This is a genomic window from Streptomyces sp. DH37 (assembly GCF_029813835.1).
Classification (GTDB): Bacteria; Actinomycetota; Actinomycetes; order Streptomycetales; family Streptomycetaceae; genus Streptomyces.
In genome coordinates, this window is the sequence record NZ_JARVKV010000003.1 from 113144 (window position 1) to 170011 (window position 56868).

General features: G+C 72.7%; 50 protein-coding genes, 1 tRNA gene and 1 pseudogene (1 of these 52 running past the window's edge). 21 read left to right on the plus strand and 31 right to left on the minus strand.

Annotation, left to right across the window (positions count from 1 at the left end; genetic code table 11):
- From QC029_RS02635 to QC029_RS02660, 6 genes are all read right to left on the minus strand, one after another.
- Positions 1–64: the start of a hypothetical protein gene (locus tag QC029_RS02635; RefSeq protein WP_279553661.1), read on the minus strand. It extends 743 nt beyond the left edge of the window; only the first 64 of its 807 coding nucleotides appear in the window; the start codon lies at positions 62–64; its stop codon lies beyond the left edge, outside the window.
- Positions 61–462 carry a PadR family transcriptional regulator gene (locus tag QC029_RS02640; protein WP_279553662.1) on the minus strand — a complete coding sequence of 134 codons (402 nt, stop codon included), beginning with the start codon at positions 460–462 and terminating at the stop codon, positions 61–63. The genes QC029_RS02635 and QC029_RS02640 overlap by 4 nt, the downstream gene beginning before the upstream one ends.
- Before the next feature lie 133 nt (positions 463–595).
- Entirely contained in the window at positions 596–1390 is a 795-nt protein-coding gene (locus tag QC029_RS02645) for a Mut7-C RNAse domain-containing protein (protein ID WP_279553663.1), read from the minus strand.
- A gap of 108 nt (positions 1391–1498) precedes the next feature.
- Positions 1499–2377, minus strand: coding sequence for a hypothetical protein (locus QC029_RS02650; protein ID WP_279553664.1), 879 nt, complete (start codon positions 2375–2377; stop codon positions 1499–1501).
- 193 nt (positions 2378–2570) lie between these two features.
- Positions 2571–3605, minus strand: a complete 1035-nt coding sequence (locus tag QC029_RS02655) for a metallophosphoesterase (protein WP_279553759.1) — start codon at positions 3603–3605, stop codon at positions 2571–2573.
- A 199-nt stretch (positions 3606–3804) separates the two neighbouring features.
- A complete protein-coding gene (locus tag QC029_RS02660; protein WP_279553665.1) occupies positions 3805–4917 on the minus strand; it encodes a LacI family DNA-binding transcriptional regulator in 1113 nt (370 codons plus the stop codon).
- A gap of 374 nt (positions 4918–5291) precedes the next feature.
- Here QC029_RS02660 and hisC point away from each other — a divergent pair, with 374 nt between their 5' ends.
- The 4 genes from hisC (at position 5292) to cydD (ending at position 12722) form a co-directional block, all read left to right on the plus strand.
- Complete coding sequence (gene hisC / locus QC029_RS02665; RefSeq protein WP_279553666.1) at positions 5292–6371, plus strand: histidinol-phosphate transaminase; 1080 nt, start codon at positions 5292–5294, stop codon at positions 6369–6371.
- 163 nt (positions 6372–6534) lie between these two features.
- Entirely contained in the window at positions 6535–8046 is a 1512-nt protein-coding gene (locus QC029_RS02670) for a cytochrome ubiquinol oxidase subunit I (RefSeq protein WP_279553667.1), read from the plus strand.
- A gap of 21 nt (positions 8047–8067) precedes the next feature.
- Positions 8068–9147 carry a cytochrome d ubiquinol oxidase subunit II gene (gene cydB, locus QC029_RS02675; protein ID WP_279553668.1) on the plus strand — a complete coding sequence of 360 codons (1080 nt, stop codon included), beginning with the start codon at positions 8068–8070 and terminating at the stop codon, positions 9145–9147.
- Complete coding sequence (gene cydD, locus QC029_RS02680) at positions 9144–12722, plus strand: thiol reductant ABC exporter subunit CydD (protein ID WP_279553669.1); 3579 nt, start codon at positions 9144–9146, stop codon at positions 12720–12722. Before cydB ends, cydD begins: the two co-directional genes overlap by 4 nt.
- 105 nt (positions 12723–12827) lie before the next feature.
- On the opposite strand, the gene QC029_RS02685 is transcribed toward cydD, so the two are convergent.
- The 3 genes from QC029_RS02685 to QC029_RS02695 form a co-directional block, all read right to left on the minus strand.
- On the minus strand, positions 12828–13739 hold the full coding sequence (locus QC029_RS02685) for an aldo/keto reductase (RefSeq protein WP_279553760.1): 912 nt from the start codon (positions 13737–13739) through the stop codon (positions 12828–12830).
- Between the two features lie 151 nt (positions 13740–13890).
- Positions 13891–14751: an HAD family hydrolase gene (locus tag QC029_RS02690; RefSeq protein ID WP_279553670.1), complete on the minus strand. Its 861-nt coding sequence runs from the start codon at positions 14749–14751 to the stop codon at positions 13891–13893.
- Between the two features lie 226 nt (positions 14752–14977).
- Positions 14978–15895: an LLM class flavin-dependent oxidoreductase gene (locus QC029_RS02695; protein WP_279553671.1), complete on the minus strand. Its 918-nt coding sequence runs from the start codon at positions 15893–15895 to the stop codon at positions 14978–14980.
- 295 nt (positions 15896–16190) lie between these two features.
- On the opposite strand from QC029_RS02695, the gene QC029_RS02700 reads away from it, so the two are divergent.
- On the plus strand, positions 16191–16439 hold the full coding sequence (locus QC029_RS02700; protein WP_279553672.1) for a type II toxin-antitoxin system CcdA family antitoxin: 249 nt from the start codon (positions 16191–16193) through the stop codon (positions 16437–16439).
- On the plus strand, positions 16436–16837 hold the full coding sequence (locus tag QC029_RS02705) for a DNA-binding protein (RefSeq protein WP_279553673.1): 402 nt from the start codon (positions 16436–16438) through the stop codon (positions 16835–16837). Before QC029_RS02700 ends, QC029_RS02705 begins: the two co-directional genes overlap by 4 nt.
- 105 nt (positions 16838–16942) lie before the next feature.
- Here the strand turns inward: QC029_RS02705 and QC029_RS02710 are convergent, their stop codons facing one another.
- Together QC029_RS02710 and QC029_RS02715 are read right to left on the minus strand one after the other, a co-directional pair.
- Entirely contained in the window at positions 16943–17491 is a 549-nt protein-coding gene (locus tag QC029_RS02710; RefSeq protein ID WP_279553674.1) for an RNA 2'-phosphotransferase, read from the minus strand.
- A 107-nt stretch (positions 17492–17598) separates the two neighbouring features.
- Positions 17599–19437, minus strand: coding sequence for an SDR family oxidoreductase (locus tag QC029_RS02715; protein WP_279553675.1), 1839 nt, complete (start codon positions 19435–19437; stop codon positions 17599–17601).
- A gap of 233 nt (positions 19438–19670) precedes the next feature.
- Here QC029_RS02715 and QC029_RS02720 point away from each other — a divergent pair, with 233 nt between their 5' ends.
- The 6 genes from QC029_RS02720 to QC029_RS02745 all read left to right on the plus strand — a co-directional run bounded on the left by QC029_RS02720 (position 19671) and on the right by QC029_RS02745 (position 24330).
- Positions 19671–20687: an ABC transporter ATP-binding protein gene (locus tag QC029_RS02720; RefSeq protein ID WP_279553676.1), complete on the plus strand. Its 1017-nt coding sequence runs from the start codon at positions 19671–19673 to the stop codon at positions 20685–20687.
- Positions 20677–21615 (plus strand): ABC transporter permease, encoded by a 939-nt coding sequence (locus QC029_RS02725; RefSeq protein WP_279553677.1) that lies wholly within the window; start codon positions 20677–20679, stop codon positions 21613–21615. The genes QC029_RS02720 and QC029_RS02725 overlap by 11 nt, the downstream gene beginning before the upstream one ends.
- Positions 21616–21680: 65 nt before the next feature.
- Positions 21681–22598 carry an ABC transporter ATP-binding protein gene (locus tag QC029_RS02730; RefSeq protein WP_279553678.1) on the plus strand — a complete coding sequence of 306 codons (918 nt, stop codon included), beginning with the start codon at positions 21681–21683 and terminating at the stop codon, positions 22596–22598.
- A 58-nt stretch (positions 22599–22656) separates the two neighbouring features.
- Positions 22657–23376, plus strand: a complete 720-nt coding sequence (locus tag QC029_RS02735) for an ABC transporter permease (RefSeq protein ID WP_279553679.1) — start codon at positions 22657–22659, stop codon at positions 23374–23376.
- Positions 23377–23543: 167 nt separating this feature from the next.
- Positions 23544–23774: a hypothetical protein gene (locus QC029_RS02740; protein WP_279553680.1), complete on the plus strand. Its 231-nt coding sequence runs from the start codon at positions 23544–23546 to the stop codon at positions 23772–23774.
- Positions 23775–23859: 85 nt separating this feature from the next.
- Positions 23860–24330, plus strand: coding sequence for a MarR family winged helix-turn-helix transcriptional regulator (locus QC029_RS02745; RefSeq protein WP_279553681.1), 471 nt, complete (start codon positions 23860–23862; stop codon positions 24328–24330).
- Between the two features lie 77 nt (positions 24331–24407).
- Here QC029_RS02745 and QC029_RS02750 read toward each other — a convergent pair whose 3' ends face one another.
- The 9 genes from QC029_RS02750 to QC029_RS02790 form a co-directional block, all read right to left on the minus strand.
- Positions 24408–25235 (minus strand): HAD family hydrolase, encoded by an 828-nt coding sequence (locus tag QC029_RS02750; RefSeq protein ID WP_279553682.1) that lies wholly within the window; start codon positions 25233–25235, stop codon positions 24408–24410.
- Complete coding sequence (gene serS, locus QC029_RS02755; RefSeq protein WP_279553683.1) at positions 25232–26509, minus strand: serine--tRNA ligase; 1278 nt, start codon at positions 26507–26509, stop codon at positions 25232–25234. Before serS ends, QC029_RS02750 begins: the two co-directional genes overlap by 4 nt.
- 632 nt (positions 26510–27141) lie before the next feature.
- The gene (gene pheA, locus QC029_RS02760) at positions 27142–28080 is read right to left on the minus strand and encodes a prephenate dehydratase (protein WP_279553684.1); all 939 of its coding nucleotides are present in this window, start codon (positions 28078–28080) and stop codon (positions 27142–27144) included.
- A gap of 43 nt (positions 28081–28123) precedes the next feature.
- Entirely contained in the window at positions 28124–29380 is a 1257-nt protein-coding gene (gene efeB / locus QC029_RS02765) for an iron uptake transporter deferrochelatase/peroxidase subunit (RefSeq protein WP_279553686.1), read from the minus strand.
- Between the two features lie 88 nt (positions 29381–29468).
- On the minus strand, positions 29469–31520 hold the full coding sequence (locus QC029_RS02770; protein WP_279553687.1) for a copper resistance CopC/CopD family protein: 2052 nt from the start codon (positions 31518–31520) through the stop codon (positions 29469–29471).
- A 104-nt stretch (positions 31521–31624) separates the two neighbouring features.
- Positions 31625–32083 carry a copper chaperone PCu(A)C gene (locus QC029_RS02775; RefSeq protein ID WP_279553688.1) on the minus strand — a complete coding sequence of 153 codons (459 nt, stop codon included), beginning with the start codon at positions 32081–32083 and terminating at the stop codon, positions 31625–31627.
- A complete protein-coding gene (locus QC029_RS02780) occupies positions 32080–32760 on the minus strand; it encodes an SCO family protein (RefSeq protein WP_279553690.1) in 681 nt (226 codons plus the stop codon). The genes QC029_RS02775 and QC029_RS02780 overlap by 4 nt, the downstream gene beginning before the upstream one ends.
- Before the next feature lie 91 nt (positions 32761–32851).
- Complete coding sequence (locus QC029_RS02785) at positions 32852–33667, minus strand: YcnI family protein (protein WP_279553691.1); 816 nt, start codon at positions 33665–33667, stop codon at positions 32852–32854.
- Positions 33668–33820: 153 nt separating this feature from the next.
- Complete coding sequence (locus QC029_RS02790; protein WP_279553692.1) at positions 33821–34690, minus strand: hypothetical protein; 870 nt, start codon at positions 34688–34690, stop codon at positions 33821–33823.
- 215 nt (positions 34691–34905) lie between these two features.
- On the opposite strand from QC029_RS02790, the gene QC029_RS02795 reads away from it, so the two are divergent.
- Positions 34906–35457, plus strand: coding sequence for an anti-sigma regulatory factor (locus QC029_RS02795; RefSeq protein ID WP_279553693.1), 552 nt, complete (start codon positions 34906–34908; stop codon positions 35455–35457).
- Between the two features lie 104 nt (positions 35458–35561).
- Positions 35562–37547 (plus strand): cellulase family glycosylhydrolase, encoded by a 1986-nt coding sequence (locus QC029_RS02800; RefSeq protein WP_279553694.1) that lies wholly within the window; start codon positions 35562–35564, stop codon positions 37545–37547.
- A gap of 147 nt (positions 37548–37694) precedes the next feature.
- Here QC029_RS02800 and QC029_RS02805 read toward each other — a convergent pair whose 3' ends face one another.
- Together QC029_RS02805 and QC029_RS02810 are read right to left on the minus strand one after the other, a co-directional pair.
- A complete protein-coding gene (locus tag QC029_RS02805; protein WP_279553695.1) occupies positions 37695–39176 on the minus strand; it encodes an aminopeptidase P family protein in 1482 nt (493 codons plus the stop codon).
- Between the two features lie 123 nt (positions 39177–39299).
- Positions 39300–40823: a PP2C family protein-serine/threonine phosphatase gene (locus tag QC029_RS02810; protein WP_279553696.1), complete on the minus strand. Its 1524-nt coding sequence runs from the start codon at positions 40821–40823 to the stop codon at positions 39300–39302.
- 707 nt (positions 40824–41530) lie between these two features.
- Between QC029_RS02810 and QC029_RS02815 the strand changes: the two genes are divergently transcribed.
- Both QC029_RS02815 and QC029_RS02820 read left to right on the plus strand, forming a co-directional pair.
- The gene (locus QC029_RS02815) at positions 41531–42241 is read left to right on the plus strand and encodes a bifunctional DNA primase/polymerase (protein ID WP_279553697.1); all 711 of its coding nucleotides are present in this window, start codon (positions 41531–41533) and stop codon (positions 42239–42241) included.
- A 175-nt stretch (positions 42242–42416) separates the two neighbouring features.
- Positions 42417–43061, plus strand: coding sequence for a hypothetical protein (locus tag QC029_RS02820; protein WP_279553699.1), 645 nt, complete (start codon positions 42417–42419; stop codon positions 43059–43061).
- A gap of 225 nt (positions 43062–43286) precedes the next feature.
- Here the strand turns inward: QC029_RS02820 and QC029_RS02825 are convergent, their stop codons facing one another.
- From QC029_RS02825 to QC029_RS02835, 3 genes are all read right to left on the minus strand, one after another.
- Positions 43287–44255 (minus strand): DUF5926 family protein, encoded by a 969-nt coding sequence (locus tag QC029_RS02825; RefSeq protein WP_279553700.1) that lies wholly within the window; start codon positions 44253–44255, stop codon positions 43287–43289.
- 98 nt (positions 44256–44353) lie between these two features.
- Positions 44354–44854 (minus strand): anti-sigma regulatory factor, encoded by a 501-nt coding sequence (locus QC029_RS02830; protein WP_279553701.1) that lies wholly within the window; start codon positions 44852–44854, stop codon positions 44354–44356.
- Between the two features lie 154 nt (positions 44855–45008).
- Entirely contained in the window at positions 45009–45836 is an 828-nt protein-coding gene (locus QC029_RS02835) for a glycerophosphodiester phosphodiesterase (RefSeq protein ID WP_279553702.1), read from the minus strand.
- Positions 45837–46027: 191 nt separating this feature from the next.
- Between QC029_RS02835 and QC029_RS02840 the strand changes: the two genes are divergently transcribed.
- The 4 genes from QC029_RS02840 (at position 46028) to QC029_RS02855 (ending at position 49071) form a co-directional block, all read left to right on the plus strand.
- Positions 46028–47623 (plus strand): trypsin-like peptidase domain-containing protein, encoded by a 1596-nt coding sequence (locus QC029_RS02840; RefSeq protein WP_279553703.1) that lies wholly within the window; start codon positions 46028–46030, stop codon positions 47621–47623.
- Between the two features lie 49 nt (positions 47624–47672).
- A tRNA-Ser gene (locus QC029_RS02845) sits at positions 47673–47759 on the plus strand.
- Between the two features lie 290 nt (positions 47760–48049).
- The gene (locus QC029_RS02850; protein WP_279553704.1) at positions 48050–48397 is read left to right on the plus strand and encodes a transcriptional regulator; all 348 of its coding nucleotides are present in this window, start codon (positions 48050–48052) and stop codon (positions 48395–48397) included.
- Positions 48394–49071 (plus strand): nucleotidyl transferase AbiEii/AbiGii toxin family protein, encoded by a 678-nt coding sequence (locus QC029_RS02855; protein WP_279553705.1) that lies wholly within the window; start codon positions 48394–48396, stop codon positions 49069–49071. Before QC029_RS02850 ends, QC029_RS02855 begins: the two co-directional genes overlap by 4 nt.
- 96 nt (positions 49072–49167) lie before the next feature.
- Here QC029_RS02855 and QC029_RS02860 read toward each other — a convergent pair whose 3' ends face one another.
- Positions 49168–49827, minus strand: a complete 660-nt coding sequence (locus QC029_RS02860) for a hypothetical protein (RefSeq protein WP_279553707.1) — start codon at positions 49825–49827, stop codon at positions 49168–49170.
- Between the two features lie 223 nt (positions 49828–50050).
- On the opposite strand from QC029_RS02860, the gene QC029_RS02865 reads away from it, so the two are divergent.
- Entirely contained in the window at positions 50051–51385 is a 1335-nt protein-coding gene (locus tag QC029_RS02865) for a tetratricopeptide repeat protein (protein WP_279553708.1), read from the plus strand.
- A 427-nt stretch (positions 51386–51812) separates the two neighbouring features.
- Here QC029_RS02865 and QC029_RS02870 read toward each other — a convergent pair whose 3' ends face one another.
- The 5 genes and pseudogenes from QC029_RS02870 to QC029_RS02890 all read right to left on the minus strand — a co-directional run bounded on the left by QC029_RS02870 (position 51813) and on the right by QC029_RS02890 (position 56691).
- A complete protein-coding gene (locus QC029_RS02870; protein ID WP_279553709.1) occupies positions 51813–52673 on the minus strand; it encodes a hypothetical protein in 861 nt (286 codons plus the stop codon).
- Positions 52666–54402 carry an AAA family ATPase gene (locus tag QC029_RS02875; RefSeq protein WP_279553710.1) on the minus strand — a complete coding sequence of 579 codons (1737 nt, stop codon included), beginning with the start codon at positions 54400–54402 and terminating at the stop codon, positions 52666–52668. The genes QC029_RS02870 and QC029_RS02875 overlap by 8 nt, the downstream gene beginning before the upstream one ends.
- Positions 54403–55277: 875 nt before the next feature.
- On the minus strand, positions 55278–55514 hold the full coding sequence (locus tag QC029_RS02880) for a hypothetical protein (RefSeq protein WP_279553711.1): 237 nt from the start codon (positions 55512–55514) through the stop codon (positions 55278–55280).
- Positions 55515–55882: 368 nt separating this feature from the next.
- Positions 55883–56404 (minus strand): annotated as a pseudogene (locus QC029_RS02885) (hypothetical protein).
- Positions 56401–56691 (minus strand): DUF6191 domain-containing protein, encoded by a 291-nt coding sequence (locus QC029_RS02890; protein WP_279553712.1) that lies wholly within the window; start codon positions 56689–56691, stop codon positions 56401–56403. Before QC029_RS02890 ends, QC029_RS02885 begins: the two are co-directional and overlap by 4 nt.
- Between the last annotated feature and the right edge of the window lie 177 nt (positions 56692–56868).

Below are 56868 nucleotides of genomic sequence, written 5' to 3' on the forward strand. Positions count from 1 at the left end.
CGCCCCGCGCGCGGAGCCGGTCGGCCAGGACCGCGAAGTACGTGTCCGTGGTCTCCCCCGTCATGCCCCGACCCCTTTCCCGCCCGGTTCTCCGACCGGTTCTCCGCCCGCTTCTCCGTCCGCCACTTCGTCCATCCCCCTGCCCAGCACGGCCCCCACCGACCGGTGGAACGCCAGCCACGCCTCGCCCTGCTCGGTCAGGCTCCGGCGCCCGTCCCCGGTCAGGCGGTAGTAGCGGCGGCCCGGGCCGCGCTCGGCGGCGCGGAACTCGGCCTCCACCAGCCCGGCCTCCTCCAGCCGGTTGAGCACCGGGTAGAGCGTGCCGCCCCGGATCGTGCCGAGCCCGGCCTCGTCCAGCCGCTTGGCGATCTCGTAGCCGTAGCTCTCGCCGTCGGCCAGGCAGCAGAGCACCAGCAGGTCGAGGACGCCCTTGAGCCAGCTGGCCCTTCTGTCTGTCGGCATACCTAGATGACACCATAAGCTAGGTAGGAATGCAAGCTAGGTGGGTGCGCAGAGCGGCAAGGGGGGAGGCGGAGCCGGCGTCACGACGCCCGCCCCCGGCCCCCGGCGCCGGGGACGCGCCCCGGCCGGGCGCCTACGGCGTGCCGGACTCCCGCTCGCCCGCCGTCCCGGCGACCTCCGCCACCAGCGCCTCCAGCCGGTCGCCGTGCGCCCCGCGCCAGTAGACGCGTCCGCAGTCGCGGCAGCGGGCGAAGGTGTCGTAGGTGCGGCGGGTGCCGGGGCGGAGCAGGTGCTCGACCTCGGCCTTGGGCGCGTCGGCGAGCGGCCCGTTGCACGCCGTGCACCGCGTCCACGGCGCCATCGGCAGGTCGAACCGGTCCAGGACGTCGGCGAGCTGGTCGTCCGGGCGCGAGCCGTGCACGTAGGCACCCATCCACAGCTGACGCCGCATCAGCAGCCCGCGGTCCTGGGTCAGCAGGACGCGCCGCTCGGCGTTGGCCTGCTCGACCAGGGTGGGATCGTCCATGTCGTTGTGGTACGCGGTGTCCGCGCCCGCCACCAGCCGCAGCCGCCGGGCCAGCGTGCCCAGGTGGACGTCCAGCAGGAAGCGCGGCGGTCCGTCCGGCACCCGCTGCGGGCGTACGACGGGCTCGACCCGGACCGTCTCGCCCGCTCCGGGGCGGTACGAGGGCTCCACCCGCCGTCCGTCCCCGCTCCCGTCCTCCAGGACGAGCGCGCCCACCTCCGTCAGCGGGACGCCCGCGGACTGCACGAGGTGGACGAGGGAGGAGGTGCCGTCGTGGGGCGCGGGGAGGAGTTCGGCGCCGCGGTGGCGCGAGGGCAGGAAGATCCGCAGCTCGGGGGAGATCCGCAGGAACAGTTCGCGGGGCGCCCGGGGGTCGCCGGTGGTCTGTGGTCGGTCGGTCACCCTCCCCAGGATGCCAGCAGGCCCTCGCCGGTCCCACCGCTTTGCGGGCCCGGCGGGGAGCCCGGACGGACGCCGGCCCGGCGCTCGGTCCTGTGCTCGGTCCGGTGCTCAGTCCGGGACGTGCTCGGGGCCCCCGAAATCGGGGCTGGTGAAGTCCGGGCTGGTGTAGCGGGGCCCGGCGCCCGCATCGCGGGACGACCCCGCGGCCGGGCTGGAGAAGCCCGGGTGGGTGTAGCCCAGTCTGGGGTGGCGGCTCTCCCCCGGGGCCTTCGCCGCCCCCGGCGTCCCGGAGGTCTCCAGGGCGCCCGGTGACGCCGTCGGGACCACCGGCCCCCCGCCGGGCTCGGCCAGCGCCTCGCGCAGGAAGGGCAGCACCCCGCGCTCCAGCAGCGCCGTGCGCCAGGCCGCGCGCGCCCGCGCCACCTCGTCGGCGAGCGCCCCCTGCCCGCTGGGCCCGCCCGCCCGGATCGCGCCGGCGCCGTGGCGCAGCGCGGTGACCAGCAGCCCGACGGACGCGGCCAGCAGCGAGGCGGCGGTCAGCGCGGCGAAGGCCCAGCCCGCGCCGCGCATCGGCGCGGCGATGGACGGCTCGGGGGTCATCACGCGCAGGACGTGGCCGACCAGGAGGAAGATCACCGCCGCGGTGCCGGCCAGCACGGGAGCCAGGACGGAGACCATCGCGAACAGGCCGGCCCCGCCGGAGCCGGACTGCCCGGGGCCGCCGGCCGCGCCCTGCGCCGAGGGCGCGTGGTCGGGGTGGCGCAGCTCGTCGCGGAGCGACACGAAGTGGTCGTACTCCGCGGCCGCGCAGGCGGCGATCGCCGCGGCGGCGCCGATCGCCATGGCGCGCAGCTGCTCGGTGGTCAGCCGCTGCCCCACGGCGGCCGTTTCGGGGCGGTCGCGTGCGGTGCGCAGTGCCTCGTCGAGGACCCTCTCGAACTCGGGGCGGTCCTCGAGGCGGAGGTGCGGAGCGGTGTTCATGTGCATCCCCCGGTGCTCCGTAAGGCCGCGGGGGCCGGAAACGGAGGAGAGCTCGCTTGGGACAGGGACCCGATGGTAGAGCGGTTCCTTCCGGCGGTGACAGGGTGTTTCCGGAAAATACGCACCACCTCGCGCGGGTGTTCACCTCCGCAACCACCCGCACGGGGGAGGATCAAGCGGACACCGGGGGAGACAACACTCAGGCGGGCAGGGGGAGTTGGGACACCAGTAGCTTTCCGGCCATGGTCACCCCGCCGTCCATGGCGACCGCGAGCGAGTCGGCGTAGACGTGCGGTCCGTGCACCTGCGGCGCGCCGTCCCCGCCGTCCTCGGAGCCGACCTCGCCCAGCAGGTACGGGATCGGGCTGTGGCCGTGGACGATCCGCCGCCCGCCGTAGGTGCCCAGCAGCTCGCGCGCCGCCGTCGCGCCGGCCTCGTCGCGGAAGGCGAAGCGCTTGGTGAACTTGCGGAACAGGTCCCAGGTCTCGTCGGCGTCGTGGTGGGTGAGGGCCTCGGTGATCGCGTCGTTGACGTCGGTGATGGTGTCGCCGTACTCCAGGTAGGCGGTGGTGTCGGAGTGCACCAGCAGGTGGTCGTCGGCCAGGGCCATGGCGTCCAGCCGGGACATCCACTGGACGTGGTGCTCCTGGAGCCGCTCCATGTCGGAGCGCTGCCCGCCGTTGAGCAGCCAGGCCGCCTGGAAGGAGGCGGTGCCCGCGCCGGAGCCGACGGGCGTGTCGCCGAAGCGCTTGGCGCCGATCAGCAGCAGCTCGTGGTTGCCCATCAGCGCCTTGCAGTAGCCGCCGGCGGCGGCGGCCTCGGCGGAGAGCTGCATCACCAGGTCGATGACGCCGACGCCGTCCGGACCGCGGTCGGTGAAGTCGCCCAGGAACCACAGCCGGGCGTTGCCCGCGACCCAGTGGTCCCCGGCGTCGATGAGCCCCTGGTCCAGCAGGGCCGCGCGCAGCTCGTCCAGATAGCCGTGGACGTCGCCGACGACGTACAGCGGGCCCTGCTCGCCGCCGCCCGCGGCGACGGGCGAGGGGGTGTCGACGAGCGTGGGGGTGGGGGCCGGCGCGGCGCCGGCGCCGATGACGGGCAGGTCGCGCCGGGTGGGGGTGTACCCCTCCGGGCGCGGGTCGGCGGCGCCCGGCGCGCCTGGGTCCGTCACGCCCGCGCCGTGCCACATGTCGGACCCCCGACCGGCCCCCTGAGTCATCGACCCCTCCACCATCGCGCGCGCCTGCACCTGCCGACCCTCTCTCCGCCTCCCGCGGGGTTGCCCCGTGTCGAAGGCCGGTCCCGGTGTCGTGCGCCCATCATAGGAACGCAGGTCGCGCCTTGTGACGCACCCGGGGGACGGCAATTCGGGCCGCGGTCGCGCGCAGGCCGGACCGGGCGCCGGTTTGCCCCGGAACGACCGGGTCGCGCGCTCAACCGCGCTGTTCGGGGGAGCGGGGCGCGCTCACCGTCGTCCGCGGCCGGCGGCGCTGCGAGGACGTGCGGACGATCAGGTCGGTGGGCATGATCCGCTGGACGGGACGGCCGCCGCCGGTGCCCTCGATGGCGTCGATCAGCAGCTGGACGACGGTGGTGCCGATGCGCCCCGGCTTCAGCGACAGGGTGGTGATGGGCGGCTCGGTGCCGGCGTAGACGGCGGACTCGCTGCAGCACACCAGCAGCAGGTCGTCGGGGACGCGCAATCCGTAGCGGCGGGCGGCGGCGAGCAGGTCGGTGCCGTTGGGGTCGAACAGGCCGTACACGGCGTCGGGGCGGTCGGGCCGGGCCAGCAGCCGGTCGGCGGCGACGGCGCCCGCGCAGGGGTCGTGGGCGGGGTAGGCCTCGTACACCGGGTCCTGGCCGCTGCGCTCGCACCACCGGAGGTAGGCCTTGGTGGACAGCCGGGTGTACGTGTCGGTGCTGGTGCCGGTGAGCAGGCCGATGCGGCGGGCGCCGGCGGCGGCGAGGTGGTCGAGCAGGCCGGTGACCGCGGCCTCGTGGTCGTTGTCGACCCAGGCGGTGACGGGCAGGTCGCCGCAGGGGCGGCCGTCGGAGACCACGGGGATGCCCTGGCGCACCAGCTCGGTGACGACGGGGTCGCGGTCGGAGGGGTCGATGACGACGGTGCCGTCGAGGGCGACGTTGGACCAGACGTCGTAGGGGCTCTGCCGGGTGCTGCCGGGGAGGATCACCAGGGCGTAGCCGCGTGCCAGGGCGGCGGAGGAGGCGGCGCGGGCCATCTCGGCGAAGTAGGCGAACTCGGTGAAGGTGAAGGGCTCCTCGCCGTAGGTGGTGACCGTCAGCCCGATCAGCCCCGACTTGCCGGTGCGGAGCGTGCGGGCCGCCGCGGAGGGGCGGTAGCCGAGCCGGTCGGCGACCTCGCGGACATGGCGTCGGGTGGCGTCGGGCAGGCGGCCCTTGCCGTTGAGCGCGTCGGAGACGGTCGTGATCGAGACGCCGGCCGCCGCGGCCACGTCCCGGATGCCCGCCCGCCCCAGCCGGCGGCCGTGAGCCCGGCTCACCTGGTGCTTCCCTGCTGCTGTCATGGCGTGCTGATAGTAGGGCTGTGCCACACCGTTTGCAGGGGTGTACAGAAAGGGGCATGCAGAGACGATTCTGCAAGCCGATTCAGTGGTAACGACCATGGAAGAAGCGGCAGTTGAAGGTCTGGTCCATCGTTTCTGCGGTTGTTTCCCCGCTTGCTCCCGCAGAAGGGCCGATGTCTCAAAGCTGTCTCAACTCACCTCCACGGGTGATGCGCGCCACGGCGCGCGCTACAGGCGCGTGCTTATGTGAATGCGCCCTCATGCTCAGCCCCTACGCCGCGCCCCGGAATCCTTCTAAGGTGTGCAGCATTGGTGGTACGAGCGGCGGCACGGCCGCTCCACGACTGGCCCCGGAGGGGCGAGGAGGACCTGGCATGACGGAGATGGCCCCGAAGCTGCGCGCGGTGCTGGACGGGATCCCCACCTACAAGCCCGGCCGTCCGGCGGCCGCCGGCGGTCCCGCGGCGTACAAGCTGTCCTCCAACGAGAACCCCTACCCGCCGCTGCCCGGGGTCCTGGAGGCCGCCACCGCCGCCGCCGGCTCCTTCCACCGCTACCCGGACATGGCCTGCGGCCTCCTGCTGTCGGAGCTCTCGCGCCGCTTCGAGGTGCCCGTGGCCCACCTGGCGACCGGCACCGGCTCCGTCGGCGTCGCCCAGCAGCTCCTCCAGGCCACCGCGGGCCCCGGCGACGAGGTGGTCTACGCCTGGCGGTCCTTCGAGGCGTACCCGATCATCACCCAGATCTCCGGCGCGACCTCCGTCCGGGTGCCGCTGACCGGCGACGAGAGGCACGACCTGGACGCGATGGCCGGCGCCGTCACCGAGCGCACCCGCCTGGTCTTCGTCTGCAACCCCAACAACCCCACCGGCACCGCCGTCCGCCGCGCCGAACTGGAGCGCTTCCTGGACCGCGTCCCCCGCGACGTGCTGATCGTGCTGGACGAGGCGTACCGCGAGTTCGTGCGCGACGAGGAGATCCCCGACGGGATGGAGCTGTACCGCGACCGCCCGAACGTCTGCGTGCTGCGCACCTTCTCCAAGGCGTACGGCCTGGCCGGGCTGCGGGTCGGCTTCGCCGTCGCGCACGAGCCGGTGGCCGCGGCGCTGCGCAAGACGGCCGTGCCGTTCGGTGTGAGCCAGATCGCGCAGGACGCGGCGATCGCCTCGCTGCGCAGCGAGGCCGAGCTCCTGGAGCGCGTGGACTCCCTGGTCGCCGAGCGCGGGCGGGTGGTGCGCGAGCTGACCGCCCAGGGCTGGACGGTCCCCGAGACGCAGGCGAACTTCGTCTGGCTGCGGCTGGGGGAGCGCACGGACGACTTCGCCGCGGCCTGCGAGGCGGCGGGCGTGACGGTGCGGCCGTTCGCGGGCGAGGGGGTCCGCGTCACGGTCGGCGAGCCGGCGGCCAACGACCTCTTCCTCAAGGCCGCGCAGACCTTCCGCAGGGACCTGTAGGTCCCGCCCGTTCCGGGACGAAGGTCCTGCCGGAAGGGACGTTCCTTCCCTCACACCCCCCGGTGTGAGGGAAGGAAAATCAGTGCGTCATACTTCTTGTGAATGTGAACGCATTCACGAGCGCGTGTGCTACGTCACACCATGTCCACTTTTGGAGAGTGCCGTGGACCTAGCTCTGGCCCCGGAGACCCTGGCTCGGTGGCAGTTCGGCATCACGACCGTCTACCACTTCCTCTTCGTCCCCCTGACCATCTCGCTCGCCGCCCTCACCGCCGGCCTCCAGACCGCCTGGGTGCGCACCGGCCGCGAGGTCTACCTCAGGGCGACGAAGTTCTGGGGCAAGCTCTTCCTGATCAACATCGCGATGGGCGTCGTCACCGGCATCGTGCAGGAGTTCCAGTTCGGCATGAACTGGTCCGACTACTCACGCTTCGTCGGCGACGTCTTCGGCGCCCCCCTCGCCTTCGAGGCGCTCATCGCGTTCTTCTTCGAGTCCACCTTCATCGGCCTGTGGATCTTCGGCTGGGACAAGCTGCCCAAGAGGATCCACCTGGCCACCATCTGGATGGTCTCGATCGGCACGGTCCTGTCCGCGTACTTCATCCTGGCGGCCAACTCCTGGATGCAGCACCCGGTCGGCTACCGCGTCAACCCCGACAGCGGGCGCGCCGAACTCACCGACTTCCTCGCGGTGCTCACCCAGAACACCGCCGTGGCGCAGTTCTTCCACACCATGACGGCCGCCTTCCTCACCGGCGGCGCCTTCATGGCGGGCATCGCCGCGTACCACCTGATGCGCCGCCGCCACGTCCCCGTGATGCGCACCTCGCTCCGCCTCGGCCTGGTCACCCTGGTCGCCGCCGGAGCGCTCACCGCCGTCAGCGGCGACCACCTCGGCAAGATCATGTACGAGCAGCAGCCGATGAAGATGGCCGCCGCCGAGGCGCTGTGGGAGACCGAGGCGCCCGCCCCGTTCTCCGTCTTCGCCTACGGGGACGTGGACGAGGGGCACAACAAGGTCGCCGTCGAGATCCCCGGCCTGCTCTCCTTCCTCGCCCACAGCGACCTCTCCAGCCCCGTCCCCGGCATCAACGACACCAACGAGGCGCTCCAGGAGAAGTACGGCCCCGGCGACTACAAGCCGAACATCCCCGTCGCCTACTGGGGCTTCCGCTGGATGATCGGCTTCGGCATGGCCTCCACCGCCCTCGGCGCCCTCGGCCTGTGGCTCACCCGCCGCCGCTTCTGGCTCGCCGAGCGCCACCGCACCACCGCGACCGAGGTGCCCAGGCTCGCCCTCACCCGCGACCGGCTCCTCGGCCCGGCCCTCACCCGCCGCTACTGGCAGCTGGCCTTCCTCGCCCTCGGCTTCCCGTTCATCGCCAACGCCTGGGGGTGGATCTTCACCGAGATGGGCCGCCAGCCCTGGGCCGTCTACGGGCTGCTGCGCACCTCCTCCGCCGTCTCCCCCGGCGTCTCCCAGTTCGAGGTGCTGGTCTCGATGACCGTCTTCACCCTCCTGTACGCCGTCCTCGCCGTCATCGAGGTCAGGCTCCTGGCCAAGTACGTCAAGGCCGGGCCGCCCGAGCTCACCGAGGCCGACCTCAACCCGCCCACCCGGATCGGCGGTCACGACAAGGACGACGCCGACCGGCCCATGGCCTTCTCCTACTAGGTCCTACCGAGGTTTCCCGCGATGGAACTCCACGACGTCTGGTTCGTCCTGATCGCCGTCCTGTGGACCGGCTACTTCTTCCTGGAGGGCTTCGACTTCGGAGTCGGCGTCCTCACCAAGGCGCTGGCCCGCGACCGCCGCGAGCGCCGCGTGCTGATCAACACCATCGGGCCGGTCTGGGACGGCAACGAGGTCTGGCTGCTGACGGCCGGCGGCGCGACCTTCGCCGCCTTCCCCGACTGGTACGCCACCCTCTTCTCCGGCTTCTACCTGCCCCTGCTCCTCATCCTCGTCTGCCTGATCGTCCGGGGGGTCGCCTTCGAGTACCGCGCCAAGCGGCCCGAGGAGGCATGGCAGACCAACTGGGAGCGCGCCATCTTCTGGACCTCCCTGCTCCCGGCCTTCCTGTGGGGCGTGGCCTTCGCCAACATCGTCCGGGGCGTCGCCATCAACGCGGACAAGGAGTACACCGGCGGAGTCCTCGACCTCCTGGGCCCCTACGCGCTCCTCGGCGGCCTGACGACCCTCGCCCTGTTCACCTTCCACGGCGCGGTCTTCACGGCGCTGAAGACCGTCGGCGACATCCGCATCCGCGCCCGCGCCCTCGCCGTGCGGCTCGGCCTGGCCACCGCCGTCCTCGCGGTCGCCTTCCTCGGCTGGACCCAGCTCGACCGCGGCGGCGCGGCCACCCTCGTCACCCTGGCGGTCGCGGCGGCCGCCCTGCTCGCGGCCGTCCGCGCGATCGCCGCCGGACGCGAGGGCTGGTCCTTCACCCTCTCCGGCGTCACCATCGTGGCGGCCGTCGCCACCCTGTTCCTCGCGCTCTACCCGAACGTCATGCCCTCCACGCTCGACCCCGCCTGGAGCCTGACGGTCACCAACGCCTCCTCCACCCCCTACACCCTGACGATCATGACCTGGCTGGCCGCCCTGGCCACTCCGCTCGTGCTGCTCTACCAGGGCTGGACATACTGGGTCTTCCGCAAGCGCATCGGCACCCAGCACATCGCTGACACAGCCGACGCCGCAGCCGACACAGCCGACGCCGCAGCTGACGCCGACACAGCAGCCGACGCCCACCAGGAACCCACTCGCACATGAAGCCCGTAGACCCCCGCCTGCTCCGGTACGCCCGCACCACCCGCGTCTTCCTCGCGGCCGCCGTGGTGCTGGGCCTGGCCGGAGCGGGCCTGGTCATCGCCCAGGCCGTGCTCATCGCCGAGATCGTCGTGCGGGCCTTCCAGCAGGACACGCCCCCCGCCGACCTCGCGACCCCCCTGCTGCTCCTCGCGGCCGTCGCCCTCGGCCGCGCCCTGGTCTCCTGGCTCACCGAGCTGGCCGCCCACCGCTCCTCCGCCGCGGTCAAGTCCGAACTCCGCCTGCGCCTCCTCGCCCGCGCCACCGCCCTCGGCCCGTCCTGGCTGAGCGGCAGGCACACCGGCGAACTGGCCAACCTCGCCACCCGCGGCATCGACGCGCTCGACGACTACTTCGCGCGCTACCTGCCCCAGCTCGCCCTGGCCGTGGTCGTCCCCGCGGCCCTGATCGCGCGCATCCTCACCGACGACTGGATCTCGGCGGCGACCATCGCCGTCACCCTCCCCCTGATCCCGGTCTTCATGATCCTGATCGGCTGGGCGACCCAGGCCCGCACGGACCGCCAGTGGCGCCTGCTGTCCCGTCTCTCCGGCCACTTCCTCGACGTCGTCGCGGGCCTGCCCACGCTCAAGGTCTTCGGCCGCGCCAAGGCCCAGGCCGAGAACATCCGCGCCATCACCGACGACTACCGCCGCGCCACCCTGCGCACCCTGCGGATCGCGTTCCTCTCCTCCTTCGTCCTCGAACTGCTCTCGACGATCTCCGTCGCCCTCGTCGCGGTCGGCATCGGCATGCGCCTGGTCCACGGCGAACTCGACCTCCACACCGGCCTGGTCGTGCTGATCCTCGCCCCCGAGGCGTACCTCCCCCTGCGCCAGGTCGGCGTCCACTACCACGCCGCCGCCGAGGGCCTGTCCGCCGCCGAAGAGGTCTTCGAGGTCCTGGAGACCGACCCCGCCCCCGCCGGCACCGACCCCGCCCCCGACGCCCGTACCGCCACCATCGCCCTCGACGGCCTCACCGTCCGCCACGAGGGCCGCACCGCCGACTCGCTGCCCCCCACCACCCTCACCGTCGGACCCGGCGAGACCGTCGCCGTCACCGGCCCCTCCGGCGCCGGGAAGACGACGCTCCTGAGCGTCCTCCTCGGCTTCACCGCCCCCACCGCCGGGCGCGTCACCGTCGACGGCCGGGACCTGGGCACCCTCGACCCGGCCGGCTGGCGCTCCCAGATCGCCTGGGTCCCCCAGCACCCCCACCTCTTCGCCGGAACGATCGCCGACAACGTCCGCCTGGCCCGCCCCGACGCCACCGACGCCGAAGTGGCCGCCGCCCTCCGCGACGCGGGCGCCCCCGACCTCCCCCTCACCGCGCCCCTCGGCGAGAACGGCGCCGGACTCTCCGCCGGCCAGCGCCAGCGCGTCGCCCTGGCCCGCGCCTTCCTCGCCGACCGCCCCCTGCTCCTCCTCGACGAGCCCACCGCCGCCCTCGACGGCGCCACCGAGGAGACCGTCGTCGACGCCGTGCGCCGCCTCGCCCGCGACCGCACGGTGATCCTGATCGTCCACCGCCCCGCGCTCCTGGCGGTCGCCGACCGCGTCGTCCGCCTGGGCCCGGCCGGCAGCGCACCGCGGGGGCGCCCGGCGCCCATCGCCGTCAACGCAGCCGTCAACCCAGCCGTCCCCACAGCCGTCAACGCACCGGAGGGGACACCGGAGAGGGAGGGGAGCGACGGCCGCACCGGACCGGCTCCGGCGCCCGGCGGCCCCGTACCCGTACCCGTACCCGCACCCGCACCCGCCGCCCCCGGCGGGTCCGCCTCCCACCCCCTCACCCGCGTACGCCGCGTCGCGTCCCCCCTCCGCGGCCGCTTGGCGCTCGCCCTGCTGCTCGGCGCCCTCGCCCTCCTCAGCGCCGTCGGACTGATGGCCACCTCCGGCTGGCTGATCTCCCGCGCCTCCCAGCAGCCCCCCGTCCTGTACCTGATGATCGCCGTCACCGCGACCCGCGCCTTCGGCATCGGCCGCGCCGTCTTCCGCTACGCCGAGCGCCTCGTCTCCCACGACGCCGTCTTCCGCGTCCTGGCCGACCTGCGCGTCACCGTCTACCGCCGGCTGGAGCGCCTCGCCCCCGCCGGGCTGCGCCACACCCGGCGCGGCGACCTGCTCGCCCGGCTCGTCGCCGACGTCGACACCCTCCAGGACTACTTCCTGCGCTGGCTGCTCCCCGCCGCCGTCGCCGCCACCGTCTCCCTCTCGGCCACCGTCTTCACCGCGTGGCTCCTCCCCGAAGCGGGAGCGGCCCTCGCCGTCGGCCTCCTGACCGCCGGCGTCGCCGTCCCCGCGCTCGCCGCCGCCGTCTCCCGCCGCACCGAGCGCCGCCTCGCGCCCGCCCGCGGCGAGCTGACCACCCGCACCGTCGACCTGCTCACCGGCACCGCCGAGCTGACCGTCGCCGGAGCGCTGCCCCGCCGCGCCGAGGCCGTACGCGACGCCGACGCCACCCTGACCCGCCTCGCCGCCCGCAGCTCCGCCGTCGCCGCGCTCGGCGGCGGGCTGTCCGCGCTCGCCGCCGGGCTCACCGTCACCGCCGCCGCCTGGTTCGGCGCCGCCGCCGTCCACGACGGACGGCTGGACGGCCTCCTCATGGCGGTGGTCGTCCTCACCCCGCTCGCCTCCTTCGAGGCGGTCTCCGGGATGCCGCTCGCCGCCCAGCACCGGCAGCGCACCCGCCGCTCGGCCGAACGCGTCCACGAGGTGGTCGACGCCCCCGCCCCCGTCCGCGAGCCCGAGGACCCCGCCCCGGCGCCCGCCGTCCCGTTCCCCCTCGCCCTCACCGGCCTCACCGCCCGCCACCCGGGCCAGGACCGTCCCGCCCTCGACGGGGTGGACCTGCTCCTGACCCCCGGCCGGCGCGTCGCGGTCGTCGGCCCCTCCGGCTCGGGCAAGACCACCCTGGCCCACGTCCTGCTGCGCTTCCTCGACCCGGAGTCCGGCGGCTACCGCCTCGGCCCCGACGCGTCCGACGCCACCGCCCTCGACCCCGACGCCGTGCGCCGCCTCGTCGGCCTGTGCGCCCAGGACGCGCACATCTTCGACAGCTCCCTGCGCGAGAACCTCCGCCTCGCCAGGCCCTCCGCCACCGACGACGACCTCCGCGCCGCCCTGGCCGCCGCCCGCCTCGACTCCTGGGTCGGAGAGCTCCCCGACGGCCTGGACACCCTCGTCGGGGAGTTCGGCGCCCGGCTCTCCGGCGGCCAGCGCCAGCGTCTGGCACTGGCCCGCGCGCTGCTGGCCGACTTCCCCGTCCTCGTCCTGGACGAGCCCGCCGAGCACCTCGACCTGGCCACCGCCGACGCGCTGACCGCCGACCTGCTGGCCGCCACCGAGGGCCGCACCACCGTGCTCATCACCCACCGGCTGGCCGGGCTGGAGGCGGTGAACGAGGTGGTCGTCCTCGACGGCGGCCGCACCGTCCAGCGCGGTCCGTACGGGGAGCTGGCCGCGGCGGACGGTCCCTTCCGGCGGATGCTGGCCCGGGAGCGGGCCACCGAGGAACTGGTCACGGCCCGGGGCTGACGGGGGCGCCGGCCCCCGTCCCCGGACCCGGCTTCCCCTCCCCTCGCCCGGCCCGGCCCGGCCCGTCCCGTTCCCACCCGCCCGCTCCCGGAGCCGGGACCGCCCTCAGGCCGCCTCGTCCAGCCGTCGCCGCTGCCCCTCGTCCAGCCGCAGCTCCATCGCGTCGAACGCCTCGTCGAGCTGCTCGGTCCGGCTCACCCCGACGATCGGCACGACGGCCGGGTCCCCGCCGGTCAGCCACGCCAGGACCACCTGGTTCGCGGTGGCCCCGGTCTCGGCGGCCACCTCGCCGAGCACGGCCAGGCGCCGCGCCGTGCCGGGGTGGTCGTAGTGCTCGGGCAGCGGGCGGTCGGGGCGGGTGTAGGAGCCCCACAGCAGTGAGGAGTAGGCCCACAGGTCCATGTCCGGCTCGCTGCGCACGTAGTCGAGCGACTCGGCGGTCGCGAGCAGGTGCCCGCTCTCGGGGAGGACGACCCCCGGGCGCGGCTGGACGTAGGAGTGCCGCAGCTGGAGGGCGGTCCAGCCCGTCACCCCCGCCCCGCGGGCGATCGCGCGGCCGCGCTCCACGCGCCAGGCGGCGTGGTTGGACGCGCCGAGCCGGCGGGCGAGCCCGTCCGAGACCACCTCGCCGAAGGCGGCGACGGTCTCCTCCAGGGGCACGTCGCGGTCCTCCGCGTGCGCCCAGTACAGGTCCACCCACTCCGTGCGCAGCCGCTTCAGGCTCTCCCGCACGGCCGAGCGCACCACGGGCGCCGACAGCCCCTCGGCGGACTCCGGCCACTTCCCCGGCACGGTCGGCTGCTGGCGCACCTTGGTGCTGATCAGCACCCGGTCGCGTACGCCGGGCCGGGCGGCCAGCCACTCGCCGATCACGGTCTCGCTCTGCCCGCCGACGCCGGAGGGGTCGATCCAGAAGCTGTAGCAGTTGGCGGTGTCGATCCACCGCCCTCCCCGCTCGACGAAGCGGTCGAGCAGCGCCATCGACGTCCCGCGGTCCAGCCGGGTGCCGAAGTCCATGGCGCCCAGGGCGAAATACGGTGTGCTCACCGGTGGTCCTCTCGCTCGTGCGGCGTGTCCGCCGCGTTCGGAGGCACCCATGCTGCTGTTTGGAGGGCACTCCAACACAAGCACCGCAGCCGAAACGTTCCCTCCCGCTCGCCCGCGGACGTCAGACGGCCGGTGGCAGCTCCAGCAGCCGCTCGATGACGGCGGCCACGCCGTCCTCCTCGTTGGCGGACGTGCGGTGCGTGGTCGCGGCCAGCACCGCCGGGTGCGCGTTGGCCATGGCGTAGGAGGTCCCGGCCCAGGACAGCATCTCCAGGTCGTTGGGCATGTCGCCGAAGGCGACGACCTCCCCGGCCGCCACACCGCGCTGCGCGCAGCACCGGGCCAGGGTGCTGGCCTTGCTGACGCCGGGGCCGCTGATCTCCAGCAGCGCGCTCGGGCTGGACCGCGTGAACTCCGCGTGGTGGCCCGCGACGGCGCGGGCCATGCCCAGGAACTCGTCCGGCACCAGCTCGGTGTGGTGGGCGAGGAGCTTGAGCACCGGCTGGTCGGCGAACTCGGTGTCGTCCGACAGCAGCTTCTCGACCGGGGCGACCAGCGCGCCGGGGTCGAGGTGGAACTGCGGGTACTGGGGCTCGTAGTGGATGCCGCCGGTCCGCTCGACGGCGAAGCTCACGTCCGGGGCGGCCGTCCGCAGTTCCTCCACTACGGTCAGCGCGGTGTCGCGCGGCAGTTCGCGCACCTGTACGACCTGCCGCCCGCGGTGCAGGTCGACGACGGCCGCGCCGTTGGCGCAGATCGCCAGGCCGTGCCCGTGCACGTGGTCGCTGACCACGCCCATCCAGCGGGCCGGCCGCCCGGTGACGAAGAAGACCTCGATCCCGGCCTCCTCGGCGGCGGCGAGCGCCGCGACCGTGCGGTCGGAGACGGATTTGTCATCGCGCAGCAGCGTGCCGTCCAGATCGGTGGCGATGAGGCGCGGGCGCGTCATGGAGGGCGCAGGAACGTGAGTCACGCTCCCCATAGTCCCGCATATGCCCGCACAGCCGTGCGCTGAGGTGCCCGAATGAGCCACAGCCCGAACGTATCCGAAACCGGATGGACACGGACAGTCAGGAGGGCGGGCCCCTGTCCGTCCGCGTAGGGAAAACGCTACGGGCCTTCCGCGGGCCGCGTCCGGCATGGCGCGAAACGTACGCGGGCTCCGCCGCGCGGTACGGCGGCGCGCACGCGCTCGCGGCCCGGCACCGTCACCCGCGCGGTCGGGCGAGCCGGGCGAGGGCCTCCGTCGCGATCCTCTCGAAGACCGCCTCGTCGGCGGCGAAGACCGAGTCCGGGATCGGGGCGTGGACGGCGATCTCGGCGAAGCCGAGCTCGAAGTGCCGCCCCGCGAAGTCGACGAAGGCCTCCAGGGACTCCAGCGGCTTGTTCGCCTCCGGGGTGAAGCCGGTGAGCAGGATCCTCTCCACCGTGCCGGGGTCCCGGCCGATGTCCTCGCAGGCCCTGTCGAGCCGGTCGATCTGCCCCCGGATCGCCTCCACCGACTCCTCGGGGGTGCCGCTCCCGTACAGCCGCGGGTCGCCGGTGGTCACCCACGCCTGCCCGTACCGGGCCGCCAGCCGCATGCCGCGCGGTCCGGTGGCGGCCACCGCGAAGGGGATTCGGGGCCGCTGGACGCAGCCGGGGATGTTGCGGGCCCCGTTCGCCGTGTAGAAGGCCCCCTCGTGCGTCACGGAGTCCTCGGTCAGCAGCCGGTCGAGCAGCGGCACGAACTCGCCGAAGCGGTCGGCCCGCTCGCGCGGCGTCCACGGCTTCTCGCCGTCCCGCAGCAGGGCGGTCGCGTCGAAGCCCTCGCCGCCCGCGCCGATGCCCAGGGTGACCCGCCCGCCGGAGACGTCGTCCAGCGTCACCAGCTCCTTGGCCAGGGGGACCGGGTGCCGGAAGTTCGGCGAGGTGACGAGGGTGCCCAGGCGCAGGCGGTCCGTGGCGGTGGCGGCGGCGGTCAGGGTGGGCAGCGCGCCGAACCAGGGGCCGTCGCGGAAGGACCGCCAGGACAGGTGGTCGTAGGTGTAGGCGGTGTGGAAGCCGAGTTCCTCGGCGCGTGTCCACTGGTCGCGGCCGCCCTCGTGCCAGCGGCGCACGGGCAGGATCACGGTGCTCAGACGCATGCCCGCGACCCTACCCGCGGCAGGCCGCCCGCTCCCGGCCGGGCCGAGCCGGTCGCCCTGAGGATCGCGACGGCGGAGGGCGCCGGTCGGGCCCCCGGCTGTCCCGGCGGCACGCGTCACCGGCCGGCAGGCCGGGCCGCGCCCCCACGGACGGGGACGGGGCTCCCGGGCCGCAGGCCCTCGTGGACGCCGGGCAGCGGAGGCCGCGACGGCCCGGACCGCGTGACCGCGTCCGCGAGCGTGGGCATCACCAACGGTTGGCCGCAGGGTGCGCATACCGGAGTATGCTCAGGGCATGGCGGACACGACACGCATCACGGTGACACTGCCGACCGACCAGGTCGCCGAACTCAGGAAGCTCACCGACAACGTCTCGGGATATGTCGCCGAGGCGGTGGCACGTCAGCTGCGGCATCAGCTGCTCGGCGCCGATCTGCAGCGTCACCAGGAGGAACACGGGACGTTCACCGAGGAGGAGCTGGCCGAGGCCCGCTCCAGGATCTTCGGCACGGCCGATGCCGGCGGATCGGCGAGCACGGCGTGATCGAGCACGTCGAGACCGTCGTCCTGGACTCCCAGGGGCTCTCCGCCTGGATCGCCCAGGACCGCAAGGTCCTCGCGATGTTCCAGGTGTTCCACACCATGGGGGCCGATCTCGTCATCGGCGCCAACACCATCGTGGAAGTCAGCCATGCGCGGGTGAACATGCCTCGACTGCAGTGGGTACTCTCCCGCGTCAAGGTCGAGCCGGTGACGGAGGGGGCGGCGAAGGCGTCCGCGCAACTGCTCAAGGCCGCGGGTCTGCACGGCCACAAGTACGCGATCGACGCGACCGTCGCCGAGGTGGCGCTGCGTCAGCCGGGCCCGGTGGCCATACTGACGTCCGATGTTGACGACATGGCCCGGTTGTGCGGCGACCACGTCCGCCTCATCGGCGTCTGAACGGGCGGCCGAACTCGCCGGCCGAAGGGATCCGCGCAGGTCAGGCCGCGATGGGTGAACGAGGCCCGACCGAGGTGACGAGGGCGCCCGGTCGCAGGCCCGGCGTCAGCCGGGGAGGCGCAGGTACTCCGGCGGTACGCGCGGCACCAGCCACACCCCGTTGTCGCTGACCCGGAACTCGTACCCGTCCCGGTGCATCGCCCCGGCGTCCACCACCAGCACCACCGGCCTCCCGCGCCGCGCCCCCACGGCGGCGGCCGTCCCGCGGTCGGGCGAGAGGTGGACGTCGTGGCGCGCCATCGCCCGCAGGCCGTCCCGCCGGATGTCCTCCACGTACCGCCCGACCGTGCCGTGGAAGAGGTACGGGGGAGGTTCGGCGGCGGGCAGGTCCAGGTCCACGTCGACGGTGTGGCCCTGGGCGGCCCGGATGCGGTCCCGCCCGGGGTCGAGCGTGAAGCGCCGCTTGTCGTTGGTGGCGACGACCTCCTCCAGCTCCTCGCGGGTGAGGTGGAAGCCGTCGCGTGCCGCGGCGTCCAGCAGCTCCCCGACGCCCACCCAGCCGTGGGCGTCCAGGGTGAGCCCGATCCGCTCGGGGGCGTGCCGCAGATGCCGTGCGAGGTACTTCGAGATCCGCTTGCGGCGCCGGTCGTCCATGTCGGGTCAGGGTGCCCCGGGGCCCGCCGCGGCGCACCTCCTTTTCCACCTCGCACGGTCCCGGAGCCCCTGGATTCCCCGGAGTCCCCGCAGCCCCCGCAGACCGGTCACGCCCGCACGTTGATCCGCGCGAACGCCCGCAGCGCGCTCGGCGCCACCCGGGCCAGCACCAGCCCGCCCCACGCCTCCAGGTTCACCGGCACCACCGCCTTGTTCCGGATCACCGAGCGCAGCACCGCGTCGGCGACCCTCTCCGGGGCGAACCTGCGGATCCGGTAGGCCTGGAGGGCCCGCTTGCGGCGGCGCTCGGCGTCCCGCTCGTCGGTGCCGCGGAAGCGCGTGTCCTCGATGATCGAGGTGCTGACGACGCCGGGGCAGATCGCCGAGACCCCGATGCCCTCGCCGGCCAGGTCCGCGCGCAGCACCTGGCTGAGCATCAGCGCCGCCGCCTTGGAGGTGCAGTACGCGGGCAGGGCCCGGGTGGGCTCGTAGGCGGTGCAGGAGACGACGTTGACGATGTGGCCGCCCTGCCCGCGATCGGCCATCTGCCGCCCGAAGAGGCGGCAGCCGTGGATGACGCCCCACAGGTTGGCGCCCAGGACCGCCTCCCAGTCGTCCGCGGTGTGCTCCAGGAACGGCCCGGCCGCCGCGATTCCGGCGTTGTTGACCAGGACGTCCACCACGCCGTGCTCGGCGGCCACCCTCCGCGCCAGCGCCTCCATCGCCGCCCGGTCGGAGACGTCGGCCGTCTCCGCCCACGCCCCCGGCGCGCCGGCCCGCCGCGCCAGCTCGGCCGTACGGGCCAGGTCCCGCTCCCTGACGTCCACCGCGACGACCCGGGCGCCCGCCCGGGCGAAGGCCAGCGCCGTCTCCCGGCCGATGCCCCGGGCCGCGCCGGTGACCAGCACCAGCTGCCCGCCGAAGCGCTCGGCGTACGCGTCCTCCCGGGCCCGGCGGCGCCGCCCGCCGCGCCGCGCCGCCGGCGGCGCCTCCCCGCCGGGCGTCCTCTCGCACGCCTCGACGAACGAGCCGATCCAGCCGGCCAGCAGGTCGGGCCGGGTGCGCGGCGCCCAGTGGCCCGCCCGCAGGGTGCGGCGCGTCAGCCGGGGCGTCCACCGCTCCGGCTCGTCCCGCAGCGCCCCGGAGAGGAACGGGTCCCCGGTCGGGGTGACGATCTGCACGGGCACGTGGGCGTAGGGGTCCTCGCGCGGCCGGCGCAGCCGGGCCCGTACGTTGTCGCGGTACAGCCACAGGCCGTGCGCGGCGTCGTCGGGCAGCGAGGGGGCGGGGTAGCCGGGGTCCCGGGAGCCGGACGCCCTCTCCATGCGCCGCAGCAGGGCCGGCCAGGCCTTCCCCAGCGGCCCGCGCCAGGCCAGCTCCGGCACGGCGGGCACGTGCATCGCGTACACGTAACCGGACCGGACGCCCTGCCCCAGCGCCTGGGCGACGCGGCGCGGCGTCGGCCGGGTCAGCCGCCGGCGGAACCAGTGGCCCAGGTGGTCCAGGGACGGCCCGGACATCGAGGTGAAGGACGCGATCCGGCCCCGGGTGCGCCCGGCCGTGGCGAACTCCCAGCCCTGCACCGATCCCCAGTCGTGCCCGACCAGGTGCACCGGGGCGTCCGGGCTGACAGCGTCCGCGACCGCCAGGAAGTCGTCGGTCAGCCGCTCCAGCGTGAAACCGCCGCGCAGCGGCTCCGGCGCCGTGGAACCCCCGCAGCCGCGCACGTCGTACAGCACCACGTGGAAGCGGTCCGCCAGCCGCGCGGCCACCCGCGACCAGACCTCCTTGGAGTCCGGGTAGCCGTGCAGCAGGACCACCGTCGGACGGCGGTTCCCGTCCCCGTCCACCGCGCCGCCCAGCTCGGCGACGCACAGCTCGACGCCGTCCGCGCCGGTGACCCGGCGCTCCCGCGCGCCTCCGAGACCGCCCGCTCCCGTCTCCATGCGTGCCCTTCCTCCCACCGCGCCCGACGCTCGGTCCGACGATCTGCCCAACGCTCGGTCCGACGATCTGCCCGACACTCCTGGACTCCGGGTAGCCGCTCCCGGCCGCGTGACACCGGACGCGGGTGGACCGGCACCATCGGAGGAGCACCCCTAAGGGCATGTACACCTCCAGTACGAGGAACAACCACGTCCCCGGGGTGAGGTGGCGGACGGCCCGCGGCACTACGGTCATGAGGGTGACTGTGATCGCGACCGAAAGCCTCAGCAAGCGGTACCCCCGGGTCACCGCGCTCGACCGGCTCACCATGCAGATCGAACCCGGAGTGACCGGTCTGGTGGGCGCCAACGGTGCGGGCAAGTCCACCCTGATCAAGATCCTCCTGGGACTCTCCCCGGCCAGCGAGGGCACCGCGTCCGTGCTCGGCCTGGACGTGGCCACCGAGGGCGGCGCCATACGCGAGCGCGTCGGGTACATGCCCGAGCACGACTGCCTGCCGCCCGACGTCTCGGCGACCGAGTTCGTCGTCCACATGGCGCGGATGTCCGGCCTGCCCGCCTCCGCCGCCCGCGAGCGCACCGCCGACACCCTGCGCCACGTCGGCCTGTACGAGGAGCGCTACCGCCCCATCGGCGGCTACTCGACGGGCATGAAGCAGCGGGTCAAGCTGGCCCAGGCCCTCGTCCACGACCCGCGGCTGGTGCTGCTGGACGAGCCGACCAACGGCCTCGACCCGGTCGGCCGCGACGACATGCTCGGCCTGATCCGCCGCGTCCACACCGACTTCGGCATCTCGGTGCTGGTCACCTCCCACCTGCTGGGCGAGCTGGAGCGCACCTGCGACCACGTCGTCGTCATCGACGGCGGGAAGCTGCTGCGCTCCTCCTCCACCGCCGACTTCACCCAGGAGACCGCCACCCTGGCCGTCGAGGTCACCGACACCGACGCCCACCCCGACGGCGCCGCCGCCCTGCGCGCCGCCCTCACCGGGGCCGGGCTCACCGTGGCGCCCGCCGGCGCGGGCGGCGAGGGCCTGCCCGGCGCCGGGCACGTCCTGCTCGTCGAGGCGGGCTCCGACTCCGTGTACGACGCCGTCCGCGACACGGTCGCGGAGCTGGGCCTGGGCCTGGTCCGCATGGAGCAGCGCAGGCACCACATCGCGGAGGTCTTCCAGACGTCCGGCGCCGCCGGCACCACCGGCACCACCGGCACCGCCACGGAAAAGGGAGGCAGCACCGATGCGGCCTGAAACCGGCGCCCACACCGGCGCCCACACCGGAACCGCCGTCCCCGCCCCGCGCGGCGAGGACGCCAGCATCCACAACATCGGCTACCGCCACTACGACGGCCCCCGCCTCGGCCGCTCCTACGCCCGCCTCTCGCTGCTGACCCAGTCCCTGCGCGGCGCGTACGGCCTGGGCCGGTCGGCGAAGTCCAAGGTGCTGCCGTTCGTCCTGCTGGCCGTGATGCTGCTGCCCGCGGGGATCATCGTCGCCGTCGCCGTGGCCACCGGCGCCGACGAACTGCCGCTGAGGTACACCGACTACGCGCTCGTCATGCAGCCGGTCATCGGCCTCTACCTCGCCTCCCAGGCGCCCCAGTCGGTCTCCCGCGACCTGCGCTTCCGCACCGTGCCGCTGTACTTCTCGCGCCCGATCGAGCGCACCGACTACGTGGCGGCCAAGTACCTGGCCATGTCCGCGGCGATGCTGCTGTTCACCGCCGCGCCGCTGGTGATCATGTACGCGGGCGCGCTGCTCGCCAAGCTCGACTTCGGCGACGAGACCACCGGCTTCCTCCAGGGCCTGGCCTCGGTCACGGTGCTCTCCGTCCTCCACGCGGGCATCGGCCTGGTCGTCGCCGCGCTCACCCCGCGCCGGGGCTTCGGCGTCGCCGCGATCATCGCGGTGCTGACCATCCCGTACTTCGCGGTCACCACCGTCCAGGCCATCGCCGACGCGCAGGGCAGCGGCGGTGCGGTGCCCTGGATCGGCCTCGCCTCCCCGGGCTCGCTCATGGACGGCTTCCAGTCGGCGTTCCTCGGCGGCGTCTCCAACTTCCCCGGCCAGTACGAGCCCTCCGCCGCGGCCTCGGCCGTCTACGTCCTGGTGATCCTCGGCTTGATCGCGGCCTGCTGGGCCGCGCTGATGGCCCGCTACCGGAAGGCGGGACTGTGAGCGAGAGCCCCGCGGCGAGCGCGGCGACCACAGCGAGCACAGCGAGGAAGAGGGCGGCCTGACCCATGACCACCATCCACATCGACCACGTCTCCCGCTGGTTCGGCAACGTCGTCGCCGTCAACGACGTGACCATGGACGTCGGTCCCGGCGTCACCGGCCTGCTCGGCCCCAACGGCGCGGGCAAGTCCACGCTGATCAACATGATGGGCGGCTTCCTGCCCCCCTCCGCCGGCGCCGTCACCCTCGACGGGACGCCGATCTGGCGCAACGAGCAGGTCTACCGGGAGATCGGCATCGTCCCCGAGCGCGAGGCGATGTACGACTTCCTCACCGGCCGCGAGTTCGTCCTCGCCAACGCCGAGCTCCAGGGACTGCCCGACCCGGGCGAGGCCGCGCGCCGGGCCCTGGCCACCGTGGAGATGGAGTACGCCCAGGACCGGAAGGTCTCCACGTACAGCAAGGGCATGCGGCAGCGCGTGAAGATGGCCTCCGCGCTCGTCCACGACCCGTCCGTGCTGCTGCTGGACGAGCCGTTCAACGGCATGGACCCGCGCCAGCGCATGCAGCTGATGGAGCTGCTGCGGCGGATGGGCGCCGAGGGCCGCACGGTGCTGTTCTCCTCGCACATCCTGGAGGAGGTCGAGCAGCTCGCCTCCCACATCGAGGTGATCGTCGCCGGGCGGCACGCGGCCTCCGGCGACTTCCGGCGCATCCGCCGGCTGATGACCGACCGGCCCCACCGCTACCTGGTGCGCTCCAGCGACGACCGCGCGCTGGCCGCCGCGCTGATCGCCGACCCCAGCACGGCGGGCATCGAGCTCGACTGGTCCGAGCGCGCCCTGCGCGTCCAGGCGGTCGACTTCGGGCGCTTCACCGAGCAGCTGCCGCGCATCGCCCGCGAGCACGGCATCCGGCTCCTCACGGTCTCGCCCTCGGACGAGTCCCTGGAGAGCGTCTTCTCCTACCTCGTCACGGCGTGAGAACGCCCGGACCGCCCGAGAACGCCTGAGACCGCCTGAAACAAGGAGCCCCACCGCGATGTACGACCCCACGGTCGCCCGGCTCACCTACCGGGCCCTGCTCGGCCGCCGCCGGGCGCTGATCCTGTTCGTCCTGCCCGCCCTGCTGATCGTGATCTCCGTGGCGATCCGCCTGCTGGTCGGCGCCGACGACGGCGTCGCGAGCGAGGTGCTCGGCGGCTTCGCCCTGGCCACCATGGTCCCGCTGATCGGAGTGATCGCCGGGACCGGCGCGATCGGCCCGGAGATCGACGACGGATCGATCGTCTACCTGCTGGCCAAGCCGCTGAAGCGGCCCACGATCATCCTCACCAAGCTGACCGTCGCCGTCGGCGTCACCATGGCGTTCTCGGCGATCCCCATGCTGATCGCCGGATTCGTCCTCAACGGCAACAGCCGGCAGATCGCCGTCGCCTACGCCGTCGCCGCCGTCGCCGCGTCCGTCGCCTACAGCGCCGTCTTCCTGCTGCTGGGCACGGTCAGCCGGCACGCCGTCGTCCTCGGCCTGGTCTACGCCCTCATCTGGGAGGCGCTCTTCGGCAGCCTGGTGCCCGGCGCCCGCACGCTCAGCGTCCAGCAGTGGGCGCTGGCGCTGGCCGAGAGGACCGCTCCGAACACGGCCGCCGTCTCCGACGTCGGACTGCCGGCCGCCGTGGTGCTGCTGGTGGTGGTGACCGTCGCGGGCACCTGGTACGCCGGTCGGAAGCTGCGCACCCTCACCCTCGCCGGCGAGGAGTGAGCGCCGCACCGCCGCCGTGAGGGGGCCCGTGCCCGGGACACCGCGTCCCGGGCACGGGCCCCTTCATCGCGCCACGGTCCCACGGTCGCGCAGTTGCACGGCCGCACGGCCGCACGGCGAAAGTCTTCCCGGAACGCCGTGAACCCGGGCGGCCCCGCGTCATCACGGTGCCGCGCAACAACAACGACCGGATCTGGATGGACGTCAACGTGGTGGCCGCCCAGGACATCGAGAACATCACCCTCCACAACGGCTTCAACGGGGATGTCAACGATCACGTCTTCGACCACAGGTACTGCAGGTTCAGCGCGTCCACGGTGAACATCGGCCGCGTCCTCGACTGCAAGAAGAGCGCGCAGGACCCGGACCACACCTGCACCAGGATGTACCACTCGTAGGCGGGGCGCGGTGCGACGGGGTGCCCGCCCCGCGCGGGGCGGGCACCCCGTACGTCCGTTTCCTCCGGCCTCGTACGCTGGAAGCATGGGCACGACACGTTGGCTGGACGACGAAGAGCAGCGGACCTGGCGCGCGTTCCTGGGAGCCACCCAGCGCGTACGCGAGGAGCTGGACCGGCAGTTGCAGCGGGACGCCGGGATGCCGCTGGCCTACTACCAGATCCTGGCGATGCTCTCCGAGGCGCCGCAGCGCACCCTCACCATGAGCCGGCTCGCCCGGACCACCCGCTCCTCGGCCAGCAGGCTCTCCCACGCGGTCGCCCGGCTGGAGGCCAAGGGGTGGATCAGCCGGTGCCAGCACCCCGCCGACCACCGCACCACCCTGGCCACGCTGACCGATGAGGGCTTCGAGGAGCTGGAGGCCCTCGCGCCCGGCCACGTGGAGCAGGTCCGGCTCTCCCTGTTCGACCACCTCACCCCGGAGCAGACCCGGCAGTTGCACGAGATCTGCCGGGCGGTCCTGGAGGGCACCAAGGAGGGCCCGGCTCCGGACTGACCGCCGCCGTTGCGCGCCGTCCCCGTCCCGGAGCGGGAGGCGGGCGCGGCGGGGCGGGCGCGCACCCGGTTCCCCGGCTACGGGCCGGCGAGCAGCCGTTCCAGCACGACCGCGATGCCGTCCTCGTCGTTGGATGCGGTCACCTCGTCGGCCACCGCCAGCAGTTCGGGGTGGGCGCCGGCCATGGCGACGCCGCGGGAGGCCCAGGCGAACATGGGGATGTCGTTGGGCATGTCCCCGAAGGCGATCGTGGACGCCGCCGGGGCTCCCAGCCGGCGCGCGGCCATCGACAGGCCCCTGGCCTTGGACAGCCCCAGCGGCAGCACCTCGACGATGCCCTCGCCGGAGACGACCACGCTCACCAGGTCGCCCGCGGCCCGCCGGGCCGCCTCGGCCAGGGCGTCGTCGCCCATGCCGCCGGGGTGCTGGAGGTAGAGCTTGTTCACCGGCAGCTCCCACAGCTCGTCCTGGCCGGAGACCAGGGTCGAGGGGAGCGTGGTCTCCCCCTCCAGCCGGTAGCCGGGGCCGAACACCACGTCGCCGTCCACCCCGTCGCGCGAGACGGCCACGGCCAGCCGGCCGACCTCCGCCTCGATCTTGGCCAGGGCGGTGCGGGCCTGCCGCCGGTCCAGGGTGACCGAGGTCAGCACCCGGTGCTCGCCCGCGTGGTAGAGCTGCGAGCCCTGCCCGCAGACGGCCAGCCCGTGGTAGTCCAGCTCGTCCAGGATGTGCTTGGTCCAGCGCACGGAGCGGCCGGTCACCACGATGTGCGCGGCGCCCGCCGCCGTGGCGGCGGCGAGCGCGTCGCGCGTGCGGACCGAGACGGTGTGGTCGCTGCGCAGCAGCGTGCCGTCGAGGTCGGTGGCGACCAGCCGGAAGGGGAAGGCCGGTGGTCTGGCGCTCACGCGGAGACGGGCTCCAGCACCTCGCGCCCGCCGAGGTAGGGGCGGAGCACCTCGGGGACGCGGACCGAGCCGTCGGCCTGCTGGTGGTTCTCCAGCAGGGCCACGATGGTGCGGGGCACCGCGCACAGCGTGCCGTTGAGCGTCGCCAGCGGACGGACCTTCTTGTCCTGGCGCATGCGGATGGACAGCCTGCGGGCCTGGAACTCGTTGCAGTTCGACGCCGAGGTCAGCTCGCGGTACTTGCCCTGGGTGGGGATCCACGCCTCGCAGTCGAACTTCCGCGAGGCGGAGGCGCCCAGGTCGCCGGTGGCCACGTCGATCACCCGGAACGGCAGCTCCAGGCCGGTCAGCCACTGCTTCTCCCACTCCAGCAGGCGCGCGTGCTCGGCCTCGGCGTCCTCGGGGGTGACGTAGGAGAACATCTCCACCTTGTCGAACTGGTGGACGCGGAAGATGCCGCGGGTGTCCTTGCCGTACGAGCCCGCCTCGCGCCGGAAGCAGGGGGAGAAGCCCGCGTAGCGCAGCGGCAGCTTGTCCGCCTCGACGATCTCGTCCATGTGGTACCCGGCGAGGGGGACCTCGGAGGTGCCGACGAGGTAGTAGTCGTCCTTCTCCAGGTGGTAGACGTTCTCGGCGGCCTGGCCGAGGAAGCCGGTGCCCTCCATGGCGCGCGGCTTGACCAGCGCGGGGGTGAGCATCGGGATGAAGCCCGCCTCGGTGGCCTGGGCGATCGCGGCGTTGACCAGGGCCAGCTCCAGCAGGGCGCCGACGCCGGTCAGGTAGTAGAAGCGCGATCCGGAGACCTTGGCGCCGCGCTCGACGTCGATCGCCCCGAGCGCCTGGCCGAGCTCCAGGTGGTCCTTCGGCTCGAAGCCCTCGGCGGCGAAGTCGCGCGGGGCGCCGTGCGTCTCCCGGACGGTGAAGTCGTCCTCGCCGCCGACGGGCGCCTCGGGGTGGACGAGGTTGCCGAGCCGGAGGAGCAGCCGCTGCGTCTCGGCCTCGGCCTCGTCGCGCTCGGCGTCGGCGGCCTTGACCGCGGCGGACAGCTCGCCCGCCCGCTCCAGCAGCTCGGCCTTCTCCTCGCCGGCGGCCTTGGGGATCAGCTTGCCGAGCTGCTTCTGCTCGGTGCGCAGTTCGTCGAAGCGGACGCCGGACGACCTGCGCCGCTCGTCGGCGGAGAGCAGGGCGTCGACGAGGTCGACGTCCTCTCCACGGGCGCGCTGGGAGGCACGCACACGGTCGGGGTCCTCACGGAGCAGGCGAAGGTCAATCACGTCGCCAGAGTACCGGGGGAGGACCATCCGATCGACCCGTTATGGCAGTACGTACCCTTATGTACCTTTTGCCGTTTCTGCCGGAAAAGAGAAAAGGAAGCCGTCAAGGGAATTCCCGTCGTCACCGTACAGGGGGTCGCGGGAGCGCGGGGGTGGACGGGAATTCCCGCTCCGGGAGGGCCGGGCGGAAGGGGCCGCCGAGGCCGCGCGGGGCCGGAAGAGGGGCCCGGAAGAGGGGCCGTACGGGGCTCACCGCCGGGGATGGGCGGCGATGTTATCCACAGGCGCGGGGATCCGGGCCGAGTTTTCCACAGGATCTCTGGAAATCCTGTGGAAGACGGTGGGGATTGCTCCGCCGGGACGCGTGCTCGGCCATCGATTCCCCCTCTCCGTCTTCCCTACACGCCTTTTCGGATGGAAATGCCATCCGCTCGGGTGTCGAGCAAGCAAATTGGGGGAGTGGGTGGCGTCTGCCCCGTTGTGTACGGTGAGGCGAATGATTGGCGTTTTGCGTGAAATGCCCGTTTTACCGTTTCAGGTTGTGCACAGGTCGTCCACCGGGCCTGTGGATAACGTCGCGGGTTCTCCCCCGTCCTCTCGGGCGCCTCCCGGACATCTCCTCGGACGCCCCCTCAGGCGCGCCCGTCGACGCAGCGCGTCAGCCAGTCCGCCGCCTCCGCGAACTCCTCGTCCGACGTCCCCCGCCGCAGCGGCGTGGCCTGCGACGGGTCGCCGCCCGCCCGCGGGTACGACCCCAGGAACCGCACCTTCGGGCAGATCCGCCGCAGCCCCATCAGCGCCTCGCCCACCCGCCGATCGGAGATGTGCCCCTCGGCGTCCACCGAGAAGCAGTACCGGCCGATGCCCTCACCGGTCGGCCGTGACTCGATCCGCACCAGGTTCACGCCCCGCACCGCGAACTCCTGGAGCAGCTCCAGCAGCGCGCCCGGATGGTCGTCGGCGAGCCACAGCACCACCGAGGTCTTGTCCGCGCCCGTCCGCGCCGCGGGCCTCCCCGGCCGGCCGGCCAGCACGAAGCGCGTCTCCGCGTTCTCCGCGTCGTGGATGCCGGTGACCAGCGGCACCAGGCCGTACGTCGCCGCCGCGAACTCGCCCGCGAACGCCGCGTCGTACCGCCCCTCCTGCACCAGCCGGGCGCCGTCCGCGTTGGAGGCCGCCGACTCCCACTGGGCGTCGGGCAGGTGCTCCGCCAGCCAGCGGCGCACCTGCGGCTGGGCGACCGGGTGCCCGGTCACCGTCTTGACCGCCTCCAGCGCGGTGCCGGGCCGCACCAGCAGCGCGAACGCGATCGGCAGCAGCACCTCGCGGTAGATCATCAGCGGCCGGCCGGTGGCCAGCTCGTCCAGGGTCGCGGTGACGCCGCCCTCCACCGAGTTCTCGATCGGCACCAGGGAGCCGCCCGCCTCCCCGTTCCGCACGGCGTCCAGCGCGGCGGGCACCGACACCATCGGCACCAGCTCGCGCGTGGCCGCCTCCGGGAGGGTGCGGAGCGCGGCCTCGGTGAAGGTGCCCTCGGGACCCAGGTACGTGTAGCGGCTCGCGGGTGACATGCCGCCCACAGTAGTCCCGCCGCCGGGGCGCGGACTCCCGGTCTCAGCCTTCGAGCAGGCGCTGGCCGACGTACTCGCCTCTCCGCGCGCCCCCCGGCACGGCGAACAGCGCGCTCGCCTCGTGCCGGACGAAGCGGGAGAGCGCGTCGCCCCGGTCGAGCTTGCGCTGCACGGGCACGAAGCCCCGCAGCGGATCCGCCTGCCAGGCCACGAACAGCAGCCCGGCGTCCGGCGCCCCGTCGTCGCGGAAGCCGTCGTGGTACGAGAAGGAGCGCCGCAGCATCGCCGCGCCGCCGTTGGTCTCGGGCGCCGAGACCCGTACGTGGGCGTCGGCGGCGACGGCGAGCTCGCCGTCCGCGTTCCGCTTGGCCAGGTCCACCGGGGTGGTCTCGGAGCCGCCCGACAGCGGGGCGCCGTCGGACTTGCGGCGGCCGATCACCTCCTCCTGCTCGGCCGGCGGGACCCGCTCCCAGTCGTCCAGCAGCATCCGGATGCGCCGCACCACCGCGTACGAGCCGCCCGCCATCCACTCCGGATCGCCTCCGGCGGGCACGAAGACGCGGCGCTCGAAGTCCTCGTCCGTCTCCTTCGGGTTGTTGGTGCCGTCCACCTGGCCCATCAGGTTGCGGGCGGTGCGCGGGGAGGCGGTGGCGCCGGGGGAGCGGTTGAAGCCGTTCATCTGCCAGCGCACCCGTGCCGTGCCGGCCGCCTCGCGCTGGAGGGCGCGCAGCGCGTGGAAGGCGACCAGGGCGTCGTCGGCGCCGATCTGGACCCACAGGTCGCCGTCGGAGCGCTTCGCGTCCAGTTCGTCGGCCGAGAACGGGGGCAGCGGGGCGAGGGCGGCGGGGCGGCGCGCGGCGAGGCCCGTGCGGTCGAAGAAGGTGCGGCCGAAGCCGAGGGTGACGGTGAGGGAGGACGGTCCGGCGTCCAGGGCGACGCCGGTGTCGTGGAGCCGGGAGGAGGGCGCCTCGCCCGCCATCAGCGCCTCGGCCGTCCGGGACCAGCGGCGCAGCAGCGCGGCGGCCTCCTTCCGTCCGGCGCCCGGTGCCAGGTCGAGGGCGAGGAGGTGGCCGTGCGCCTGCGCCGGTTCGGTGATGCCCGGCTGGTGGGCGCCGTGGAAGGGGACGCTGCTGCTCCCGACCGTGGACAGGGCGGTGGGCGGTTCGGCGGCGGCCGCCGCGCCCAGGGCGCCGCCCGCCGCGCCGAGCGCCAGCCCGGCGGCGCCCGCCGCGCCCGCGGCGCCGAGCAGGCGGCGGCGGGAGGGGCCGGACGGGCCGCCGGGGTGCTGGTCCTTCGTCATCTTCTGCTTCTGTTCCATGAGGTGGTGCGGGTGCGGGTGCGGTGGCCCGGTGAGGGGCTCGGGACGCGGGGTGGGATTCGGGAGGGGGTCAGGGGAGGTGGAAGGTCATCCGCTCGGTGGTCTGGTCGATGTCGGAGGTCCGTACGGTCACGGCCGCCTTCCAGGTGCCGGACATGGGGAGCTGGAGGCCGGAGGCCGTCCAGTGGCCCGCCGAGGCCTTCTCCAGGGTGGCATCCAGCGGCCCGATGTCCTGCGCCTCCAGGGTGAAGGAGACCTTCACCTCGGGAACGTCCAGGGTCCGGCCGCGGGGATCGGTGACGCGCAGGTGCAGGGTGTTGTCGCCGCTGCGGCCGGGGTCGATGTCGAGATGGACGGAGCCCTTGCCCTCCGGGCCCCCGGTGTCGAAGGGCGAGACCAGGGAGACGGGCTCGCCGCCCGCGGCCGGCTGCCCGGTCGAGGCCGTGCCCGCGCGGGCGGCGGCCTCGGCGGTACGGGCGGGCTCGGTGCCGGTGAGCACGGTGGTCACGGTGAGGACGGCGACCGCGACGGCCGCCTCGGCGAGCACCGAACGCCGCAGTCCGGCCCGTACGGGGTCGGCGTCGCGCTCCCGCCTGCGGCGCGCGGCGTCGGCGGCGGCGCGCTGGCGGGCTAGCTGGGCGGCGCGCTCGGGGGTGGGGACGCCGGCGGGGTCCGGGGCGGGCCCGGACCCGGCGGCGACGCGGGCCGAGGCCTTCCGCCCGGCCGTGTCCTCCGTACCCGCCGCGCCGTCCCCGCCGTCCGTCCTCCGCGCTCCCCCTCCGGGCTCCCCGGGCTCCTCGCGCTCCCCGGGCGCCGCGTCCGCCAGCCGCGCGGTCCAGCGGCGGGAGGCGCGGGCGACACCGATCATCAGCGCCACCAGCGCGACCTTGGCCAGCAGCAGCCGCCCGTACGGGGTGGAGGTCAGTGCCTGCCAGCCGCCGACCTGCCGCCAGGACTGGTAGAGGCCGGTCGCGGCGAGCACGGCCACGCAGCCCAGGGCGAGCCGCGAGAAGCGGGCCACGGCCTCGCGCGGGACCGAGGGGCCCCGCCACAACGCGGTGAGCAGGACCGCCAGACCGCCCAGCCAGCCGGCCGCGGCGAGCAGGTGGACGATGTGGACCGGGATCGCCACGCCGGTCTGGATGCCGGTCGAGGCGTGCTCGGCCGTCGCCCAGGTCGCGGCGAGCCCGGCGGCGACGACCGCGCCGCCGACGGACAGGCCGAAGACCAGGTCGCGCCGGTCGCGCTGCGCCTGCTCGCCGCCGGGAGCGGTGCCGGTTCCGGTTCCGGTGTCGGTGCCGTCGGTGTTCCGCCGGGCGTACGTCCCGAGGAGCACCGAGACGAACAGCGCCGCCACCGCGAGCAGCAGCAGCCGGGAGACCAGTGCCGTCCCCGGCCCGGTCCCCAGGACCGCCCGGATCCCGTCCGCGTCGAAGGCGTCGCCGAGCCGGCCCGAGCCGGTGTACGGGCCGCGCAGCAGCAGCGCCGCGATGGTGGCGGCGGTCAGCGCGACCCAGCCGGCCACCACCAGGCGCTGCACCGGGCGGACCCGGGCGGCGCCGGGCCAGCAGGCCAGGACGAAGGCCGCTCCGCCGACGAGCAGCAGGAAACCCGCGTAGGCGGTCCAGCGGGCGGTGGCGTAGAGCGCGCCGACCAGGCCGCCGCCCGCCTCCTGCGCGGGTACGGCGACGGTGGTCTCCGAGGGCGCGCCGACGGAGAAGGTGAAGCCGCCGGCGACGGGATGGCTGTCGGCCGAGACGGCCTTCCAGGCGACGGTGTACGTGCCCTCGGGCAGGCCGTCGCGCCGCAGCTCGACCCCGTAGCGGAAGCCCTCCCCGCCCGGGAGCCGCTTCGGCGCCCCGGCGTCCACCCGCTCGCCGTCCGGCGCCAGGACGCGGATGGAGTCGTCCGACACCGCGATGCCCTCGGTGAAGGTGAGCGTCACCTCGCTCGGCGCCTCCTCCACCACCGCCCCCCGCGCCGGGGTGCTCGCGGTCAGCGCGGCGTGCGCGCCGGCCGGGGTCGCGCCGCCGAGGAGGCAGAGCGCCGCGAGCACGGCGAGCACGACGGCCGGCAGGGCGGCGCGTACGGTCCGGTGGATCCGGGGTGCGGCGGTGGTCATGGCGGCGGTGACCTCACTGCTCGGGACCGCGCGGGGCGGTCGGGCGGGGGGACAGCGGGCGGTCGGGCGGGGGTCGGCAGGGCGGTCGGGCGGGGGTCGGGAGGTCAGGGCACGTGGTTGGTCGCCTCGACCGGGACCTCGACCGTGATCGGGCCGGACTTCTCGAAGCGCAGCTCCACCGAGACCTTCTCGCCCTCGGCGGGCCTGCGGTCGAGTTCCATGAACATCAGGTGGCTGCCGCCGCGGCGCAGTTCCAGGGCGCCGCCCGCGGGCACGGGCAGCGACTCCACCTGGCGCATGCGCCCGCCGGTGGTCTCGTGGATCTGCACGTCGTCGGAGATGTCGCTGCTCACCGCGGTGAGCGCGTCGTCGGCGCCGCCGCTGTTGCGGATGGTGAGGAAGCCTCCGGCGGTGTCGGCGGTCACCGGCTCGGGCACGTACGCGCCCTCGACCGTCAGCTCGGGACCGGAGCCCGAGCCGTCACCGCAGGCGGCGGCGGAACCGAGGAGCAGCGCGGCGGCGAGGGCCGCCGCGCCGGCGCGCCGGACGCGTGCGCGGCTCACGGCAGCCGCCCCTCGACGAGGGCGGGCAGGTCCTTCTCGTACACCTCGACGGGGACGTCCGAGGTGTACAGCACGTGCGCCCTGTCGTCCTTCGGCAGGAAGGCGAGGACCTGGGTGCCGTGGGTGGAGATGATGTCGCCGTCCTTCTCCTTCACCGGCGGCTCCAGGCCGATGCCCAGGGTGCGGGCGCCCGCCCGGATCTCCTCGAAGTCGCCGGTGAGGCCGATGAAGTCGGGGTCCTGGGCGCGCAGCCACGTGCCGAGCGACTCGGGGGTGTCGCGCTCGGGGTCGGAGGTGATGAAGACGACCCGCAGCTTCTCCTGGTCGGCCTCGGGCAGCTTGGACTTGGCGACGGCGATGTTGCTCATCGTCAGGGGGCAGACGTCGGGGCAGTGGGTGTAGCCGAAGTAGACCAGGGTCGGTCGGCCCTCGGTCTCCTCGACCAGGTCGTAGCTCTTCCCCTCGGTGTCGGTGAGGACGAGGTCGGGCTTGTCGAAGGGGTCGGTGAGGACGGTGCCGCGCTTCACGGAGTCGGTGGACTCCGTGGAGAGCACGGCGTTCTCGGGGCTCTCGGAGGTGCCGCAGGCGGCGGTGCCCGCGGCGAGCAGCGCGGTGGCGAGGGCGAGCCCGAGGGCGCGGCGGGTGCGCCGGGGGTGGCGGCGCGGGGCGTGGTGCATGGGGTCCGTTCTTCCTTGCGGTGGTGGGTGCGGCCACGGGGTCCGGAAGGGCCCGGCCCGCTGTCGGACGCGGGCCCTTCCGGCGCGGCCGTCAGGAGGTGCGGCGGCGTCCGGCCAGGACGCCGAAGGCGACGCCGCCGATGCCGAGGGCGATGCCGATGACGGCGAGGACGCGGGCGGTGGTGTCGGAGGCGTCCTGCGCCGCCCCGCCGTCGCGGCTCTGCGCGGCGGTCTCCGCGGTGTCGTCGGTCCGCTCCTCGTCGGCGGCTCCGTCACTGGCGCCGTCACCGTCACCGTCACCGGCCCCGGCACTGGCGCCGTCACCGTGGCCGTCCTCGCCCTCGGCGGGCGCGACCAGTCTCAGCACGGGCGCCGGGCTCTCCGGCTCCTCGCCGCCCTCGGCCGGCGGCTCCTCGATCCAGCGCACGACCTCCTTGTTGCTGTACGTCTGGACGGCCTTGAGGACGAGCCGGTCCACGTCCTCGGGGAGCTGCCCGACGGAGACGGGGAACTGCTGGAAGGTGCCCGGCTCGATGCCGCCGTCGGTCTCCGTCCAGGTGATCTTGGAGGGGACCTCGGTGAGCTTCCTGCCGTGGGCCTCCACCGGCTCGGCCGGCTTGGTCTTGGTGACCTTCACGTCCCAGCCGGGCACCGGCTGCGGCATCACCGAGGCGAGCGGGTGGTCGGCGGGGAAGGTGAGTTCCACCTTGACGGTGGAGGCGTTGTCCCGCTCGTTGGGGACCTTGACGTTGATCGTCGCGTAGCCGCCCTGCTCGACCTCGTCGGGGTTGACGGTGATGTGGGCGGCGGCGGGTCCGGCGAGGGCGACGGCGCAGACGGCCGCGACGGCGCCGGCGGCGGCGAGACGGCGGGTGGTCGGCACGGTGAACCGCGTCGGGAACTGCATGCTGGGGACACTCCTCGTGGAACGTGGGGTGCTCCCCGGCCGTGACCGCACTGGGTCACGGAGGCGTGCGCCTCCGGGCCGGGTGAGCCTGGGCGTGGTGCGCGGCGGTACGCGCACCTCACCCGTGGACCACGTGGGCGGGGAGCGTGCGCGTCAGGCCGCGAGGGCGAGGCCGTGCGCGGGGCTCGGCGGCCCGCGCCTGATCACCGAGTGCGCCGGCAGCAGGGAGGCGGGCGGTACGGGGCCGTCCACCGCGTCGGCGCGCGGGGCGCGCACCGCCACGGCGTCCTCGGGCAGCAGTCCGCGCAGCAGGGCCTGCGCACAGCGCAGTGCCGTGCGCAGGGCGCGTACGAGCGGTCCGCCGCCGAACCCGTCGGCGCAGTGGGCCGACAGCCGCACCAGCCGCCACAGCGCGGCGTCGCCGCGGCGCAGCAGCCAGCCCATGGCGAGCGCGGCCAGCAGATGGCCGAGCAGCATGGGGCCGGAGAACAGCGACAGGGCGGTGCGCACGGCGAACTGGAGGCAGTCGGCCGTACCGCCGCCCGCCGCGTCGGCGGCGGGCGCAGTCGCGTGGCCGCCGTGGAGCGCGCCGGAGAGCCCGGCGTCGGCGACGATGCGGCGGGCCTCGGCCTCGGTCAGGGAGGCCGCGGCCCGGTCGTTGCAGAGCAGCCGCCCGGCCAGCGCCAGCAGCCCGCCGCCGGCCCGGTCCGGGTCGGCGGCCGGGGCCGCCGCGGCCTGTCCGGCCGCGGCCTGTCCGGCCTGACCGCAGGAGAAGAGGAAGTGCAGGACGAGCTGCCCGAGGGCCAGCGTCGCCGCGATGCCCGGCAGCGAGCGCTCGCGTCCGGCCAGCGGCACGGCGGTGGCGAACACGGCCGCGAAGCCCGCCAGGAGCGTCCACGCGGACAGGGCCTGCCCGGCGGCGAACACGTGCCCGGCCGCGGACAGCGTGACGCAGACCGCGGCGAACACCGCGGCCCGCAGCAGTCGCAGGTCGGGGGCGGCGCGCGCGACGGGGGCTCTCATGGCCGGGCCATCATCTCATCACCCCTCCGGCGGCGAAACGGGGCACCCTTCCAGGACGTCGGACAACCGGACGAGGGGTTCGTCTCGTACATTTTCCGTACATGGCGGAACTCATCGGGTCCGCCGATTGAGCGGTAGCGCGCCGCCACCGTGCTTACCACCGCCGCCTCGGGCAATACGTATGCGTATGTCGAGCCGCAGCCAGGAGGCTGAGCATGAGCATCTGGTGGTCTCTCCACTTGCGGCGTGAGGCTGCGAGCGTCCCGCTCGCCCGGCGGCTCCTGCTCGGTGCCATGGAGACGGCGGGGGTCGATCCCGACGTCTCCTACGACCTGTCGGTCGCGCTGTCGGAGGCGTGCGCGAACGCGGTCGAGCACGGCGGTCCCGGGGGATCGGGGCGGTCGGGGACCGGGGAGTACCACGTGACGGCGTACATCGATGACGACATGTGCCGCATCGAGGTGACCGATCACGGGCCGGGCTTCGTGGACGGACACCGCAGCGCGCCCCGCACGGCCGGCGCCGCGAACGGCGGCACCAACGACACGGCGGACGTCGGAACGGCGACCGCCTTCGGGCCCCTGTTCGCCAGAAGCGCGGCCCCCGCCCACGACGGGAACCGCACCGACGAGCACGGCCGGGGCCTGTTCCTGATCGAGGCGCTCGCCGACCACGTGGACTTCCGCAACCGTCCGGGCGACGGCGCGATGGTCTGCTTCGACAAGCTCCTCAAGTGGAAGAAGGATGCGCTGCTGAAGGCGTCCTGACCGGCCCCTCCGGCCGGCCCGGGCCTCCCGCGCACCGTGGCGGGGTTCTCCCGGCGGCACTACCGTTACCGCCGGAAACCCCCCACGGCTGAAGGGAAACCCCCATGGGACACCCTCTCCCGGGACGCCTCTTACGCGTCCTGCGCGGGCCGGCCGCCCTCGTGCTGACGGCCGGGCTGGTGACGACCGGAGCCGCCGCCCCCCGGACCGCTCCACCGCACGCCGCCGCTTCCGCGACCACCGCGACCACCACGACCACCACGGACGCCCCGCCCTCCCCGCCGCCCGCGCTGACGGTGGCGCCGAAGCGCGGCGCGGACGGGCGGCGCACCTGGAGCTTCCGCGACTCCCACGGCCGCGAGGTCACCCTGCGCGGCTTCAACGTCTCCGGCAGCACCAAGCTGTACGAGAACGGCCTGCTGCCGTTCCGGAGCACGGCCGACGCCGCGCGGTCGGCGCGGGCGATGCGCGACCTGACCGGCGCCAACACCGTCCGCTTCCTCATCACCTGGGAGGGCGTGCAGCCCGAGCCGGACCGCGTCGACACCGGGTACCTCGACCGGGCCGCCGCGCAGATCCGGGAGTTCACCGACCGCGGCTTCCACGTCCTGCTCGACTACCACCAGGACCTGTACTCCTCGCACCTGTTCCACCGGGACAGCTGGTACACCGGCGACGGCGCGCCGAAGTGGGTCGTGGACGGGGGCGGCTACCCCCGGGAGTCCTGCGGCGTGTGCCTGGTGTGGGGGCAGAACATGCTCTCCAACAAGGCGGTCCGGCGGGCCGCGTACGACTTCTGGCACAACCGCACGATCACCACCGCCGCGGGCGAGGTCGCCGTCCAGGACGCCTACCTGCGCCAGGCGAGGGCCGCCATGACCCATCTGCGCCGCGTCCTGCCGCCGTCCTCCTTCCGCGCGGTCATCGGCTTCGACGCCTTCAACGAGCCCTACGACGGCGGGCTGGACGGGACGACCGGCGCGCGGTGGGAGAGGGACTTCCTGCTCCCCTTCCACCAGCGCTTCCGGGCCGCGATGGACGAGGCGGGCTGGACGGACAAGCCCGTGTTCGCCGAGCCGCTGGTGTTCTGGAACACCGGCTTCCTGGAGCAGGGCGGCTTCACGGAGACCGGCCCCCTCGGCCCCCGGTACGTCTTCAACAGCCACTACTACGACGGCGCCCGCATGACCGTCGACCCCACACCGGCCTCCGACGGCACCTACGCCGCCGCGACCGGCCGCATCCGCGACCGCGCCGACGAGCTGGCCACGGCCCCCTTCGTGTCGGAGTTCGGCCACCGGATGACGGGGTGGGGCAGCGACCGCGGCCCGTGGATGACGCGGGCGATGTACCAGGGCATGGACCACGGTCTCAGGGGCGCCGACTGGTGGGAGGACGCCGCCTCCTCCGGGACCGTCCTGTCGGGCACCCAGTGGCACTGGGACGTCTACAGCGGGCGGCACCGCGAGCCGATGAACGGCAACCCGGACAAGGTCCTCACCGGGGGCGACGCCTGGAACGACGAGGACCACTCGGTCGTCGCCTCCGACGACGACGGCACCGTGCGGCTCCGCCTCGACCGCCGGGTCCTGGACCGGCTCCACCCCGCCGCCGTCTCCGGCGACACCCTCGCCTTCGCCTACGAGGACATGGCCCGCTCCGACTACGTCCGCGGCGGGGAGGCCGGCGGTCGGGAGGAAGCCTGGCTGCCCCCGCCGTCGCGGCTTCCGCACGTCGCGAAGCTGCTGGAGGGCGGCCGCCAGTTCGGCGTACTGGTCTGGCGGGGATCGCCGGACGCCGCCGCGGACGGGGCGCCGACCGCCCTGCACCTGCCCGCGTCCTTCCGGCCCTCGGACACCGTCGTCGCCGGGGACGTGGCGTCGGTGCGCGGCCTGCCGGACTCCGGCCCCGTCTCCGTCGGCCGGGAGGAGGGCTCGGACACGGCCAACCGGCTGCTGATCGCGCCCACCGGCGACGACCGCGTGCACGTCGCCCTGGTCGTCGGCTCCGGCGCGGGCGAGGTCTCGCGGGAGGAGCTGTCCGCCGCCGCCCGCGAGCTCACCGACTGGAAGGACCGCACCTTCCGCTGAGCCGGACGGCCGGATGTCCGGAAGCCTGGACTGCCGGACCGTCGGATGCCCGGACCGCCGGACGCCCGGACCGCCGGACGAAGGAGGCCCCGCCGGTACGCCGCGGCGTACCGGCGGGGCCCGAACGGACCTCGGTGAGCCGGCGCGTCAGCCCCGCAGGCGCGCCATCCACGCCTCGACCTCGTCCGAACGGCGCGGCAGCGCGGCGGAGAGGTTCCGGTTGCCGTCCTCGGTGACGAGGATGTCGTCCTCGATGCGCACGCCGATGCCCCGGTACTCCTCGGGCACCGTCAGGTCGTCCGGCTGGAAGTACAGGCCCGGCTCCACGGTCAGGCACATGCCCGGCTCCAGGGTGCCCTCGGCGTACGTCTCGCGGCGCGCGGCGGCGCAGTCGTGGACGTCCATGCCGAGCATGTGGCCGGTGCCGTGCAGCGTCCAGCGGCGCTGGAGGCCGAGCTCCAGGACGCGCTCGACCGGGCCCTCCACCAGGCCCCACTCCACCAGCCGCTCCGCCAGCACGCGCTGCGCGGCGTGGTGGAAGTCCAGGTACTTCGCGCCCGGCCGCACCGCCGCGATGCCGGCCTCCTGCGCGTCGTAGACGGCGTCGTAGATCTTCCGCTGGAGGTCGGTGAAGCGGCCGTCGACCGGCAGGGTGCGGGTGACGTCGGCGGTGTAGAGGGTGTGGGTCTCCACGCCCGCGTCCAGCAGCAGCAGGTCCCCGGAGCGGACCGGACCGTCGTTGCGCACCCAGTGCAGGGTGGTGGCGTGCGGCCCGGAGGCGCAGATCGAGCCGTAGCCGACGTCGTTGCCCTCCACCCGGGCGCGCAGGAAGAACGTGCCCTCGATGTAGCGCTCGGAGGTGGCCCGCGCCTTGTCCAGGACGCGGACGACGTCCTCGAAGCCGCGCACGGTCGAGTCGACGGCCTTCTGCATCTCGCCGATCTCGAAGTCGTCCTTGACCAGGCGCATCTCGGAGAGGAAGACCCTCAGCGCCTCGTCGCGCTCGGCGGTCGTCTTGTCGGAGAGGGCCGCCTCGACGCCCGCGTCGTGGCCGCGGACCACGCGGACGTCGCCGGACGCCTCCCGCAGCACGTCGGCGACGGTGCGCACGTCCCGGCAGGGCATGCCGTAGAGCTTCTCGGCCTCGGTCAGGCTGTCGCGGCGGCCCACCCACAGCTCGCCCTGGCCGTCGAGCCAGAACTCGCCGTTCTCCCGGTCCGAGCGCGGCAGCAGGTACAGGACGGAGTCGTGGCCGCCGGAGGCGTCCGGCTCCATGACCAGGACGCCGTCCTCGGTCTGGTTGCCGGTGAGGTAGGCGTACTCGACGGAGGCACGGAAGGGGTACTCGGTGTCGTTCGAGCGGGTCTTGAGGTTGCCCGCGGGAATCACCAGCCGCTCGCCGGGGAAGCGCGCGGAGAGCTTCGCGCGCCGCTCGGCGGTGCGTCCGGCCTGGGGGATCGGGTCGAGGTCGCGCAGCTCGGTGTCGGCCCAGCCGGTCCTCATGTTCTCGGCGAGCTCGTCGGAGACGCCCGGGTACAGGCCGTTCTTCCGCTGCTTGATCGGCTCCCCTTCGGGCTCGGGCTCTACGGCCGCATCGTCCGGGGTCTCCGGCGTCTGCTGGTCAGCCACGTCGCTGCCTCCTCCTGCTGGTGGTGTGGGCCGGGTGCGGGCCGCCTCCCATCGTAGGTCCGGCCCGGTCGGGGCGGCCGGGACCCCGCGATCCCGGAGGGAGCGGCCCGGAACCGGAGCGGCTCAGAACCGGGCGGCCAGCAGCACGACGTCTTCGGCGTCCCCGGCTCCCCCGACTCGCCCGGCGCTCCCGGTGCCGTCCGCGCCGCCCCGCCCGTCGGGCAGGACGGAGCGCAGGATGTGGTCCACCAGCGCGTCGGGGTCGGCGCGCACGGCCGGCGCGGCGGCGACGGCGGCGGCCCGGAGCCGGGCGAAGGCGCGCTCCATCGGCTCGCCGGTGCGGTGCAGCAGTCCGTCGCTGTAGAGCAGGAGCGTTTCCCCGGGGGCCAGCCGCACCTCGACGCTGGGCGCCTCCCAGCAGGCGAGCATCCCCAGCGGCGCGGAGAGCGCGGTCTCGACGACCTCGGTGCGCTCCGGACCGACGACCAGCGGCGGGCAGTGCCCGGCCCCGGCCAGCACGATCCGGGTGCCCGCCTCCGGACCGCCCGCGGCGGACGGGGTCCGCTCGGCGTACCCGAACAGCGCGGTCGCCGAACGCGCCGGCTCGGTCAGCCGCAGCAGCAGCTCCAGGTCGGACAGGACCGCGACCGGGTCCTCGCCCTCCATCACCGCGTACGCCCGCAGCGACGCCCGCAGCCGCCCCATGGCGGCGAGCGCGTCCGGCCCGGAGCCGGTGACCCCGCCCACGGAGAGCCCCAGCGCCCCCTCGGGCAGCGGCAGCACGTCGTACCAGTCGCCGCCGCCGCGCGGCCCGGTGCGGTGCCGCACCGCCAGCCGCACCCCCGGCACCCGGGGCAGCCGGGCGGGCAGCAGCTCCTCGCGCACGGTGGCCACGGCGGCGCGGGCACGGGTGAGGTCGACCTGGCGGGCGATGTGCTCGGCGGCGTGCCGCACGTACAGGCCGAGCAGATGGCGCTGGCGCTCGGTGGGCTGCGCGGGCTCGTCGTACAGCCAGACGGCGGCGCCGACCCGTCCGGTGCTCTCGGCCGTGAGCGGGACGGCGTAGCTGGCGGCGTAGCCGAGGCGGGCGGCGACCTCGCGGTGGCGCGGGTCGAGGTCCTCGTCCCGGGCGATGTGGGGGTGGGTGATCTCCCGCGGGCCGTCCGCGGCCCCGGGACCGGCGGCGCCGGTTCCGGGGAGTCCGTCGAGGAGGCGCGCGTAGGAGGCGGAGTCGCGCGGGACGGTCTCGATGTGGCCGAGGTCCGCCGCGCCCAGGCCGAGGCCGACGGTGGTGTCGGGTCCGAGCCCGTCGGCCGGCTCCAGGGCGATCAGCCCGCGCCGGGCGCCCACGAGGGCGGCTCCGGCGCACAGGGCCTCGTGCACCGCGCTCTCCAGGGTGTCGGTGCGCGCCAGGCGTTCGGTGAGGTCGTGCAGGGTGGTGAGGTCGGAGATCCACCCGGCGAGGCGGTCCTGGACGGCCGCGAGGTGCTCGACGGGCCGCGCCAGGGCGGGGTCGTCGACGGCGGGCGGCCGGGGGGAGGAAGCGGGCTGCCGGTGGGGCGCGGTCGCCGCGGGCGGGACAGTGTGCTGGGGAAGAGCGGAAGGCAAGTCGATTCCGGCCAGTTTCGGCGGTTGCTGGCCGCTCATGGGCGGCGGCCCTCAGTGCGGACCAGCGTCGTCAATAGCATCGCAAACCCCCATGTCGTGCTGCTCCGCTATCAATGTCTTCAGGTGTACACGCCCTGATGACAAGATGTCCAGCATTGTCCCGGCAGGCCGCGGGCGCGCCTGCGGGCCGCCTCGGGAACAGGGTCCGCCCGCCGTCCGCGAAACATCCGGAGGCTGCACGGGGATGGCCATAAGCTTGGCCGAAAACGTACCCTGTGTCAGGCGGCGCGCGATCGACTGGCGTCCGTACGGCAGCGCGTCATCACGGTCGTTGTGGGTACGTGGATACCTACGGCACGAGGGGTCGGGCGAGCGAGCAGCGGTCGGGTTCCGCCGGAACCCGATGACGGCACCCGTGCGTCTCACGAGGCGGGAACGAGGCGCGCTCTCGCACGCGGCGATGAGGGTTCAGGGCACGGTCGGCGGACGGTCACCGGGCAGTACGGCGGTACGGACGGGTGCGAGCGACGTCCGGGCGGTGCCGCCGCGCCGCGTTCCACGCCCGGCCCATGGGACGCCCCGACCGCGAGCCGCGGAGAGCACTACGGTGACGCACCGCCCGGCCATGGGTGTGCGGTCACGTGAGATCCAGGTGTACAGGTGTGAGGACCGGAAGGCCGCTACCGGCTTCCCGGTTCCGATAGGTCCTTGTCGATCCTTGGCGTTACGGAAAGGAACGAGCGCTGATGCGCGAGATCCTCGGAAGGCGACGCATGACCCGCTGGGCGCTGCGCGACGCGGCGCTCGTCTGCGCGACACGGTGGGGGTGGCCCGTGCTGCCCGGTGTGGCGCCGCGGGAGTCCAGGCGCCTGACCGCACGCCAGTCCGGGCAGCCGCGGGGGCGCTGCTCCTGCCCGCGGCCCGACTGCGCCGTGCCCGGCGCCCATCCCTTCGACCCCGAGCTGCTGGCCGCCTCCACCGACGCGCGCATGGTGCGCTGGTGGTGGACCAACCGCCCCGACGCGCCGGTCCTGCTGGCCACCGGAGGCCGCGCGCCCTGCGCGCTGAGCCTGCCGGCGGCCGCGGGGGCCAGGGCGCTGGAGGAGTTCGACCGGCTCGGTCTGCGCACCGGCCCGGTCGTGGCCGGCCCGACCCGCTTCACGCTGCTGGTGGCGCCGTACGACCTGGAGGAGCTGGGCGAGCTGCTCTACGCCCAGGACTGGGTGCCCAGTTCGCTGCGGTTCCACGGCGAGGGCGGCTACGTGCCGCTGCCGCCGTCGCGCACCGGCGCGGGGCAACTGCACTGGGAGAGGCCGCCGGTCGTGCTGGGCGGCGGGGAACGGGGCGCCCGCGGCGGTGACGGTGCGCCGTGGCTGCCGCGGATGGAGCCCCTGGTGGACGTGCTGGTGCGGGCGAGCGCCGCCGTCCCGGACACCGGCAGCCGGCTGGCGTACTGACCGGGCGGCCCGTCCGGGCCGCCCGGGACCCCGGCCACCCGTCACTCGTACGGGTAACAGCGCGCCGGAGTTGGAGGGAAACAGGCGCTCTGTCCGGTGGGGCGCCGTCTTCCTCCCGATATGTTCGGCCCACCGAAGAGCTTCTCCCGTCAAGCGAGTTGCAGGTGGACCGCCCATGTACGAGCCGCAGCAGCGTGCCTCGAACCTCCGCGTGATCGCGCTCGCCAGCGGGGTCGCGCTCGCGGTGGTCCTGCCGCTCGCCGTCGCGACCGCCGGCCCCGACGCGCCGCGGGCGGCCGGCGGGCGCGACGGCCGCCCGGCCGCCTCCGCCGCCTCTCCCGAGCCCGAGCCGGGGCGCGGGCCGGAGCCGGGGCGCGGGCCGGGATCCGGTCCGTCGCCGCTCCCTCTCCCGTCCGGGCCCCTCTCCGGCGGCGGCCTGTCGCGGGCCACCGCGGTCTGCGGCCCCCAGTCCGTGTCCCCGGAGGGGGTGCGGGCGCAGACCTGCGTCCTGGCACGGGACGGCGCCACCTGGGGGCGCGTGTACTACCGGAACACCACGGGCGAGCCGCTGCACGGCGCGCTGAGCCTGCTGGGCCCCGGCGGGCGGACGGTCAGCACGCCCTGCGAACTGCCCGCGGCGGACCGGCCGGGCGTGTGCGACACCCCGCGCCGGCGCACGGAGCGGACGTTCTCCGGCGATGAGCCGTACACGGCGGTGGCGGAGGTCGCCGCGCCGGACGGGGAGGGGCTGCTGCTGCGCTCCGGCAGCGGGGCCGGCGAGGCCGGTGACGCCGACGTCCGCGGTGTTCCGGGGAGTTGAGCGCCCGGCCGCCCTGCCGGCGGGATCCGCGGAATGCGGACATGGAAAGACCCGGTCGCTGGCGACGGGGGATGCACCAGCGACCGGGCTGCAAGAACGGTAACAAGTAATGGCCCGTTCGCAAATTCCACCGACCGCTTCAAGCCGCCGATTTACCTGCGGTTACGGCCCATTGTGACGGGAATCACGGTGCATTCGTTCTCGCACTTCCCCGGAATTCGTCTGTCAGTTGAGAGTTACCTGTCGATTGGTGAATCCACTGCGCGCCCGGCGCTCCTCCGCGGTGAGCGGAATGCTGGCCTCCAGCGCCTCCGCGAGCCGTTCCGCGAAGGCCGCCGCGGGCTTCTCGCACTCCTCCGCGCCCATCGTGCGCGGCAGGTCCCACACCGGAACCGTCAGGCCGTGCGCACGGAAGGAGCCGACCAGCCGCGTGCCCTCCCCGAGCGACGAGGAGCCCGCGGCGTGCAGCCGGGCGAGCGCGTCGAGCAGCCGCTCCTCCGGATGCGGCATGACCCAGCGCAGGTGGTTCTTCTCCGGGGTCTCGCACCAGTACGCGGCTTCCACGCCCTCCAGCCGGGCGGTCGGCAGGGCGGCCGAATTGGCGCGTTCCAGCGAGGCGGCCACCTCCGGGCTCTGGTTGCCGGCGTCCTCCACCCAGAACTCGAAGCCGCTGTGCACCTCGGGCACGAAGGGCGCGTCCGGGTCCAGCAGGTCCTGCAGGCGCGGGGCGTCGGCCGGGGCGCGCTCGACGGCCACCGGGGTGCCCGGCTTCGCCGTCAGGGCCCGCCGCAGCACGTCGGCGAGGTCCCGGCTGATGTCGCCGGAGGGGGTGTCGTTCTGCAGTCCGAGCAGGACGGCCCCGTTGTCGCGGCGCAGCGCGGGCCAGGCCATCGGCAGGACGGTGGCCAGCGTCAGCGAGGGAACGTCCTCGGGCAGGCCGTCCCTCAGCCTCAGCGGCACCGTCGCGGCGGGCACCAGTTCGCGCAGCGCCACCCAGTCGCACTCCCCGGGCAGTCCCTCGAACGGGCGGCGCACCAGCTCGGTCACCGCCTGCGCGGCGGCACGCCCGTGGCACGCCTTGTAGCGGCGGCCGGATCCGCAGGGGCAGGGCTCGCGGGCGCCGACGACGGGGACCTCACCGTCGGCGAGCTGCGGCTTGGCGGCCTTGGTCTGGGGTCGGCGCTTCTTGGCCATGGCGTGCGGATCTCCCGGTCGTACGGACGCTGTCGGCGCGAGCCTAGTCCGTGGGGCCGGGGCGTCACGCGTACACGGAGGGCCGCCACCCGGAACGACTACGCGAAGTCCTCCAGCCCCGACAGGTCGAAACGCATCGAGGAGGCGAACCCGTCGTCCTCCGACGGCGCCACCACCGCCCAGACCGTCACCCCGCCGCCGTGCCCCCGGCCGCCGCGGTCGTCGCGCACGCCCCAGTCGCGGGCGAGGGAGGTGATGATCGACAGGCCTCTGCCGCCCCGCGCGGTCACCGACGGATTGGACGGCCGCGGCCTGGTCGGGCCCCCGCCGTCGGTGACGGAGACGCCCACCCCGCCGTCGGGCGTACGGCCCCAGGCCGCGCGCACGCAGTCGCCCGCGCCGATCGGCCTGGCGTGGCGGTACGCGTTGCTGAGGAGTTCGGAAAGGATGAGGACCGCGTCGTCGACGACCGCTTCGGGCGTCCCGGAGCCGAGGAGTTCCTCGCGCATCCGGCGCCTCGCCGCACCCACGCCGGCCGGACCGTGGGGTACGGCCATCGTCGACGACGTCGGCGCTTCCCGTGCAACCACCAACGCCACCCCCGAGACCTCCTTCTTCGCCCCACGCCACGTGATGGATGCCCCTTTGTCCACCGGCGGAAACCGTCCGGCGCCTTCCCGTGACGCACCCCTCACCGGCGCTTCACCACCGGTGGGGCACGAGTGCGCCGGAGCGCGCGGCGCGGTCCCGGCCTCAGCCCCGGTGCATCTCGTCCAGCTGGGCCAGCACGCGCCGGGGCCGGTTGGTGATGATGGCGTCCACGCCGAGCAGCGCGCACAGCTCCACGTCGGCCGGGTCGTCCACCGTCCACACGTGCACCTGGTGGCCCTCGCGGTGCGCCCACGCCACGTACTCGGGGTGGGCGCGCAGGATCCGGATGCCGGGTCCGGCGATCCCCACGCCCGGCGGCAGCTTCCCGTCGCGGTGGCGCGGCAGCAGGAACTGCATCAGGTAGACGGTGGGGATCCACGGCGCCGCGGCCCGCACCCGGTGCAGGGAGCGCGCCGAGAAGCTCATCACGCGCACGGGAATGGCCGGATCGTGACGGGCGAGCACGCGCAGCAGCTCCTCCTCGACCTGCCCGGCCCAGCGGGTGGGGTGCTTGGTCTCGATGGCCAGCTCCACCCGGCGCCCCGCGGCGGCCTGCTCCTCCACCAGGCGCAGCAGCCGCTCCAGGGTGAGGACGGAGGTGTGCTCGCGGCTCTCCGTCTCGGGCGACTCCCCGTCGTTCAGCCGGCCCTTCCAGGAACCGAAGTCCAGCTCGGCCAGGTCGGCCAGCTCCAGCGCGGAGACGGCGCCGCGGCCGTTGGAGGTACGGTTGATCCTGCGGTCGTGCACACAGACCAGGTGCCCGTCGGCGGTGAGCCGCACGTCGCACTCCAGCGCGTCGGCGCCGTCCTCGATGGCCCTGCGGTACGCGGCCAGGGTGTGCTCCGGGGCGTCCTCGGAGGCCCCGCGGTGGGCGACGACGGAGATGGGGCGCCGGGCCCCGGGCGACCCCTGGTGGTTGTCACGGCTCACCGCGTTATGGTGCCACCCCGTCCCGTGTGCGCGGTCCGTCCGGGGTCCGTCCGGGGTCCGTTCGGGGTCCGTCCGGACGGACGCGCTTACGCCGGTCTGACGTGCGGGCGGAGAAGCTTGTTGCCACACACCTGAATACGCACGCCGTCCCCGGAAAGACGTGCGACTGTCGTGTACCTGAGGAGAGAGCTGTGAGCACCGAGAACGAGGGCGCCGCCGACGAGCACGCGGCCGGCGCCCCCGTGCCGCCCCCGCCGGCCGACCGGTCCGGCGCGAACGACGCCGCCGCGCCCAGGACACCGACCGACAACCCGTCGGAGGACTACGACCTCCCGGCCCCCGCGCCCGCCCCCTCCCCCGCTCCGGAGGCGGCGCCGAGGGACGAGTCGACGACCCTCCTGCGGAAGATCGAGCCGGACGCCCCGGAGCCGGCCCACCCCCAGTCCGCCCCGCCCGTACCGCCCGTACCGCCCGCCCCCCAGGACCACCCCGCCGCCCAGCAGCCCCCGGCCTCCCACCCCTCCGCCGGGCAGCAGCCCCCCGCCCCCCATGCCCCGGCCGGGCAGTGGGGCGCGCCGGGCGGCTACGACGGCTTCGGCGGCCCGCCCCCCGCCCCGGGATCCCCCGCCGCTCCCGCCTCCCCCTGGGGCGTGCCGCCCGTGTCCCCGCCCCCGGAGCGCAAGCGCCGCTTCGGCGGCCTCGTCGCCGCCGTCGCGGCGGCGGCCCTCCTCGCGGGCGGCGTCGGCACGGGCATCGGCTTCTGGGCCGCCGATCGCGCGGACCGCTCCTCGACGACCATCTCCGCCGACGGCGGCCTCGAGCAGGTCAACCGCGCCCCCGACTCCGTCGCCGGCATCGCGGCCAAGGCCCTGCCCAGCGTCGTGACGATCCAGGCCGAGGGCGGCGGCGAGAGCGGCACCGGCACCGGCTTCGTCTACGACCAGCAGGGCCACATCATGACCAACAACCACGTGGTGGCCAGCGCGGCCGACGGCGGCGAGCTGACCGCCACCTTCTCCGACGGCCGCCAGTACGACGCCGAGGTCGTCGGCCGGGCCCAGGGCTACGACGTGGCGGTCATCAAGCTGAAGAACGCCGACGACGCCAAGCTCACCCCGCTGCCGCTCGGCGACTCCGACAAGGTCCAGGTCGGCGACGCGACCATCGCGATCGGCGCCCCGTACGGCCTGTCCGGCACGGTCACCACCGGCATCGTCAGCGCCAAGAACCGTCCCGTCGCCTCCAGCGACGGCCAGGGCTCCAAGGCGTCCTACATGAGCGCCCTGCAGACCGACGCCTCCATCAACCCGGGCAACTCCGGCGGCCCCCTGCTCAACGCCAACGGCGCGGTGATCGGCATCAACTCCGCCATCCAGTCGGCCGGCGGCGGCCTCGGCCAGGGCTCGCCGGGCAGCATCGGCCTCGGCTTCGCCATCCCGATCAACCAGGCCCAGCGCGTGGGCAAGGCCCTGATCGAGACCGGCGAGCCCGTCTACCCGGTCATCGGCGTCCAGGTCGACCTCCGCGCCCAGGGCAACGGCGCCCGCATCATCGAGGACACCGACGACGGCAGCGAGCCGATCACCCCCGGCGGCCCGGCCGACAAGGCCGGCCTGAAGCCGGGCGACGTGATCACCGAGCTCGACGGCGTCTCGATCGACAGCGGCCCCACCCTGATCAGCGAGATCTGGGCCCACGAACCGGGCGAGAAGATCACGGTCACCTACGAGCGGGGCGGCAAGGAGAACAAGGCCGAACTGACCCTGGGTTCCCGCGAGGGCGACTGACGGACCGGCTAGGCTGTCCCCACGCCGCCCGCGGCACGGCGCGGCGTGGGGAGGCTTGCCCGAGCGGCCTAAGGGAACGGTCTTGAAAACCGTCGTGGTGGCGACACCACCGTGGGTTCAAATCCCACAGCCTCCGCAGAGGTGACAGAAGCAGCAGTTCAGAGGGCGGGTCTCCGATTCGGAGGCCCGCCCTCCGCGTTCACCCCGTCTCACCCGGGGCGTGCCCCTACCCCGCCTTTGACCGGGCTCTGTGGGCCATGTGCGGGCCGTGCGCGGCCAACCTGCGGCCAGGACAAGAGGGTTCCCAACTCCCCCTTCTGAGGACGTAGTCGCCCGAGCTGGCTCACCGGCCGGTTACGAGCCTTTGCCCGGCGGGCTTTGAGGATTGAGAGGAGCCACGCCGTACCGCTGCGGGATAATGGGTGTATGTCAGCCGTGCCCAGCGTCTCCGATCTCCGCCGTGCCAAGTTCACCCGACGCCTCCCCGGCGCCCTCACGGAACTCACCGGCCCGGTCCACGGCACCGTCGACCTGCCGCTGCACCTGGCGTGGTCCGGGCTGACCCGGTTCGACCTCGATCAGCCCCGGCTGAGGATGAGCCTGTACCGGATCGTCCTGGCCGAGGGCATGCACGACGACCTGGTCCGGTACCTCAACCACGAGCTGCTGACCGACCTGTGGCCCGTACTGCGCACTCTGGTCAGCCGTGACATCCGCAGTGTGTGGGAGGGTGCTTTCCCCGAGCTCGCTCCCGGCACCTCCGCCGTCGCGTGAACCTCACGGATCTGCACAGGCGGCTCCTCACGGACGTGCTCGCCGTGGGCGGCTCCTATCCGCTCGTCCTCACCGGAGGCTACGCGGTGCAGGCGCACGGGCTGGTCGACCGGATCAGCCAAGACCTGGACGTCGCCACCGAGAATCCGGAGCGGATGGAGGACATCGCACGGACCGTACACGTCGGCCTGGAAGAACGCGGGTGGCGCGTACGGATGCTGGAGGCCGCTCCGCTGTCGGCCCGGCTGGTCGTCACCGACCCGGAAACCGATGCCCAGTGCGAGGTGGACATCCTCAAAGAGGTGCTGTGGCGTCCTCCGGTGCAGACCGAGCACGGCCCGGTGCTCTCCCTGGAGGACGTGGTCGGCACCAAGGTCCGCGCGTTGGCCGACCGTGGTCTCGCCCGCGACCTCGTCGATGTCCGGGCCGCAGCCGATCTCTGGAGCCACAGGGAACTTGAGAAGCTCGGTGGGCGCCATGCCCGTGACGCCTTCGACCTCTCCGAACTCCAGGCCCGGCTCGCCGGTGCGGACTGGATCGACGACACCGAGTTCGCCGCTTACGGCTTGGACGACCAGCGGATCGCCGAGCTTCGCCGATGGGCCCGGGACTGGGCCGATGACATCGCGGAACGGCTCCACGAAGCCGAAGCCGAGAGCGGAGGCGACTGGTGAGGACGCGCCCGGAGACTGCGGCTCATACACGAACCGGATGACGCCGGACCCGCCCCGCCCGACGACCGGGCAGGGCGTCACGGCAGTCAGCCCGGCTCACGCGCAGAGGGCGTCTAGGTCCACGGGGGCGCAGTCGTGCAGCGTCACGACCAGCCGGTGGGCCAGGGTCCACCGGATCGCGAGGTCCTCGTAGGACACCTCGTGCAGGGCGGTGTCGAGGGGCTCCAGCGTGACCGGGTGGTGGACGATCCCGGCCACGCCCCAGGCGTACGGCCGGTCCACCAGCGCGGCGACGTGCCCCTCCCGCAGCCGCGGGCACTCCCGTACGGAGATCCGGGCGCAGGGCACGCACACCGGCGGCGCCGTGGTCCGCTCGCTCTCCTCCACCGGGCGGCCGACGTCCCGCAGCACGAAGAGGCGCGGACCGTCCTCCGGGGTGGGCCCGCCGCACACCCGGCAGAGCATGCGCCGCATGGCCCTGCGCTGCCGCAGCGTGTGCACCGTGTAGTACTGGGGACGCCCCTTGCCCCGCGCGAGGGTCTGCCTCATCCACAGCACTCCGCGCCCGTCCCGGTCGTACGCGGACTCCCCGGCGAAACCGATCCCCTCGCCCTCCGCCCCCACCCGCCGCACCACGGGCGGGCGGCGCATCCGCTCCTGGCTCCACGAGGCGATGTAGGGAACCGTGCTCAGCCGGCCGGTGCGCGGTCGCGCGGGCGTGGCGGCGGGCTCCGCCGGGCTTCCCTCCGCCCCCACCGGGCGCACCCCGTAATCCCCGCGCCCGTCCGCAGAGCGCGCACGCCCCTCCCCGATCCGCTCCTCGACCCTTTGTGAGAAGGCGCCCCGCCCATATACGCCCTTCCTGACGCTCGGTTCCGTACTCACGGATACGTAACCGTGCGATTACTCTCGGCGGTACCGTGGGTGGAGCGGCAGCGCGTGAAACCCATGAAAGATGCGTGGATGCGGGGGAGTGGACATGGGAGCCAGGAAGCCGAACGAGGGCTTGCGGCGCGTCCTGACCGAGAGCCAGTGGTCGCAGTCCCAACTCGCCCTGGCCTTCAACCGTATCGGGGCGGAGGCGGGGGTGCCGCTGCGGTACGACGAGTCGGCCGTGAGCCACTGGCTGAGCGGCACCAGACCGCGCAAGGCCGTACGGCCCTTCATCCGCGAGGCCCTCTCCCGTCGGCTGCGCAGGCCGGTCACGCTGGCCGAGATCGGTTTGGAGGCCGAGGAGGCGAGCTGTGGCGCGGATACCGTGGAAGGACTGATGAACCTCGGGAGGACGGACATGGACCCATCCCGCAGGAGCGTTCTGGGCGTCGGCCTGTTCTCCGTGGCGTTGACCGTCCCCGACTGGCAGGACGTGGTGGGCCGGATGGAGGCGGTACGGGCCGGCCGCGCCTCCCGCATCGGGCGGCCGGAGGTGGACATGGTGGTCGCCATGACCGAGCGCATCAGCGAACTGGACGACCAGTTCGGCGGCCGTCACGCCCGGCCCATGGCCGCCTCGTTCATCGTCAACACCGTGGCGGCCTACCTGCGCGCCGACGCCCCCGAGCCGGTGCGCAAGGACATGCTCTCGGCCGCCTCCGACCTGTGCTACCTCACCGGCTACATGGCGGTGGCCGAGGGCCTGCAGGGGCTGGCGCAGCAGTACTACCTCAAGGCCTTGGAACTGGCCGGCGCGGCCGAGGACCACCTGACGTACTGCACCACGCTGCGAGGCATGAGCGTTCAGGCCGTCGACCTCGGCCACGGCCCGGAGGCGCTGCGCCTGGCCGACGCGGCAGCCGCCGCCTCACCCCAGGCCGGGCCGCGCATGCGCGCCTTCCTCGCCGGACAACAGGCCCACGCCGCCGCCCAGACCGGCGACCGCCGCACCGCCTTGGCCCACCTGCGCGACGCGGAAGTGGCAATGGAGAAGGCCGAGTCACGAGCGAAGACCTTCGGCTCCTACGACCCCGCCGCGCTTGCGTACCACACGAGCCAGGTGCGGCACGAACTCGGAGACACCAGCGGGGCGATCAAAGCCATGACCGAATCTAACCGGCTCCGGGAGCCCGTGTACCGCAGGACCCGAGTGCTACGCCTGGCAACCGTCGCCGAACGGCAGATGCGGCTTGGACACCTCGAAGAGGCGTCCGCTACCTGGCACTCGGCCTTGGACGAGTACCCGCATGTCCAGAGCGGACGGGCGGACGACCGCATCCGCACCATGGTCACCCTGATCCGCCCCCACCTGCGCAACCGCACCGCCCGCGACCTCCACGACCGCGCAAGGACGCTGGCACCCTCAATCCTCCGTGCCTGAGGAATCATCGAGGCGGCACACCAGGTCCCCTCACCATCTCGACCCCAGCCTCCTGCTGCACGTTGTAATGACGCTCGCAGAAAAACTGAACACAGCCACGGTCAACCATCAGCTGGTACCGAAGCGTCAAGCATCTACCGGGACCGGAAAAGCCCAACCACCCCACTGAGTAACAACCTTCTCTACGGGTTTAAGGCGGCTCGCTCTGCTCGCCGCGCGCGGCCCGGCTCCCCACCGAGCCTGCGCTCCTGTCTCCACCCCGCTCCAGCTCGGCCGACACCTGTGCCGCACGTACAGCAACAAGTCGCCTTACGAGAAAGAAGAGGTACGCCGTGACTGGGGCGGTCGGCTCCATGACTTTACGGGACCATATGATTGCTCGCGCCACAAAGCAGCGCCACCCCAGAGCCGTACCACCGCAATCAGTTTATCTTCTTGCATTCCCGTGCGCCCATCTCTGCCGAATCAATGGCTGCAGAGCTAGGTAGGACCGGTAGGCGTCTCTCGGAGACGTCCCATCCACTCTGGAACGGAAAAGATCGAAACCTCTTCGCATCAGATCTTTGTCGGCACTCCATGCCCCAACAAGAAACTTGCTTTGAATCCATTTTTCAATTGTCGCCTTATAGAGCATCAGATTGAACTCGCGTACAGCGCTAGTGCATATGAGTGCAATTTTTTGCAAGTGGGCGAAATCTAGGACGATCTGCGTCGCCTCTTCCTTGCTTTTCAAGCCTAATGCTTTAGCATTTCCTCGACTTAGAACGCCGTGTGAGTGCACACTCGCATGGCGAATATGACACACGACATCGAAATTACTAAGAGCAATCCCGAGAGAGCTATTAGGTTGCCATGAAAAACCTAGAAGGGCCCCACTTCTCTTCTTAATCTCAGACTCGCTAGCAAAACTAACACCTTCAAACAGTCCCATTCCCAGCTTACTGGGTCCGTAGTAGTCAAATGCCCCTAGGGCAATCAGTTGGTCAGCGGCCTTATCTCTAACGAGAGGGCAAGTATTTATTAGACCTAAAAAGATAGATCTGAAGTAGGCTTCTGTCCCTGTGACAATTCCCAGCGCCAGCAGTCTGCCAAGGGTGTCGTTCTTTGCGAGGTCATCAGGGAGTCCAAGGCGAAGAACATCGCCCAGACTTCCGTAGAATGCGTCGATGGGGCTGTCGCCGATCTCAGATTTCACGCAGCACGCCGAGAACTCTGTGTCTGTGCTCTCGGGCGGCAGATTGACCCTCTCCCAGGCCGCCGAGGATTTCACGTTGCGCTTTTTAGACACTTACGAACTCCTGCGCGTAGCTCTTGATTCGCTTTGCCCAAACCGGGCCAATGTATGGAACTCCACGAATCTGCGCATTCTCCTCGTCAAGTAGAATATCGTTAACGGTTCGAATCTCGGTGTACTTGAGCAGCCCGTCACGCTTTTTCTTCGGTAGGGGAAGGTTGTCGATCGGAGCCTTGAGTAGCTCTTCATAGATTGACGCTGTTCTTAGTTGACGACCGCATTTCATGCAAAACTGTGCATCTTCAGAATAGCGCGGCGCCCCACAATTTTGACATGGAAGTAGGTCCAAGGTGCACCTATCTTCGTAATCTACACCTAGGACATTACTTGGCTGCAGTCGCGAAAAGGCATGAGCGTCGCGCGTAACTAGTGCGGAAATGATATCCGAAACAGCAAAAGCCCTGCCAAGGCTGAGTGCATTCCCTTCGATTAGAATCGCATAATGGAGCATGTAGCGATGGAACACGCCTTTCACGCCTCGCGATACCGTATGGGCATCTCGGAAAATGCCTGCATATTCCAGCATGGCGACCATCCTGGTTAGCTTTGCATCCATCGGCTCACGAAAGGCGACAACTGTCGCCTTAGAACGGTCACGTCTGGCTGAGTTGAAGCTCTGCAACTGACGAACGGAACCCGCTTCCAACTCCTGTCCGAAATCTACGAAGTGCTTATACCGGGGAAGCTTGCCGGCGAGGGTGCTGAAAATTTGACGGACAGAGGCAGCGTGATCGGAGATTGCAGTCTCCGCCATTTTTCGTGTAGGGTTATGGGTTTCATCCTCTTCAACTCCTAGTAGCTGCGAAAGCATGACTAGGAAGCCGCGCGGCAATCCGAAGGAGGCCAGGGCGAGGTAGTCAATTAGTTCCTCACGCCCCTTAAGTCTTTTCAAGTGAGAGGCTGGAATGCGCCTGTTTACGATTTCGCGCATAACTTCGAGATAGCCGTCTTCGTCCGGACGAAGCCAGGACTCGACAAGCTCGGCCTCATGTCCAACGTGAAAATTCGGCGAGTAGCTCGTGATGCCTGGATATACAGCGGCCTTCGCCGAAACTGTCCGCGAACGAAGCTCTCGGAAGATCTCGAAGAATTCCCGTTGCTGGTCTGGCGAAAAAGCATGTGCCGCATCATCCAGGAGTAGGACACATCTCTTCATTCCACTATCTTGCGTCCATGATTCCAGGGCATGCAGTAGTTCGGTAGGCGTGGTGTAGACGTCCGGGATAGAGCTTGCAGTCCCCGCCTCTAGGGTCTTGATATATGCCTGAGCGTCACTTGTCAGTTCTGCTAGTGTATGGGGGATTTCGCGATTACCCTCCTCTAGGGTTTCCTTAACGCCAACGGCAATCTTGAGTAGAACCCATTGGCGAAACAACTGCAGAGCGTTCGCCGCCTTATGAAACAGAGGTTCCAATGCAAGGGACTTGCTGTAATTAACGTAGACGCCGAGATGTGCCGCTTCCTCTTGCAACTCAAAATAAGCGCGGCGCAGCAGGGTGGATTTACCGCACCCTCGTGGACCAATGAGCAGTTTCGCGCCTGGACCTTTGAGTTTCGCAAGGATGGCTCTATCTGCTTTGGTCGACGCTGTCCATGCCGCTAGTTCACCTTTAGACAGGTACTCGGCGCGCTCTTCGAAGACGTTAGCCGTTAGCGACTCGGTGGAGTTATTTGTCATTCCTTGCCCACTGGTAGGTTTCGATTTTGCTGCTTCATGGCTCATTATATATCTGCGCTTGGGGCTCCAAGGGGGTACTATGACTGCTCTAAGTTTCACTCAGGGATACGTGCAATATCTCGTACCCTGGGGACAGGATGCAATAACTCTGACGAGCAAATGCAAGGTGACAGGTGCAGCAGTTCTGGCAGCAACGCCAGCGCATGGGAACGCCCGATCGATGGCCCGGCGACCGTAGTCCGCCAAGCACTGGCATCGCCTGAGTAGCAGGGCCTATGCCGGGCAGCGGCGCCGCTGCATGACATGACTCTCTGCGGGTCGTTGATCCTGAGCAGTCCACGGGGTTATTAGCGCACAGACCCACCCCTCGGCGCAGCTAAGTTGGGTGAATCAAGCAGTCATGGCTGGAGCAGTCGTGCGCCCTCGTTCGTCTACGCACCACCCCACAAGCACACCAGACAGAGCAAGGAGCAACTGGAGACCACTGTGAAAGCAACCAGCCCGATGGGGCTGTACCAGAGCCGTTCACACAGGTCAGTGCTCGCTCCGGCCCCGAGTGCTCGCAGGTTCCCAAGCCGAGAAATTAAGACAAAGTGGACCTAAAGGGACGTCTCTTGCGGTCCGACTGGCGCGGCTTGCTCTGGTCGACAATCTGGCAGCGTGGCCGAGGCTGGCGGGGTCCAGCGAGGCACACGCGTGCGTAGTCGGTCGGCGCGCCTGCCGTCGTGGCCGACTGTCGTCGGCTGAGGTTCACATGGGCCGCACTGTAAGTTTCCGCCTTCGGTCGACCCGCCCACGCGATGATCAACGCTGGGCCGTCCCCCGAGTATCGCGAAGTGGCGGCCCTCAGACCGCGCACGACAGCGCTTCCGCACCAGACCTCGGTGCGGGGGCGCTACGTGATCGACTTTGAGTTTCTCCTACAACCCGTCAGCGTTCAATGCAGCCAGGTGTTCCCGCAGGAACCGGTGCGTCTGCTCGTCGGTGGCGACGTATTCGTGGTCGAAGCGGCTGTCTGCCCATGACGTCTTGCCGCTGGAGCGGATGTGCAACTCCCCTGCCGTGATCCGGTACCGTCGGTACTCGGTGATGTTCTTTCCTGAGTAGCTGGTGTTCACCTCGAAGTCCTCGTTCTGGTGCAGCAGTTGCTGGCGCACTTCCCTCGTCAAGTGCATGGTCCCCCACGATTCATAACGGGTAGGAGGATCATCCCATGTCTAAGTCGCAAGCTGTCCTTTCTCGGCGGAAGGCAGTGCGAACCACTGGCGCTTCCGCGGCTAAGGCGGCCGAGCCGCTCTCGCTCCGCACTTGTCCGCACCCCTGGCAGTACGCGGGTGGCGCCCTGCCATCACCTCCGCGGGCGTTGATGAGGCCATTGCAGTCATGCGGCATATCGAGGCTATGGCGGTGCGCGGCCATGTTGAGGGCGGTCTCCAATGGAGTTCAGAAGCCCCAGGGGCAGGCATAGACCGAACTTGTAAGGCGGTGGTCAGCCGACTGTGGTGCTGTATCCGCTACATCTTGATCAGGTTGCCGTGCCCGATCGGGTGCCCGGCCGGGTGTCCGTCTGCGCGGCCGTACGCGGGGCCAGCACCGCGGGGATCACCGTGCGGGACGAGGCCATGACGTCGGCCACGGAGCGTCGGCGCCCGGGGCCGAGGCGGCGCAGTGCCGGGTCGTGACCGGTGGCGACGACGAGGCAGGCGGCGAGGAGTAGGAGCCGCCACAGGCCCGGGGCCGAGGCGGCGCAGGGGGTCGGGAAGTCGGGCGAGGGAGGCGTGCAGCCGCTCGCAGTGGAGCGGTACGTGGCGCTGCTCGTCGGCCAGGATGCGGCCCGCCGCGTCCGAGGTGAGCGGATCGCCGTCGCCGTCCTCGCCCGCCTGGACGCGCTGGACACCGCTCCGCACCGCCGGGTGGAGGTGGCGCCCCGCTCCCAGCCGGGATCCCCCTGGGCGCGCCTGCGCTCGCGCTCGTCCTCGAACCGCCCCGCCCACCCGGCGAATCCACTCGTACCCGCGCGGCCTCCCTCCCCCGGGGCGGAGGTCAGGGCAGGTCGCGCGGACGGATGACCGCGGTGCCGCGCCTCAGGTCGACCGTCGAGTGCGGAGGGGCGCCGTCGCCCTCCTCCTCGCGCATCAGCGCCACCGTCCGGCGCTGCTTCAGTTCGTGCTCCTTGCCGGGCAGGAGGCTCGCGTGGAGCATCTCGAAGCCCGTCGCCGAGACCCTGCCGCCGCGCCCCCTGCCGAGCCGGGGCAGCAGCACCCGGTCGACGAAGGCCACGGCGGTCAGCAGGATGACCAGTCCCGGCAGCGTCATGAACACCACGAACTCCACGGCATCCCCTCCCCGCTCGTCCGCCAGTCTTCCCCACTTCCGCGAACCGGTCGACGCCCCCGGCGGTCTCGCCGGGCGGGCCGGCCGCGGTGCCGCCGCTGCTGCGGAAGAGTGACAGGGGGTTCTGCGGTTGCATGGGAGGTTTATCGACACGTCGTCATTCTTGCGAGTGGATGC

What these genes read in the sequence shown, in the direction of transcription:
- QC029_RS02640 (WP_279553662.1), bottom strand. Translation starts at nt 462, where the DNA reads ATGCCGACAGACAGAAGGGCCAGCTGGCTCAAGGGCGTCCTCGACCTG.
- QC029_RS02650 (WP_279553664.1), bottom strand. Translation starts at nt 2,377, where the DNA reads ATGCACATGAACACCGCTCCGCACCTCCGCCTCGAGGACCGCCCCGAG.
- QC029_RS02655 (WP_279553759.1), bottom strand. Translation starts at nt 3,605, where the DNA reads ATGGTGGAGGGGTCGATGACTCAGGGGGCCGGTCGGGGGTCCGACATG.
- QC029_RS02660 (WP_279553665.1), bottom strand. Translation starts at nt 4,917, where the DNA reads ATGACAGCAGCAGGGAAGCACCAGGTGAGCCGGGCTCACGGCCGCCGG.
- hisC (WP_279553666.1), top strand. Translation starts at nt 5,292, where the DNA reads ATGACGGAGATGGCCCCGAAGCTGCGCGCGGTGCTGGACGGGATCCCC.
- cydB (WP_279553668.1), top strand. Translation starts at nt 8,068, where the DNA reads ATGGAACTCCACGACGTCTGGTTCGTCCTGATCGCCGTCCTGTGGACC.
- cydD (WP_279553669.1), top strand. Translation starts at nt 9,144, where the DNA reads ATGAAGCCCGTAGACCCCCGCCTGCTCCGGTACGCCCGCACCACCCGC.
- QC029_RS02685 (WP_279553760.1), bottom strand. Translation starts at nt 13,739, where the DNA reads ATGGACTTCGGCACCCGGCTGGACCGCGGGACGTCGATGGCGCTGCTC.
- QC029_RS02690 (WP_279553670.1), bottom strand. Translation starts at nt 14,751, where the DNA reads ATGGGGAGCGTGACTCACGTTCCTGCGCCCTCCATGACGCGCCCGCGC.
- QC029_RS02695 (WP_279553671.1), bottom strand. Translation starts at nt 15,895, where the DNA reads ATGCGTCTGAGCACCGTGATCCTGCCCGTGCGCCGCTGGCACGAGGGC.
- QC029_RS02700 (WP_279553672.1), top strand. Translation starts at nt 16,191, where the DNA reads ATGGCGGACACGACACGCATCACGGTGACACTGCCGACCGACCAGGTC.
- QC029_RS02710 (WP_279553674.1), bottom strand. Translation starts at nt 17,491, where the DNA reads ATGGACGACCGGCGCCGCAAGCGGATCTCGAAGTACCTCGCACGGCAT.
- QC029_RS02715 (WP_279553675.1), bottom strand. Translation starts at nt 19,437, where the DNA reads ATGGAGACGGGAGCGGGCGGTCTCGGAGGCGCGCGGGAGCGCCGGGTC.
- QC029_RS02720 (WP_279553676.1), top strand. Translation starts at nt 19,671, where the DNA reads ATGAGGGTGACTGTGATCGCGACCGAAAGCCTCAGCAAGCGGTACCCC.
- QC029_RS02725 (WP_279553677.1), top strand. Translation starts at nt 20,677, where the DNA reads ATGCGGCCTGAAACCGGCGCCCACACCGGCGCCCACACCGGAACCGCC.
- QC029_RS02730 (WP_279553678.1), top strand. Translation starts at nt 21,681, where the DNA reads ATGACCACCATCCACATCGACCACGTCTCCCGCTGGTTCGGCAACGTC.
- QC029_RS02735 (WP_279553679.1), top strand. Translation starts at nt 22,657, where the DNA reads ATGTACGACCCCACGGTCGCCCGGCTCACCTACCGGGCCCTGCTCGGC.
- QC029_RS02745 (WP_279553681.1), top strand. Translation starts at nt 23,860, where the DNA reads ATGGGCACGACACGTTGGCTGGACGACGAAGAGCAGCGGACCTGGCGC.
- pheA (WP_279553684.1), bottom strand. Translation starts at nt 28,080, where the DNA reads ATGTCACCCGCGAGCCGCTACACGTACCTGGGTCCCGAGGGCACCTTC.
- efeB (WP_279553686.1), bottom strand. Translation starts at nt 29,380, where the DNA reads ATGACGAAGGACCAGCACCCCGGCGGCCCGTCCGGCCCCTCCCGCCGC.
- QC029_RS02770 (WP_279553687.1), bottom strand. Translation starts at nt 31,520, where the DNA reads ATGACCACCGCCGCACCCCGGATCCACCGGACCGTACGCGCCGCCCTG.
- QC029_RS02780 (WP_279553690.1), bottom strand. Translation starts at nt 32,760, where the DNA reads ATGCACCACGCCCCGCGCCGCCACCCCCGGCGCACCCGCCGCGCCCTC.
- QC029_RS02785 (WP_279553691.1), bottom strand. Translation starts at nt 33,667, where the DNA reads ATGCAGTTCCCGACGCGGTTCACCGTGCCGACCACCCGCCGTCTCGCC.
- QC029_RS02790 (WP_279553692.1), bottom strand. Translation starts at nt 34,690, where the DNA reads ATGAGAGCCCCCGTCGCGCGCGCCGCCCCCGACCTGCGACTGCTGCGG.
- QC029_RS02795 (WP_279553693.1), top strand. Translation starts at nt 34,906, where the DNA reads ATGAGCATCTGGTGGTCTCTCCACTTGCGGCGTGAGGCTGCGAGCGTC.
- QC029_RS02800 (WP_279553694.1), top strand. Translation starts at nt 35,562, where the DNA reads ATGGGACACCCTCTCCCGGGACGCCTCTTACGCGTCCTGCGCGGGCCG.
- QC029_RS02810 (WP_279553696.1), bottom strand. Translation starts at nt 40,823, where the DNA reads ATGAGCGGCCAGCAACCGCCGAAACTGGCCGGAATCGACTTGCCTTCC.
- QC029_RS02815 (WP_279553697.1), top strand. Translation starts at nt 41,531, where the DNA reads ATGCGCGAGATCCTCGGAAGGCGACGCATGACCCGCTGGGCGCTGCGC.
- QC029_RS02820 (WP_279553699.1), top strand. Translation starts at nt 42,417, where the DNA reads ATGTACGAGCCGCAGCAGCGTGCCTCGAACCTCCGCGTGATCGCGCTC.
- QC029_RS02825 (WP_279553700.1), bottom strand. Translation starts at nt 44,255, where the DNA reads ATGGCCAAGAAGCGCCGACCCCAGACCAAGGCCGCCAAGCCGCAGCTC.
- QC029_RS02850 (WP_279553704.1), top strand. Translation starts at nt 48,050, where the DNA reads ATGTCAGCCGTGCCCAGCGTCTCCGATCTCCGCCGTGCCAAGTTCACC.
- QC029_RS02865 (WP_279553708.1), top strand. Translation starts at nt 50,051, where the DNA reads ATGGGAGCCAGGAAGCCGAACGAGGGCTTGCGGCGCGTCCTGACCGAG.
- QC029_RS02875 (WP_279553710.1), bottom strand. Translation starts at nt 54,402, where the DNA reads ATGAGCCATGAAGCAGCAAAATCGAAACCTACCAGTGGGCAAGGAATG.